This window comes from Streptomyces sp. NPDC091377, from assembly GCF_044757045.1.
In the GTDB taxonomy this organism is placed as follows: Bacteria; Actinomycetota; Actinomycetes; order Streptomycetales; family Streptomycetaceae; genus Streptomyces.
Window position 1 is genome coordinate 54,244 of the sequence record NZ_JBIVUE010000026.1, and the last position, 45,629, is coordinate 99,872.

General features: G+C 69.7%; 41 protein-coding genes and 2 pseudogenes (1 of these 43 running past the window's edge). 27 read left to right on the forward strand and 16 right to left on the reverse strand.

What is annotated here, in order from left to right; genetic code table 11:
- On the forward strand, positions 1–228 hold the 3' portion of the coding sequence (locus ACIQNG_RS35540; protein ID WP_401490927.1) for a ParB/RepB/Spo0J family partition protein. The gene continues 852 nt to the left of window position 1, outside the view; only the last 228 of its 1,080 coding nucleotides appear in the window; its start codon lies off the left edge, out of view; the stop codon is at positions 226–228.
- A 549-nt stretch (positions 229–777) separates the two neighbouring features.
- Here ACIQNG_RS35540 and ACIQNG_RS35545 read toward each other — a convergent pair.
- A complete protein-coding gene (locus tag ACIQNG_RS35545) occupies positions 778–1,308 on the reverse strand; it encodes a hypothetical protein (protein ID WP_401490929.1) in 531 nt (176 codons plus the stop codon).
- Between the two features lie 314 nt (positions 1,309–1,622).
- On the opposite strand from ACIQNG_RS35545, the gene ACIQNG_RS35550 reads away from it, so the two are divergent.
- The gene (locus ACIQNG_RS35550) at positions 1,623–2,123 is read left to right on the forward strand and encodes a hypothetical protein (RefSeq protein ID WP_401490931.1); all 501 of its coding nucleotides are present in this window, start codon (positions 1,623–1,625) and stop codon (positions 2,121–2,123) included.
- A gap of 66 nt (positions 2,124–2,189) precedes the next feature.
- On the opposite strand, the gene ACIQNG_RS35555 is transcribed toward ACIQNG_RS35550, so the two are convergent.
- Entirely contained in the window at positions 2,190–2,492 is a 303-nt protein-coding gene (locus ACIQNG_RS35555; protein WP_401490933.1) for a hypothetical protein, read from the reverse strand.
- Between the two features lie 337 nt (positions 2,493–2,829).
- Here ACIQNG_RS35555 and ACIQNG_RS35560 point away from each other — a divergent pair, with 337 nt between their 5' ends.
- Positions 2,830–4,071, forward strand: a complete 1,242-nt coding sequence (locus ACIQNG_RS35560) for a hypothetical protein (RefSeq protein WP_401490934.1) — start codon at positions 2,830–2,832, stop codon at positions 4,069–4,071.
- Between the two features lie 894 nt (positions 4,072–4,965).
- Here ACIQNG_RS35560 and ACIQNG_RS35565 read toward each other — a convergent pair.
- Positions 4,966–5,634, reverse strand: a complete 669-nt coding sequence (locus ACIQNG_RS35565) for a DUF3223 domain-containing protein (RefSeq protein ID WP_401490936.1) — start codon at positions 5,632–5,634, stop codon at positions 4,966–4,968.
- A 514-nt stretch (positions 5,635–6,148) separates the two neighbouring features.
- Here ACIQNG_RS35565 and ACIQNG_RS35570 point away from each other — a divergent pair.
- From ACIQNG_RS35570 to ACIQNG_RS35610, 9 genes are all read left to right on the forward strand, one after another.
- Positions 6,149–7,390, forward strand: coding sequence for a replication-relaxation family protein (locus ACIQNG_RS35570; RefSeq protein WP_401490938.1), 1,242 nt, complete (start codon positions 6,149–6,151; stop codon positions 7,388–7,390).
- 169 nt (positions 7,391–7,559) lie between these two features.
- Positions 7,560–7,691: a hypothetical protein gene (locus ACIQNG_RS35575; protein ID WP_401490940.1), complete on the forward strand. Its 132-nt coding sequence runs from the start codon at positions 7,560–7,562 to the stop codon at positions 7,689–7,691.
- A gap of 261 nt (positions 7,692–7,952) precedes the next feature.
- Positions 7,953–8,255, forward strand: a complete 303-nt coding sequence (locus ACIQNG_RS35580) for a hypothetical protein (protein WP_401490942.1) — start codon at positions 7,953–7,955, stop codon at positions 8,253–8,255.
- Positions 8,256–8,495: 240 nt separating this feature from the next.
- Positions 8,496–9,164, forward strand: coding sequence for a hypothetical protein (locus tag ACIQNG_RS35585; RefSeq protein WP_401490944.1), 669 nt, complete (start codon positions 8,496–8,498; stop codon positions 9,162–9,164).
- Between the two features lie 41 nt (positions 9,165–9,205).
- Positions 9,206–9,808, forward strand: coding sequence for a hypothetical protein (locus tag ACIQNG_RS35590; RefSeq protein WP_401490946.1), 603 nt, complete (start codon positions 9,206–9,208; stop codon positions 9,806–9,808).
- Between the two features lie 540 nt (positions 9,809–10,348).
- On the forward strand, positions 10,349–11,647 hold the full coding sequence (locus tag ACIQNG_RS35595) for a CHAT domain-containing protein (protein ID WP_401490948.1): 1,299 nt from the start codon (positions 10,349–10,351) through the stop codon (positions 11,645–11,647).
- Between the two features lie 16 nt (positions 11,648–11,663).
- A complete protein-coding gene (locus tag ACIQNG_RS35600; protein WP_401490950.1) occupies positions 11,664–12,014 on the forward strand; it encodes a hypothetical protein in 351 nt (116 codons plus the stop codon).
- Positions 12,011–12,637, forward strand: coding sequence for a hypothetical protein (locus tag ACIQNG_RS35605; protein WP_401490952.1), 627 nt, complete (start codon positions 12,011–12,013; stop codon positions 12,635–12,637). The genes ACIQNG_RS35600 and ACIQNG_RS35605 overlap by 4 nt, the downstream gene beginning before the upstream one ends.
- Before the next feature lies 1 nt (position 12,638).
- Positions 12,639–15,101, forward strand: a complete 2,463-nt coding sequence (locus ACIQNG_RS35610) for a hypothetical protein (RefSeq protein ID WP_401490954.1) — start codon at positions 12,639–12,641, stop codon at positions 15,099–15,101.
- A gap of 124 nt (positions 15,102–15,225) precedes the next feature.
- Here the strand turns inward: ACIQNG_RS35610 and ACIQNG_RS35615 are convergent.
- A pseudogene (locus ACIQNG_RS35615) lies at positions 15,226–15,794 on the reverse strand (DUF6233 domain-containing protein).
- Between the two features lie 164 nt (positions 15,795–15,958).
- Between ACIQNG_RS35615 and ACIQNG_RS35620 the strand changes: the two are divergent.
- The 3 genes from ACIQNG_RS35620 (at position 15,959) to ACIQNG_RS35630 (ending at position 17,690) form a co-directional block, all read left to right on the forward strand.
- Positions 15,959–16,915, forward strand: a complete 957-nt coding sequence (locus tag ACIQNG_RS35620; protein WP_401490956.1) for a hypothetical protein — start codon at positions 15,959–15,961, stop codon at positions 16,913–16,915.
- Positions 16,916–17,256: 341 nt separating this feature from the next.
- Entirely contained in the window at positions 17,257–17,499 is a 243-nt protein-coding gene (locus ACIQNG_RS35625; RefSeq protein ID WP_401490958.1) for a hypothetical protein, read from the forward strand.
- Complete coding sequence (locus tag ACIQNG_RS35630; protein ID WP_401490960.1) at positions 17,496–17,690, forward strand: hypothetical protein; 195 nt, start codon at positions 17,496–17,498, stop codon at positions 17,688–17,690. Before ACIQNG_RS35625 ends, ACIQNG_RS35630 begins: the two co-directional genes overlap by 4 nt.
- Here ACIQNG_RS35630 and ACIQNG_RS35635 read toward each other — a convergent pair.
- Entirely contained in the window at positions 17,667–18,965 is a 1,299-nt protein-coding gene (locus ACIQNG_RS35635) for a hypothetical protein (RefSeq protein ID WP_401490962.1), read from the reverse strand. The two genes, ACIQNG_RS35630 and ACIQNG_RS35635, sit on opposite strands and share 24 nt — an antisense overlap.
- Positions 18,966–19,159: 194 nt before the next feature.
- Between ACIQNG_RS35635 and ACIQNG_RS35640 the strand changes: the two genes are divergently transcribed.
- From ACIQNG_RS35640 to ACIQNG_RS35655, 4 genes are read left to right on the forward strand one after another with little or no spacing between them, the layout of a single operon-like run.
- Entirely contained in the window at positions 19,160–19,303 is a 144-nt protein-coding gene (locus tag ACIQNG_RS35640) for a hypothetical protein (protein WP_167357511.1), read from the forward strand.
- 19 nt (positions 19,304–19,322) lie between these two features.
- Positions 19,323–20,495, forward strand: coding sequence for a JmjC domain-containing protein (locus ACIQNG_RS35645; protein ID WP_401490964.1), 1,173 nt, complete (start codon positions 19,323–19,325; stop codon positions 20,493–20,495).
- Positions 20,492–21,400, forward strand: a complete 909-nt coding sequence (locus ACIQNG_RS35650; RefSeq protein WP_401490965.1) for an aldo/keto reductase — start codon at positions 20,492–20,494, stop codon at positions 21,398–21,400. Before ACIQNG_RS35645 ends, ACIQNG_RS35650 begins: the two co-directional genes overlap by 4 nt.
- A gap of 19 nt (positions 21,401–21,419) precedes the next feature.
- The gene (locus tag ACIQNG_RS35655) at positions 21,420–22,214 is read left to right on the forward strand and encodes a hypothetical protein (RefSeq protein ID WP_401490966.1); all 795 of its coding nucleotides are present in this window, start codon (positions 21,420–21,422) and stop codon (positions 22,212–22,214) included.
- A 21-nt stretch (positions 22,215–22,235) separates the two neighbouring features.
- Here the strand turns inward: ACIQNG_RS35655 and ACIQNG_RS35660 are convergent, their stop codons facing one another.
- From ACIQNG_RS35660 to ACIQNG_RS35670, 3 genes are all read right to left on the reverse strand, one after another.
- The gene (locus tag ACIQNG_RS35660; RefSeq protein ID WP_401490967.1) at positions 22,236–22,481 is read right to left on the reverse strand and encodes a hypothetical protein; all 246 of its coding nucleotides are present in this window, start codon (positions 22,479–22,481) and stop codon (positions 22,236–22,238) included.
- A 92-nt stretch (positions 22,482–22,573) separates the two neighbouring features.
- Entirely contained in the window at positions 22,574–23,206 is a 633-nt protein-coding gene (locus tag ACIQNG_RS35665; RefSeq protein ID WP_401490969.1) for a hypothetical protein, read from the reverse strand.
- Between the two features lie 224 nt (positions 23,207–23,430).
- The gene (locus ACIQNG_RS35670) at positions 23,431–24,765 is read right to left on the reverse strand and encodes a 3'-5' exonuclease (RefSeq protein WP_401490971.1); all 1,335 of its coding nucleotides are present in this window, start codon (positions 24,763–24,765) and stop codon (positions 23,431–23,433) included.
- Positions 24,766–25,694: 929 nt separating this feature from the next.
- On the opposite strand from ACIQNG_RS35670, the gene ACIQNG_RS35675 reads away from it, so the two are divergent.
- The 5 genes from ACIQNG_RS35675 (at position 25,695) to ACIQNG_RS35695 (ending at position 29,918) form a co-directional block, all read left to right on the forward strand.
- Complete coding sequence (locus tag ACIQNG_RS35675) at positions 25,695–25,871, forward strand: hypothetical protein (RefSeq protein ID WP_401490972.1); 177 nt, start codon at positions 25,695–25,697, stop codon at positions 25,869–25,871.
- Entirely contained in the window at positions 25,868–26,293 is a 426-nt protein-coding gene (locus ACIQNG_RS35680; RefSeq protein WP_401490974.1) for a hypothetical protein, read from the forward strand. Before ACIQNG_RS35675 ends, ACIQNG_RS35680 begins: the two co-directional genes overlap by 4 nt.
- A 249-nt stretch (positions 26,294–26,542) precedes the next feature.
- Entirely contained in the window at positions 26,543–27,427 is an 885-nt protein-coding gene (locus ACIQNG_RS35685; protein WP_401490976.1) for a PIN domain-containing protein, read from the forward strand.
- Positions 27,428–27,466: 39 nt separating this feature from the next.
- Positions 27,467–28,402 (forward strand): hypothetical protein, encoded by a 936-nt coding sequence (locus tag ACIQNG_RS35690; RefSeq protein ID WP_401490977.1) that lies wholly within the window; start codon positions 27,467–27,469, stop codon positions 28,400–28,402.
- Between the two features lie 190 nt (positions 28,403–28,592).
- Positions 28,593–29,918: a hypothetical protein gene (locus tag ACIQNG_RS35695; protein ID WP_401490979.1), complete on the forward strand. Its 1,326-nt coding sequence runs from the start codon at positions 28,593–28,595 to the stop codon at positions 29,916–29,918.
- 72 nt (positions 29,919–29,990) lie between these two features.
- Here the strand turns inward: ACIQNG_RS35695 and ACIQNG_RS35700 are convergent, their stop codons facing one another.
- The 6 genes and pseudogenes from ACIQNG_RS35700 to ACIQNG_RS35725 form a co-directional block, all read right to left on the reverse strand.
- Positions 29,991–30,608, reverse strand: coding sequence for a hypothetical protein (locus tag ACIQNG_RS35700; RefSeq protein WP_401490981.1), 618 nt, complete (start codon positions 30,606–30,608; stop codon positions 29,991–29,993).
- Between the two features lie 68 nt (positions 30,609–30,676).
- A pseudogene (locus tag ACIQNG_RS35705) lies at positions 30,677–31,088 on the reverse strand (helicase associated domain-containing protein); the annotation flags it as partial.
- Between the two features lie 224 nt (positions 31,089–31,312).
- On the reverse strand, positions 31,313–32,284 hold the full coding sequence (locus ACIQNG_RS35710) for a TniB family NTP-binding protein (protein WP_401491001.1): 972 nt from the start codon (positions 32,282–32,284) through the stop codon (positions 31,313–31,315).
- A gap of 116 nt (positions 32,285–32,400) precedes the next feature.
- Complete coding sequence (locus ACIQNG_RS35715) at positions 32,401–34,503, reverse strand: Mu transposase C-terminal domain-containing protein (RefSeq protein WP_401490983.1); 2,103 nt, start codon at positions 34,501–34,503, stop codon at positions 32,401–32,403.
- The gene (locus ACIQNG_RS35720) at positions 34,500–35,210 is read right to left on the reverse strand and encodes a TnsA-like heteromeric transposase endonuclease subunit (RefSeq protein ID WP_401490985.1); all 711 of its coding nucleotides are present in this window, start codon (positions 35,208–35,210) and stop codon (positions 34,500–34,502) included. The genes ACIQNG_RS35715 and ACIQNG_RS35720 overlap by 4 nt, the downstream gene beginning before the upstream one ends.
- Before the next feature lie 210 nt (positions 35,211–35,420).
- Complete coding sequence (locus tag ACIQNG_RS35725; protein WP_401490987.1) at positions 35,421–36,815, reverse strand: DNA-binding protein; 1,395 nt, start codon at positions 36,813–36,815, stop codon at positions 35,421–35,423.
- A gap of 204 nt (positions 36,816–37,019) precedes the next feature.
- Between ACIQNG_RS35725 and ACIQNG_RS35730 the strand changes: the two genes are divergently transcribed.
- The 3 genes from ACIQNG_RS35730 to ACIQNG_RS35740 are packed head-to-tail and all read left to right on the forward strand — an operon-like array spanning position 37,020 to position 40,791.
- Positions 37,020–38,420, forward strand: coding sequence for a 3'-5' exonuclease (locus ACIQNG_RS35730; protein ID WP_401490989.1), 1,401 nt, complete (start codon positions 37,020–37,022; stop codon positions 38,418–38,420).
- Positions 38,417–39,100 (forward strand): DarT ssDNA thymidine ADP-ribosyltransferase family protein, encoded by a 684-nt coding sequence (locus ACIQNG_RS35735; RefSeq protein ID WP_401490991.1) that lies wholly within the window; start codon positions 38,417–38,419, stop codon positions 39,098–39,100. The genes ACIQNG_RS35730 and ACIQNG_RS35735 overlap by 4 nt, the downstream gene beginning before the upstream one ends.
- A gap of 17 nt (positions 39,101–39,117) precedes the next feature.
- Positions 39,118–40,791, forward strand: a complete 1,674-nt coding sequence (locus ACIQNG_RS35740; protein ID WP_401490993.1) for an ADP-ribosylglycohydrolase family protein — start codon at positions 39,118–39,120, stop codon at positions 40,789–40,791.
- A 395-nt stretch (positions 40,792–41,186) separates the two neighbouring features.
- Here the strand turns inward: ACIQNG_RS35740 and ACIQNG_RS35745 are convergent, their stop codons facing one another.
- Together ACIQNG_RS35745 and ACIQNG_RS35750 are read right to left on the reverse strand one after the other, a co-directional pair.
- The gene (locus tag ACIQNG_RS35745) at positions 41,187–43,847 is read right to left on the reverse strand and encodes a Helicase associated domain protein (protein WP_401490995.1); all 2,661 of its coding nucleotides are present in this window, start codon (positions 43,845–43,847) and stop codon (positions 41,187–41,189) included.
- Complete coding sequence (locus ACIQNG_RS35750) at positions 43,844–45,172, reverse strand: hypothetical protein (protein ID WP_401490997.1); 1,329 nt, start codon at positions 45,170–45,172, stop codon at positions 43,844–43,846. The genes ACIQNG_RS35745 and ACIQNG_RS35750 overlap by 4 nt, the downstream gene beginning before the upstream one ends.
- Between the last annotated feature and the right edge of the window lie 457 nt (positions 45,173–45,629).

A 45,629-nucleotide genomic window follows, 5' to 3' on the forward strand; every position in this document is an offset into this window, starting at 1 on the left:
GAAGACGTCCCGGTGGCCGACACCCGGAGCGAGGTCACGCCAGCGGTCCCGTCACAAGGGACCGCTGCCGAAGCAACAACCGACGAGAGCAAGCCACCGAGGCGGTTCCCGTACAGCGATGGCCCATCAGCTGCCTACTGCCTGATCCACAAGATGCCCCCAGAGGAATTCGACAGGATGCTGACTCTGCTGATCAAGCACAGAGAAAATCAGCTCACAACAGGCTGAACTCGCGGCACCTCATGAGGGCGCAACCCGACAGGATTGCGCCCTCACGAGGTTGCATCGCTGGCTCCGTATCTGGGGCACGCACACATGAAGCGCAGGAGAGCGGCGCCAAAAGCAGGTCGTGCGGGGGAGCGGGCCGAGGGTCTGAGGACGGCAACCGTGCCCGCGTCAGGCTCGCGACAATGATCGCGGGATGCCTCCGATGCGTACAGCCATTAGGCCGGTGCAGGCAGTATCACGATGGTAGTCGATGTGGTCGTCCTCCTGCGCGGGCCTCGTGTCACCGATCAGCAAGGAGACCCGTTCATGGACGTCGAGATCCCTCAGACGTACGTGACACCACTGCGCGGCTCCGCTACCAGCCCACTGACAAGTTCCTCAGGTTCTCGACTGCCTGTGAGGCCGCCGTCCCGCAGCTGCCGAGGCCCGGCAAGGCGCAGCGCGAGGGCATCAAGCAGGCGCAGGCCGCGCGGAAGGCGTTACTGCTGCCGCGCGGCCCGGTCCGGGCCGCTCACCCGGGCACCTGCCTGGCCCGCTTCAACGACTACGTCAAGGCGGAGGAGGTGTGGGGTTCTCTTCCAGTGGTTGTGCTGTGCGCAGGGACCCCTTGATGCGTTCGCTTCCCTGGATGATGGTGATGCTCCGGGGGGTGGGGTCGGGCCAGGTCTGCAGGAGGTAGTCCTCCACAGGAACTTTGGTCACCTTGTCGTATGCGTTTTCACGTCCGCGGGTGTGCACGCGCATCCGGTAGGAACCAGGGCCCTGCACCCTCAGCAGGGGCAGTTCGTCGACCACTCCGGTGTGCAGCGAGTCCACACGCAGTAGCCCGTGCGGGACATGGACCGTGACCTCGACGATCTCCTCCCATGTGCCACCGCCCGGTGCCGGCGGTGGCCCCGGGCATGCTTCAGCCGATACCCGCACCGTTCCGGTGTGGATGCCGACGCCGACCAGGGCACCCGTCCGCATGGGTGCCACAAGTCCGTTGGACCAGTCGGCGGTCTCGGCGGGGATCTCCCCCTGGTCGAGGACCCCGAAGGAGCCTTCGGGAACATACACGGTGCTCGTGACGGGGGACATCTCGCGATCCTCCTCCAACCGGTCTGCCGGACCCGGTGACAGCGGGCCCGGCAGACCATGGTGTCAGCGTTGCCGCGCTTTCATGCCCCGGACTGGGTCAGGGAACGATGACCACATCGAACGGGTCACCGTCCAGGACACGGTTGGCACGGAAGAACTGGGTGTTGGTACCGCCCTGGGACTGGTTGTCCCTCGCGGCGATCGCGCAGGCACTCGCTCCGGTGGGGCCCGTCCGTGCGGGGATGCCGCTGTAGGAGCAGCCGGAGAAGCTGCGACGTGCACCACCCGCGTTCAGTCCATTCCTCGTCCGCGCGATGACCGAGCTGCGCCGCCAGACGAACGACAAGGTCGCGATCACGGTCTACGACACCATCGCCCGATGCAGCCCCCGCATCACAGGGGAGCTCGTAGAGAAGGTGGTGGGCGACCTCGGCTTCCTCCCGAAGGACGCCAAGCCCGCCGACGTCGGCCGTCGCGTCCGCGAGCTCCTGGAGGCGCCCGAGAAGAAGTCCCACGCAGACGAGAAGAACGATGGTGCCCCGAACATCAGCTCGCTCGGCAGCGACTCCCCAAATGGGGAGTCGAGCCGGAAGCCCAGCAATAGCAAGGCAGAACCCCTTGCGACGAAGGACATCGAGCGACTGCAGAACACGCTCGCCTCCCTCCAGAAGGCAGCGAAGAAGGTGAACCTGTCCGCAGCACGCCGGGCCGTCGAAGCACAGCCCGACGGCGCCGTCCCGCTCATCCAGGAGATCGGTTCGCTGCTCCAGCAGATCGACAGGGCCGTGGCGATCAGGTTCCCTAAGGCGGAGTGACCTCCGAGGTCGATGACGAAGGCCGGCCCCAGACCACCGGGGCCGGCCTCCGCGTTCCCGAAGCCGTCAGGGCCCGGTGAGGATGTCGTGGGTGCCGATGCGACGCCAGATCACGTGCGGGGTGTCTGGGCGACGTGCTGGTCCGTACTGCCACGTGGCGCGTCCTGCGGGGCCGGTGCCCATGGACCAGGTCAGCTCGTAGATGCCCGGTGCTCGCTGGACACGCTTGATGCGGAGGCCGGCGCGGAAGCGGCCGGTGCGCAGGTCCTCGACGAAGGCCGCCACGGTCTGGCGGAATCGGCGGCGCTGTTCCGGGGTGAGGCGGTCCAGGTCGGCGGTGAAGCGGGGCAGGGTCTCGTAGGTCGGCACGTCGGTCCTCCGGGCAGCAAGAAGCCCCCGGCGCTGCCGGGGGCGGAGAGTCGGTGACGTGGTGCAGGGCGCGGCGTCTTTGGCCGCCGGGTAGGGGAGCGGTACGTAGATGTGCGCTGGTTGGCGGTGGAGTCGTCTGCTGGTGGTTTTCGGTGTTGGTGAGGCGTGTGTGACTGGTGGCCGCGCAGCATCTACATGGCCCTGGTGGTGTCCGCCGCGCGGGACCGGTGGCGCCGCGAGCGCCCGCCGGGCGGGATCGGCCGTGAAGTTTCGGTGACCCCTCCCGCCTCAGGGGATCGTGCTTTTCCGCAGGTCAGATCCGGTGTGTGCTGTGGCGATGCTGAGTGTTGCGAAGATCCAGAGGCGTAACGCGTGGCGGTACTACATACGCGGAGTGGCGTTCGGGGACGGCCGTCGCCCCGTCGGGCAGTCGTTGAAGGGCGCCCAGGAGCTGGCCGGGCTCCCACCGGGCCGGTGGCTGGGGCGTAGTCTGCGCGCGCTGGGGCTCACCGAGGGCGCGGAGGTGTCCGAGCGTCAGCTGGAGCTGCTGTTCGGCGAGGGCCGGCACCCGGACGCCGACCGCGTGGACGTGGCGCTCGCCGCCGTCGACGTCGCCGCGGTCGTCTTCACCGTGCGCGAGAAGTTCTCCCGGCGCCACATCCTGGCCGAAGCGCGCCGGCACCTGCTGGAGACGCTGCGCGGCCGCGAGTTCACCCGCGGCCTGGACGACTACATCGCCCACCGGGCCCTGCTCCAGTACTCCCGCCGCCGCACCGTCGCGAAGCCCGGCCGGAAGGCTCCGACGCCGGACCGGGTCAGTTACACCGCCGACTTCCCGCTGCCGCACCAGTGGTGGATCGCTCCCGCCGAAGGCACGCCGCCGCGCGAGTCCAGCCGCTACGAGCGGGCCCGGGTCGCGAGCCTTGCCGTGCAGAACGCGATCCGCGACGCCCGCATCCGAGCCGGCACCGCCACCGTCACCCAGGCGACGACCTCGGCCGTCTCCGCACCCGCCGATCACCGCGACCTCGAGGGCGAGGCTGCGTCCGCTCCCCACGCCGTCGACCACCCGGGCCGGGACGCCGCCCTGAACCCGGCGCAGCGGGCCGCCGCCGTCCAGGCCCACCAGCAGGCCGCGATGCCCGAGGAGTACCTGGAGGGCCGCACGACCGACCCGGAGACGTGGCTGCGCACACCCAAGAACCTGGACCGGCTCGCCGCCTTCACCCGCGCCGCCGACACCCGCCGCCGCGCCATGGAGGACCGAAAGGCCCCGGCCGTCGATCCGGCCAGTCCGGTCGACCAGCACCGCCAGGAGCACCAGGAGCAGCGCCAGCAGCCCGACCCCGGCCAAGGCCAGGCCCCCCGGCCGAGAACGCCGTGCGGCCCGCACGGCGGGACGGACGACGAAGTCACCGCGCCAGGCGCAGGCACGCGACCGACCGCCCACCCCCGACGCCGGCCAGGAACGGGGGAGGGTGCCAGGGACCGCTCCCTAAAGCACGGAGGCCCCCATGGTTGCCCCGACCCCGCCGAGCCTTTCGCCGGAGCAGCGCGAGCGCCTGGAGCAGCTCGCTGACGCGGCCCGGCTGCGCATGGCGCTGTCCCCGTCTCCGAAGCCGCCACCCGCCCGGCGCCGCTCTCGCTCCCGGCAGTACCTCGTCGGCCGGCCGAACCCCTGGCGCGCGCGGGGCCGCCGCCGGGGATGAGACACGCGGTGGACTTCACCGCGCGCCCATGCACGGAGGGGAGCGGAGACCACGGTGGTGCGGTGGGTGCGGTCCACTCGGTGCGCTCCACCCGGTGGGGGAGTGCGAAACATCCCGGCATCCGGTGCGGTGGGTGCGGTGCATCGGGCGCACCGGTGCGCCCGACGACGATGCTGTGCACTCCCACCCACCGCACCGGTGCACCGCACCCACCGCACCGGCGCGACGCACCGCCCGCTCCACCGGCGCGCGTCGGAGTGGCCGCCACTCCCGCACCTGCCACTCGATGCGGCCACAGAGGGTGACGGCGTATCGGGTGCGGTGCACTCGATGCAACCCCCTTGACCAGGTGTGCCGCCGGATTCCATCCGGCCTATCGGATGGAACGCAACCCTTGTCCACCCGTGAGTTTCGGCATGATCTTCGAAGTTTTCCCTCGACACACTCCGCTACCGCCACGGAGACGCCCCACACAGTGCCCTTGATGCCCGGTGCGCGAGGGGAGATCTCTCCCTCCCGGCGCACCGCGCACCGTCACCGTCCGGGGGAAGTGCGTGGCGCGGAGGATGCCGTGCATCGCCGCATCGTGGTGCGGTCCACCGAGTGGAAGTGCACGACATCGTCCGCACCGAGTGGAGAGTGGAGTCCACTTGGTGCGCTCCACTGGGTGGGGAAGTGCGTTCCATCGCGCGCAACTCGACGCACCATGCGCGCGTCGATCCGCACCCGCGCGCGCCGCCCGGGGATCCGGTGCGTGTGGCGCGCTACACGCGCGGGCGGCGCAGGTTCTCCTTGGCCGACAGCAGACCGAGGACGGCGTGCTCCTGGTGGTGGGCGTGCCAGCGTTCCGCCAGGGCCCGATCGGTGAACAGGGCCAGCCCCCGCGCCGTCTCTGCGGTCAGGTCGACAGCATCGAAGCCGCCGGCGGCCTGGACGAACTCCAGCGCGATGTCGTGGAACCGCGGGCCCTGGAAGTAGGAGACGTGGATGTCGGCGGGGGCCAGAGGCTGGCCGCTCTCGTCGGACACGAGCGTGTTCGACGCCTTGCGGGACTCGTAGTAGGTGTTGACCTGCGGCTGGATCTCGGTGCGCATCGCGGCCAGCACGCGCTGCCGGTGGGTGGGTGCGTCCAGGCACTTCTGGTACGAGAAGGCGACCTTGCTGCCATCGACCAGGACCGCTTCCGGGCCTTTGTGGTGACCGCGCGGGGTGGGGGTGATCCGGAAGCGGTCCACCCCCGGGCCGACCTTCTCCGCCGCGTCGGGGTGCATGTCCAGCAGGTCCCGCAACAGCAGGTCGTCGTCCTCCTGGTCGACGTCCTGTCCGAGGCCGTAGCGGCCCAGGACCGCCTGCACCGCTTCCTGCCGGGCCTTCTTCGTCGCGTAGCGGCGCGGGCCGATCCAGACCTCGGGCACGTTGAGCTCCTCTGCCAAGCGGTTGACGGGAGCGCTCACGCTAGAGCACGCCCCCAGGTCCGGACGGAGCTTCGCTCTTGCTGTCCGCCTGCCGGGGGACAGGGAGCCGATCGTGATGCCGCTCACGGACAAAACAGGAGGAAATGGGGCTAGTCGAGGAGGAATCGGACACCGGATGTCGCGGACGGCTAGACGGAAGACAAGGGGGTCCTTCCGACGGTGGCCCCGGCCTGCACGTACAGCCGCGTACGGGCCGGACGCTCACCGACCCGGCCCGCTGGCCGGAGAAACCGAGGACCCCGTGCCCGCCGATCTCACGCCCGACTCCGCCCGCGACCACCATGCTCCCGGCGACCGCCGGACTTCCGAGGATGTCGACCAGGTCCCACAGGCCCCCTCCACGGGCCCCTCCATCGCCCCCTCCACGACCGCTTCGTCCGCCGGGCGCATCTCCGCAGGTCAGACCCGTAAGTCAAGGTCCGCCGATGCGTTCGACAACCCTCCTAGGTCACAGGTCTGGAAGCCGACCGGAGTGCGACGCAAGGAAGTGCTGAGGGCTCTGGGGATCTTCCAGCGGGCTACCGCCGATCAGCTCTGGCGGATGCTGCGCCCCGCCGACCGGCACGACCGGTGCACCAGGGACACCCTGAAGGTGTTGGAGAAGACGGGCCTGGTCCGGGAGGAGACGCGACTGGAGTCGGGACACAAGCTGTGGGCGCTCACGGAGAAGGGCCACAAGGAAGCCAAGACGCTGCTGCCGAAGTCGGTGCGGATCTCCGCGCTGCGCAAGCTCCGCCTCGATGCCAGGGGCTGGCCGGTGAAGGACGACGGCTACGACGAACACGCCGCCGCCGTCACCTCGACCGCCGCCGTGCTGACCGGGGCCGGGTTCGGCACCCCGCTGTCGTGGCAGACGGAGATCGCCCACCGCCTGCCGTACGGGTACACCCAGTACGCCGACCTGACGATGCGCGCCCCGGACGCCGGGGTGCCCGCGATGCTCCTGGAGGTCGACCGCGTCAACGAGCCCGTCGACGACCTGACAGCGAAGCTGCGCCGCTACAGCGACTGGTTCGAGCTCCTGGCGCCGAAGGCCGACAAGGACCGCGAGCGTGCAGCCCGCCGGCAGGGTGCGACCGTGCACGCCTTCCGGCTGTGGTCGCGGATCTACCCGGCGACCGGCCGCGAGGGCTACGTGCCGGTGGCGTTCGTGTTCACGGGGAAGACCGCCGCGCAGAGGGCGAGCCGGATGCGGCGCCTGGAGCAGGCCGCCCGCCGCTACTTCGCCGGCACCCCGTACCCGTGGGCCGGGTTCACGGCCGTCGACTACCACCAGGCGGTGCCCGTGGTCGTCACCGAGTTGGAGCGGATCACCGCCGACCCGGCCGGGGCCGCGGGCAGGGTGTGGCGGCGGCTCGGGCGTCAGGAGTGGCAGACGCTGAGCGAGGCCCTGGACAACCCGGACGGCGAGCAGCTGTACCGGGTGCAGAAGGAGCAGTCCCGCAGGCGGCAGGCGGAACGCAAAGCCGCCGAGCGTGAGGCGCAGCGGCCGGTGTGCGCCCGCTGCGGGACGAAGTTCACCGACGAACGCTGGCAGTCGGTCGTCCAGTGGCGGAGCCCCGGGGACAACCTGTGCGGGCCGTGCCGGCAGCAGGACATCGACCGTGCGGAGGCGGAGCGCGTCGCGCGGCGCGAGGCGGAGGACTCTGCGGCGCGGGAGGCGGCCGAAGCGGAGGTGAAGAAGAGCCGCGGCCTGTTCGGGCGACGCCGGTAGCGCGGCGAGGGCGTGGGCGAGTCACCCTCGGACGGAGGCTCGCCCACCCCGGCCGGTTGCCGCGACGCGACGCTAACGAGGACGGTGCTCTACCTTTCCGCCTGCTCGGTCCCGCGACCGCGTCTCCACCTGGGAGACCGGCGCGGCCGGGCGGAAAGGGATCGTCACCATGACCTTCATCGAGCCCAGCCTGTACGTCCGCGACGGCTTCGCCGAAGGACGGCTCGCCGACGCCGCGCGGCCCGCGCGGCCCGCGCGGGACAGCGCCTGGACGAACTGCAGGAGCAGGCGCCCACGCTGACCGACGGCCAACTGCGCGACGGCGTGTACCGGGCGCTGCGCCGCTTCACCCAGGATCAGCCGCCCACGTGCCAGGTCGACAGCATCACCGCTCTGATCCGCCGGGGGGAGCGCACCGACTGGCCCGTCTCCGACCGTCTGCCCTGCGCCTGATGCCCGCCTCGCGGGAGGGCGGCCCCGCGCCCTCCCGCCGGACGGGAGAGGCCGAACTATCGGTCGCCGCCGGCCTTCCGCTGTCGGTGGTGGCCGGGACGCTGGCCGGATGAACGATGGTGACGAGCAGCTGCTGCGCGGCCGGGTGTACGGCTGCGACCACGACGCCCCCAACCCGGGCCCGCTGCCGCACCAGACGTACGCCGCCCTGGTCGGCGGCCCGTTGGACGGCCTGCTGCTCGACATCACGGGCTGGCGGCCGGAGGAGATAGACGACGGTGTCGCCCTGATGACCGAGCTGGGGCAGTGGCCCGGCGGCCGCGCCTTGTACGACCCGCTCCCCGACGCGCCGCGCCCGGCCGCCGGCCCGGGGGTGGTGTGCCGCTTCCACTACTCGGGCGACACCCCCTGACCGCTGCTCACGACGCCGGGCCCGGCCCTCCAGGGGAGGACCGGGCCCGACGTGTGTGCTCGGTCGTCAGCGGGCGCTGCGGTCGATCAGGGGTCCGTGCTTCCACTGAGGGAGTGTGAAGTTGTCGGCGAGGTGGCGGGCGGGTAGCGACTTCACCGAAAGGCGGACAGCCGGTAGTCGGTGGGTGGGAGGCTGGATGCGCCGGACGGCCCGTCACCGGCCGTGACCTGAGAGGGACCGATGCCTGTCACCCGCACCCTGCTGCTGCCCGTCATCCCGGACGCCCTCGATGCCCTGCTGGAGCTGGAGGACCCGCTGCTCCTGACGCTCCGGAACCCCCTGAACCCGGACGCCAGCGGCGTGCCGGTCCCCGGAGCGCCCATTGAGGATGTCTCCGCGGCGTACTGGCGGGTACTCGAAGCACTGCCCGACGGCACACCGGAGCTGGTGGGCGAGACGGAGGACGAACTGCCCGGCGTCCCGATGCTCGTCGGCCCCGACGGCGGGCCCCTGGTGCACCTGGCCGCTATCAAGGTGGCCGACGCGGACATCGCACTGCTCGCCGCGTTCGCCGACGCCCTCGACCACGCAGTCCGGCCGAAGCCCGGCCCGGCGTTCGAGACGCTGGCCAGGGCGCTGGACGAACTCGCGCAGGAGCCCGACTACCCGTGGCCCGAAGGAGACGCGGCCACCGTCGCCGGGTGGGCACGACAGGCGCTGTCGCCCGTGCTGCACTCGCCTTTCGAGGGCCCGCGAGGCACCGCCGACCACGAACTGCTGTCCGCGGTGCTGCGCCGCGCCGCAGGCAGGGACCGCGTCGCCCTGGACCAGGACGAGGCGGAGGCGGTCGGACGCGTGATGGCGAACATGGTGCGCGCGGCGACCGGCGACCCGCGAGCGGTGGTGTAGATCCGGCCCAGGCGGGATTGGGTACATGTACATGTACCCCTATGACGCGGGAACGGGTCCGGTGGCCGGCTGTCGTGGACCGGGCCCGGGAGATCGTGGACAGCTACGACGACGGGGTGCCGCTGCGCCAGGTGATGTACCGGCTTGTGTCCGAGGGGGTGCTGCCGCACACTCCGTCGATGTACCGGCATCTGTCCTCCCACCTCGCGAGAGTACGCCGTGAGGACCGCTTCCCCGATCTGATCGACACTCTCCGCGAGGTCCACGTTGCACCGGCCTGGCCGGACGCGGGCGCCTTCCTCCGGGAGACGATCGACTGGTTCCGCCGTGACCGCACCCCCGGCCAGTCGCACGCCGTGTGCATCGCCGCCGAAATGGACGCCCTCCGCCAGCAGCTGACCGGCTGGCTCTCTCCTGCGGGCATTCCGGTCCTCGTGGTCCGCGGCTTTGGCTCCCAGTCGTACGCCGATGTCATCCGCGACCGCGTCACCGCCGACCCTCGCGCAGGCGTTCTCCTCATGGTCGGCGACTGGGACCCTACCGGCAGATGCTTCCCCCAGATCGCCCGCGAGGAAGAACAGCGCCGCGCCCTGGCCGCCTTCCTGGACGGCTGGGGCGCGGCGGGTGGGGGAACGCCGTCGTAGCGCGGTAAGGCGCTCGCGGGCTCAGACGGATACCGGAGTTGCGCGAAGGGCTGCGAGCGGGGAGCGCCGGCCCGTCTCCACGGCGCGGGTGTTAGGAACAGTTGGACTGCCTCAGCGGCTGTGCTGTCCCACCTGAGACGACGGTGTCGAGGCATGAACACTGACTGGACCACTGAGTGAGCTGTCTCAGAATGAGTTGAGCAACTTCACCCTTCGTCTCGGAGCTGGGGGGTACTGGGTTGACGAAGCACAGCAACCTGCTCACCCCACGAAGCGTTCATTCTTCGTCGGCCGCACGCTGCCACTCTCCCGTATAGCTCGGCTGCCGCCTGCTTGCGCCGGAGTTCCACCGTCGCCACAGCACCGCCAACCCGCGCTCGCAGAGAGCGGTGCGGATCAGGCGGCGGCGCGCAAGTCGTTTTGGAGAAGCCAAGGTCGGGAGTGGTTCGGGCGGACTTCCGCGATGGGGGTCCCTTCCTCGTGGGAGCGGCATATCCTGACGACCTCGCGGCCCAGCGGAGTTCGGATTGGTGATGTGACGTGTCGCCCGATGCCCAGATCGACCTCTCCGGTGCAGTGGATCGACGGATGGCGTCAGCGCGGGAGTGGGACGGCCTCATCGAGCAGGTCCGCGCGTTGGACGGGTTTGCCGACTTTCTCCGGCCGCCACGCCTAGAAGCGCTGCTTCCGGCGGCGGCCTACGGCCCGATCGCCATCATCAACCTCAGCCGCTGGCGCTGCGACGCGTTGGTCGTCGGCACCGGTGGCATGCAGGTGGTCGAACTTCCCCGTCTGACCCTCGAGACCGTCGTCGACCGGACCGACAGTTACCTTGTGGCTCTGAGTAATGTGGACCACGCCGCCCACGAGGTGCACACGACGTGGCAGCGCTACGACGGTGGCGATGGCACCCTGGCCGCAATCCGGAGGTACACCGAGGCGAAGCTGGCCTATCAGCGCGCCGTCAACGACCGGGACCGCACGCTCGACGCGGCGTTGGCGTGGCTGTGGGACGAGATCGCCAATCCGGTGCTTACCGCAATCGGCCTGGTCGACCCGCCCGCGCCCGGGCAGCCCTGGCCTCGTCTGTGGTGGTGCCCGACCGGACCGTTGACTCTGCTGCCGCTGCACGCCGCCGGATATCACGACGGGACCGGGCGGGCTGTCGTGGATCGAGTGGTGCCGTCCTACACGCCGACCTTGCGTGCCCTGCTGGAGGCACGGCGGCCGCTCGACCCGGCGCCCGACGACGAACGCATGCTGATCGTCGCGGTGCCAGACACCCCCGACGCGGTGCCGCTCACCGATGTCATGCGCGAACGCGACTTGCTGACATCGGTCTTCGCCGGCCGCAATACGTTACTGGAGGGCGATGCCGCGAACGTCGACGCGGTGCTCACGGAGATGCCTCTGCACCGCTGGGCCCATTTCTGCTGCCACGGCGGTCAGGACCTCGCCGACCCGTCCCGGGGCGGCTTGCTGCTGCACGACCGCACCCTGAGCGTCGCCGAGATCAGCGCGCAGCGGCACAACGGAGAGTTCGCGTTCCTGTCGGCATGCATGACGGCAACCGGCGGGGTCGCCCTGCCCGATGAAGCGATCACGCTGGCCGCCGCGCTGCACTACACCGGCTACCGGCGAGTGATCGGCACGCTCTGGTCGGTGCATGACGACACGGCCGCCGACGTCGCGGCCACGGTGTATGCCGACCTCACCGCGACCGGGCGGTTTGAGCCCGAGCGGTCCGCCGACGCCCTGCACCGCGCGATCCGCGAGTTGCGGGACGTCCACCAGCTTCCGCCGAGCGCGTGGACCCCGTTCACACACACCGGTCCCTGACCCGACAGGAGTGTCCATGGCCGCCAGCACGCCGATCGGTGAGCCGCTGCCCTACCTCGAGATCACCGATGAGGACTACGGTCAGCGCGCCGCGAGCGAGTTCACCGTCGAGGAAGTTCGCTCCGGCACGCTGATCCTTCGCGGCCCATGCCCACGCTGCCGGGCCTCGCTGGAGATTCCCGTCGTCAGTACGATCGTCCACCGCCGTTCCTTCGGCCGTCACTGGCGACGGGTCGACCGGCCGCAGGCGGCGGATCAGGTCGAGCCGATGATGTGCACATGCGAGGACGATCACTCCAACCGACCGGACGGCCGCTACGGGTGCGGCGCCTACTGGACGGTGATCATTCCGGCGCGGCCATCGTGAGCGGCTATCTGCGGCCCGGGCCCGGCCCGGCCACCCCGGCCGACCTGCTCAGTGCCCGGGATCGCGACCATTTGCTGCGCACCGAACTGACCCGTGTCCGCGAGGCGGCCGTGGCCTGGCGCAACGGTCTCGGCGGTCTGCTCGCCGCGCTCATCGGGTTCAGCCTGATCAAGGGCCGCGCCGACATCGGTCAGCTGGCCCCGGGTTGGGCCGTAGTGGTGGGCGTGCTGCTGCTGACGGCGTTGCTCGCCGGCGCCGTCGGGGCCCTGTTGCTCATCCGCGCGGCCCACGGCCGACGGCCCCGGATCGCGTCGGCCAATACGGTTCCGCCGGGCCGGGCGGCCGACCACCTCGAGGCGCTCGCCGCAGCGACAGTGTTGCGGCGGGGCGTCACGTTGACCCTGGTCTGCACGGCTTTTCTGGTCGCCGCGGTCGCCACGACCTGGTACGGCCCGGAGCGCGGCAAACCCGCGCTGCGGATCACCACGCCCGGTGGCACCGTATGCGGATCGGTCATCCGCGTTGACCGCGGCACCCTCGTGCTCAAGACGGCCGATGGTGAGATTGCGACGGATCTGACCACGGCGTCCGCCTTGCAAGCGGTAGAGAAATGCGGAGGCTGACATGTTGGACGAACAACTGGCGGTCTTCGCGCGACGGCTTGACGCGTTTCACCTCCACGGCAATCGCTCTGCCGTGCTGGATCCCCAGGCGGTCACCGAGGCCAAGCAGCTCTGGGCGAACAACCAGGGTCCCGACGGCGGCGTTCGGCTGGAGGTCGTGTTCGTCGTCGCCAAGCTGTACTGGCTGCGGCACCAGGCGCGGCCCGGCCATGACGACGACGATCTGGGCATCGCGGTGGACCTGTTCATCGCTCTTTACGAGAACGCCCCCCAGATGGTTCCGTATGAGGTCACCCCGTTTTTGGCCGACCGTCTGCCGCACCTGAGGCAGACCCAGGAGGCGACGGACCTCCTGGGCGGCCTGAGTTCCACCGACGATCCGGACGCGCTCGTGCACGCGATCTCCCTGCTGCAGCAGGCGATTCCCAGCTATGCACCGCACGATCCCCTCCGGGCCGTCGCCCTGTTCAACCTCGGCACCGCCCTGCGCATGCGGTTCGACCGCGCAGGCGACCCGGAGCTGTTGCGCTCGGCGGCCGAGTCGCTTCGCGAGGCTGCCGTCGTGCCACTGCCCGAACATTTCCCGCGGCCCGACGAACTGTCGACAAGATACGCCGACACGTGGGCCGTGCTGGCCGACGTGAGCGGCAACCTGTCCGATCTCGATGCGGCGATCGAGGCCACCGAGGCGCTGGCGGCCGCCGGGGGCGTCGGCCGGGTCAAGAGGATGACCGGGCTGTGCGACCTGCTGCGCATCCGCTTCGAATTGGCCGGCGACCGAGCTGCGTTGGCCAGGGCCGTGCGATTCGGCCGGGCCGCCGTCGACGTGGTCGCACCCGACGATCCCGAGCGGGCTACCTGCCTGTCTCATCTGAGCGTCGCCCTGCGGGCTGTGGCCGAAAAGGACCGTGACGCAGCCGTGATGGCGGAGGCCGTTTGGTTGTCCCGGGCGGCGGTCGACCTGGCGCCGCAGGACGCGACCTTTCTGTCGAACCTGAGCGCCGCGTTGCTAGGCTTCTTCACGTCATCGCAGGATTCCGCCGACGTCGACGACGCCATCGACGCGGCGCAGCGCGCGGTCGACCACGCCGACGGCGACCGGGTCCGAGTTGCGGCGTTGTCCAACCTCGCCGGCGCGCTGCGCCTTCGGTACCGCCAACTCGGCCAGCTCGACGATCTGAGCCGGGCGATCGACGCGCTGCTTGCCGCGGAGGCCGCCGCAGGGATCGTCGTCCGCGTTCCAGTGCTGGGCAACCTGGGCAACGCGTACGAGAACAGGTTCAGCCGCACGGGCAATGCTGCCGACCTCGATGGTGCGATCCGGGCGCTGAGGTCGGCGGTCGCGCTGCTCACCGAAGGGCACTTTGCCTGGTCGGTCGCCGTCGGAGGCCTCAGCGCTGCGCTCTGCACCCGGTTCGAGCTGCACCGCCGGGACGCCGACATCGATCTCGCGATCGAGCTCGCGCGCGACGCCGTGACGTCGGTCGGCCAGGACGGCGCGACCTCCAATCTCATAAGCCTCGGCAACGCGTTGATGACGCGGGCGAAGTACACCGACTCACTCGACAACCACGCTGCGGATCTCGACGAGGCTGTTGGCTGCTTCCAAGCCGCCCTGGACCGGGTACCCGAAGCGGAGGCCGGGATGGTGGCCAACCTCGGGGGGGCGTTGTCGGTCCGCTTTCACGCCACCCGGCGGCAGGCTGACCTAGCCGCCGCCATCGACCACATGAACACTGCGCTCACGCTGTTCGACCCGGGTGATCCGTTCCGGAGCTATCTGCTGAGCAACCTCGGCAACTGCCATCGCATCAGGTTCGCGTGGTCCCGCGATCTCGGCGACCTCGAACGGGCGGCCGCGCTCATCGGGGAGGCTGCCGACCGCGCGCCGGACGACGATCCGCGGAGATTCAGCGTCCTGTTGAACCTGGGTCATGTGCTCGAGACGCTCATGCGGGAGCGCGACGGCGCCGAGGACGACGCGACGCGGGCGGTGTCGGCCTGGCGCGAGGCAGCCAGCATGCGGACCGCGAGCGCGGGCCAGCGCTTTGAGGCGGCACGGAATTGGTCGGAACTGGCTGCGTCGCTGCCCGGCCAGGAGGCGCTCGCCGCCGACGGGTACGCGGCGGCCGTGGACCTACTACCGATGGTCGCCTGGCACGGGCTGGAACGCGGCGACCGGGAAAGCCTGCTGACCCGTTCGACCGGCCTGGCCAGCGCCGCCGCCGCGACCGCCCTGCTGGCAGGCAGGCCGAACCAGAGCATTGACCTTCTCGAGCACGGCCGAGCTGTCCAATGGACACAGGCCCTCCAGCTACGCACGGACCTCGCCGCCCTGCGCGCGGCGGCACCCGAACTGGCCAACCGCCTCGACGCCCTGCGGCAGGAACTAGACAAACCGGTCGTGGAAATTGCGGCACCGAGCTGGCTCGTTGACCAGCCAGGTAGCCAGGTAGCCAGGTAGCCAGGTAGCCAGGTAGCAGCAGACGCAGGTTCTGAACGTGCTCACCGGGAGAAGGGGAGGGGGGCGAGTCTTCGGTCGCTGTCGTGCTTCGTCAAGGCCTGGTTCTCGTGGTAGAGGTTCGCGGTCACCGTCGCGAGGGCGAGCGGAGCCGCTGCCCCCGGACAGCGCAGGACCCCGGGCCGCCTGTGATGTGGTCGAAGCCACGGAGCAGAGGCGTCAGCTCCTGCGCGGCTCCGCACAGCGTGCACAGCCGGGTGCCCGGATGCTCTGCCGCGTCCAGGGCGCGGTCCACATCGAGCAGCGGCGCACCCGCCGGTGCTTCCTCGCAGTCCGGTGCGTGCAGGACAGAGCGGGCCGGGCCGCGGCCGTCGCGCACCTTCGCGAGCACCCACCCGAAGGCCGGCGCTCCCCGAGGACCTCCCGGACCACCACCTGCGGCGACCGCTTCAGCTTCTCGGTGACGACCTGGTCGTAGTCGACGCCTTCAACCGGCCGTACGTGGTCGGGGGCGCGCACCCACACCCGGTACTCCGCCGCCTCCACTCCGCCGTCCTCTCGATCCCGGTACGACGGCAGCCCTACGAGGTATGCCCAGCCGGTCTCCGTCTGGCGCCGCTTCCACAGCCGCGCGACGACTTCCTGCTGCTCGGGCCCGAGTAGAGGATCGGCGGGCAGCACGACCCGGACCGGCACAGGCACATGTTCGGTCGCATCGCCGGAGAGTGTCGTCACGGCCCCACACTAAGCAGCCTGAAACCAGAGGCGCGGAAGCGGGCACGAGGGCCAGAATCCCTCCTGGGACGTGTCCCGCACACCGAAGGAGCGCCGCCATCAGCAAGCCGATCTCGCCTCAGAACATGAAGAACCTGGCCTTCATCAGGCTGCTGCACCGCCAGGGCATGGAGCAGTCGCTCCTGCCCGACCCGCTCTCCTTCACCTCGGTGCTGACGTTCCACGACGCCGTGGAAATGTTCCTCATCGTCACAGCCGAGCACCTGGGCGCCGTCGTGAAGGACCGGGACCCGTTCATCAAACGGTTCTTCGAGGGACTACACCCGGACAGTTTTCCCGGTGGTGTCGAACTCCAGGGGCAGTACGGGATCAAGCGACTGAACGATCTGCGCAACGGGTTCAAGCACTCAGCCGGCTTCCCCGGCCCGGTGGCGATCGCGGACGCGAAAGCCGACACCGCCCACTTCTTCGAGGAGAACACCCCCCGAGTCTTCGGCCTCGCCTTCGACGACATCGACCTGGCCGAAGTCGTCCAGCACGACCGGACCCGCGAACACCTGAAGACGGCGGCCCAGCTCGACTCGCAGAGCAGCCGTCTGGAGGCCATGGGCACGTTGGCGGTCGCGTTTGAGGACCTCATTTACGCGCAGATCCACGGCGAAGACGTGCCGCGCCGGCTGTCGGTCTACGGCTTCGGCGAGCGGCTGCCACGCCACATCCTGCGCACCGATGAGGTCCGCGCGATCCTGCGCGAGCCGGACCACGCCTCGCGCCGCGGTGTGCCCACGCGCGGTGCGGACAGGCTCGCCGATGAGTACACACAGATCCGCGACGTCACCCGAACCCTGCAAGAGGGCATGCGGCTGATGGTGCTGGGCGTGGACTTCCACCAGTACCAGCGGTTCACCCAGCTCACCCCGTCTGTGGGCTACTACGGCAATTCGCCGGAACCCCGCTTCTCGGTGGAGACCGGATACGCCCCCAACCAGGAAGAGTTCGACTTCTGCCGCCAGTTCGTTATCACGGTGGCCCTCCGCCTCACCGAGATCAACGCGCGCGCCGTACCCCCGTCGTGGAAGTGACACCGGCCTGTGGCTGCTGTTCGCGGCCTGTCCATCAGATGGTGAGGACGTTCCGCAACTCCCCTACGGCACTTCCGGTGGCGCTGGACGGGGATCGCTTCGAGCTTCTGCGCGACGGCAGGCCCGGCCGGTGGCGCCAGCCGGGACGGCTCCCGAAGTCGCCGCGCCACCCGGCGGGATGACGAGTGTCAGGACGCGCACTGCGCCCTGACCACGACGTACTCAGGTATTCCGACGTCATCAACCGGAAGGCAGCCATGAGGCTTCACAGGCACAACAGCACGCAGCAGAACGCGGACACGCCGTTCAGGTACGGCGACCCAGGAGACCTGTGGCACGCGATGGCCCGTCTCCATGCGACCCATCCCGAGCCGGTCGGCCTCAGCGAACCGTTCGAGCGGCCTTCGGCACGGCTGTCGATCACGGATCCGAACGACATCCTCCTCTCGGCGCGGGTGGAACTGTTCGAGGATGAGCCGATAAGCCGTCTTCACGACGTGATCGAATCGGTGTTGCGCAGCCTCGCCGGGGCGGCGGGCTCGGCGAGTACGCGCTCGTGCCCGACGTCGCGCTGGAGCTCATGATCGGCGTGCGACAGGAACTGCCGCTGCACAACGCCCACGTCGCAGGCCTCACCCGGCTCCTGCGGGACGCCATCGGCACCATCGGCGCGGGCAGCGGCCCCGGAGAGGGAGACTGCTCTCACCGCGGCGGGAGGGGCCTGGCCCGCCCGCTGTGGAAGCCGTCGTTCTCAGCCGACCAGAACGTCGCGTAGTTCCCGTACAGCACGCTCCCGCTGTTGCTGAGCGGGGATCGCCTCGTACAGGTCCAGAGCGCGACGGCGGACCAGGCCGGTGCGGTAGTCGCTGGGCAGCGAGGCCAGCGCGGCGACCGTGCGGCGGCACGCTTCCTCGCTGTTGCCGTCGTGGTGGGAGCAGGCAGCGCCGTCGATGGTCAGCAGGGTGCGGGTCATGGTGCTGGTCGGCGCGGACAGCTCGAGGGCACGCTGCTGGCTCTCCCGTGCGCGGCGGGTGTCTCCGAGGGTGGTGAAGGCGTGGCTGAGGTGCACGTGGTGTTTCTGCTCGCCGTACGTCAGCCACGTGTCCGACCGCTCGGACTCGGGGAGCCGGCCCATGAGGGCGTCGGCAGTGGTGAGCGCGGCGCGGGCCTGCTCGCTCTGGTGGTTGAGGGCGTAGGCGCGGGCGGCGACGGCGGCCGCCAGTACCGCGGCGGCGGTCGGCCGGGTGCCGGCCGCCTGCCGGGCCCGGTCGGCGAGATCGGCCGCTGCCCTGGGGGCGCCGTAGTTGAGCGGCACCATCGCCTCCCGGGCGAGGACCCAGGCGCGCAGCTGGGGGTCGCCGGATTCGGCGGCGGCCCGGACGGCGGTGGCGAACCAGGCGCGTGACTCGCGGCGGCTGCCCAGGTCGTGCAGGACGATCGCGGTCATCCCGGCCATCTGCCCGGCCGTCCGGCACAACCGGGCCCGGACGGGTGCGGGCTGCGGGACGGTGAGCAGCGGGCGCAGGGTCGTGAAGTCGGTGACCAGGTCGGCCAGGACGCGGGTGGGTGCCTGTCCGTGGTAGCCGTATCCGTAGCTCTCGGCTGCGGCCTCGAGGTCGGCCAGGTCCTGGGGAGTATCGGGGGAGAGGGTCTGGTCGACGTCGGTCCGGGCGGCGGTGAGCGCGGCGATCGCTGGTGCGGTGAGGCCGGCGGCCAGCGCGCCACGCAGCAGGTTGCGGCGCTTCATCGGATCTTCTCCATGGTCGGACTCCGTGCTGTGAACGGCGGTGTCCTCCCAGGGTTGCGCAGCAAGCCCCAGTAGGGCACCGGGAATGCGCAGTCCGCCGGCGATTCGCTCGACAGTCGTGAGGGCGGTGACAGCTGTGGTGCCCCGGGCGATCTGGCTGACCCGCTCGGCTTTGAGCGCGCACGCTTCGGCGATCCGGTTGAAGGAGATCCCCGCATCGTGGGCCATGGCGAACACCGTGGTGAAGTCCCGCTCGCGCAGAGCCCGGACGAACGCCGGGTCGGCCAGCAGACGGTGCGGCACGTGGGCGGGTGACGGCGGTAAGTCGTCCACAAGGCCCCCAGAAATCTCGTGGAATGACAGTGCGTCAGCCCAACGACCATACCCACCCTGGGGGCCCCGTCACGGGGTTATCGCCCGTGTTGTTCGCGGCTGTACTGGCGGTGTTCGCGGCCGTGCCGACAGGGCCCGGCCGACCGATCAGGAGGAGGGTCCTCATGCAGAGTCCCGCCACGCCCCCGCCCGCCGTGCCGTCGACGGGGGGCCTGGTCCGCTCCCGTCGGCTGATCGTCGCCGCCCGGGGCCGCAACGCCATCCCCTCGGACGGCGGCGGCACCGGTAAGAGCGACGGCAACGACTGACGATCGGGAGCCCCACGCGATGACGCACACGTCCATCGCGGCGTGCCTGGGCGAGGACTTCCTCGCCCAGGCACTGCACCGCGAACACCGCCACGCACCCGGCGCCCTTGACGTCGCCGGGATCATGACCTGGGACGACCTCAACCAGATCCTCGCCGACCACCGCCTGGAGCCGCCCCGGATGCGGCTGTCCCGCGAAGGCGAGACGCTGCTGGTCGGCGGCTACACCACACCGGTGGCCACCCGCCGCCACACGGTGTGGCACCGCCTGCACCCGGCCGAGCTGCACACCCGCCTCACCGAGGGCGCCTCGCTCGCCCTGGACAGCGTCGACGAACTCCACCCGCCGATCGCCCGCCTCTGCGAGGTGATCGAGCGCGAGCTACGTACCCGCGTGCAGGCGAACCTCTACGCCTCGTGGACCAGCACCGAGGGCTTCGGTGTCCACTGGGACGACCACGACACGATCGTGGTCCAGTTGGACGGCGCGAAGCGGTGGCGGATCTACGGCACCACCCGTCCGTTCCCGCTGTACCGCGACATCGAGGACCCGGGCGAGGCGCCCACCGAGCCGGTCGCCGACCTGGTCCTGTGGCCGGGCGACGTCCTGTACGTGCCGCGCGGCGTGTGGCACGCGGTCTCCGCCGACCAGGGCACCCGCTCGCTGCACGTCACCTGCGGACTTCAGACCCACACCGCGACCGACCTAATGGCGTGGGTGTCCGAGCAGCTGCTCACGCACGAGGACTGGCGGCGCGACCTGCCGCTGCTCGCCGCGCCGGACGTCCAGGCCGACACCGTGGACGGGCTGCGCAAGCGGTTCGCCGAACTGCTGGACGACCCCACGCTGCTCGCCCGCTACCGGAGGTCGATGGACGGGCAGGCCGTCGGCCGGATGATGCCGAGCCTGCCGTACATCGACGCCGTCCCCGCCGACGGCGGTCTGCGGGTGCGGCTGACGACCGCCCGCGCCGTGCTGGACGTCGGCGAGGACACGGTCACGCTGTCCGCCGCCGGGAGCACGTTCGAGTTCGTGCCCGAAGCGGAGGCGGTGCTGCGCCCGCTGGTCGACGGGCGGACCGTGGACCTGGCCGCGCTCGCCGACACGGCCGGCCTCGCCCTGGAGGACGTCGCCGCCCTGGTCCAGGAGCTCGTTGCCGGGCAGGCCGCGACGGTGGGGAGCCTGCTGTGACAGCGGATCTCGCCCTCGGTACCTACCGGTGCCGGGCGATCCCGGAGGCGGCCGTCCGTGCGGCCGCCTCCGGCGCGCAGTGGATCGACACCGCCCCCAACTACGCCACCGGCCGCGCCCAGGACTTGCTGGCCCCGGCCCTGGCCGCCCATCCGTCTCTGCGGATCGCGACGAAGGCCGGCTACTTCACCGCGGCCACCGGCGTGGACGCCGTGGACGCCGGCGTTCTCACCGAGGACCAGGCCGCCGCCGGGCACAGCCTCGCCCCGCACTATGTGCGCTGGCAGACCGCCCGCAACCGCGCCCAGCTCGGACGCGACCAGCTCGACCTGGTCCTGCTGCACAACCCCGAGCGCGCCCACCCCGGCGACCGCGCCGCCCTGCACGTCGCGATGCGGGACGCGTTCGTCGTCCTGGAGGCGGAGGCGGCGGCCGGCAACGTGGCGGGTTACGGCATCGCCACCTGGGCGGGCCTGGAAGAAGAGGCGTTCACGGTGGGGCAGTTGCTTGCCCTGGCCGCGGAAGCCGCGGGTGGCCGGCACCACCTGGTCGCCATCCAGTTGCCGGTCAGCCTGGTGATGATGACGCCGATCGTGCAGGCCCTTGACGGCCGGGGCCCGCTCCCGGCCGCCGCGGACGCGGGTCTGCGGGTGATGGCCTCAGCGCCGCTGCACGGAGGCGAGCTCCCCAGCGTGGTCGACCAGGAGCTCGCCGACCTCATCCGGCCGGGGCTGACTCCCGCACAGGCGTGCGTCCTGGCGGTCGCCTCATGCCCAGGAGTGACGAACGTCCTTCTGGCTGCCTCCGGTACGTCACACTGGAGAGAGGCGGCCGACGCCGTCGCTCAACCCTCCCTGACCGCCGCCAAGTTGCGGGAGATCACTGGTGTACTCGCCTCCACCTGACCCGGACACCGAACAGCGCATGCGCGCCCACCACGCGCACACCGCGAAGGCCCTGGACGTCACGGTGGAGCCGGGCACGGAGTTCTGGGGATGGGCCGGGCGCACCCTGGGTGCCCCGGCCCGCACCGCCACGGGCGCGCCCGCATGGCTGCGCCTGGTGTCCGCGCCGGAGGGCAAGGCCGCAGGGAAACTCTGGGACGGCGCCCTCGATGCCCAGCACGCCTTCGGCGACCTCGACGGCCACCGGCCCGCCCTCCTGGCCGTCCACGACGCCGTCGACGACACCACTGCCTACCGGGCGGAACTGTCGGTCCGCGTCGACGACCCGGTCCTGTCCGACGACCCGATCCTCCAGCACGACCTCCAACTGCCGGACTCCTGGTGGAACGACCTCGCCGGAACGCTGGAGAAGGTGTCGGCCGTCGACACCGCCCGCGTCGCCGTACGACAGCAGTACATGGAACGGGCCATCCCCGAGTTCCTCGGGATTCCGGCCCCGGCCGTCTCCTGCTGGACCACAGCCCACGCGGACGTGCACTGGGCGAACCTCACCGCACCGCTGCGCCTGCTGGACTGGGAAGGATGGGGCAAGGCCCCGGAGGGCTTCGACGCCGCCACGCTCTACGCCTACTCGCTGCTCCGCCCGGACACCGCGGCCCGCGTCCGCGCCGCCTTCACCGTCCTGGGCAGTCCGGCCGGCCTCGCCGCCGAAGCGACCGTGTGCGCGCAACTGCTCCAGACCGTGGCCCGCGGCGACAACCTGGTCCTGGAAGACCAGCTCCGGGACTGGGCTGAGGAACTGCGCCACCGCTGACCGAGCCCGCAGGGGAAGCGATCAGCCCGCCCATCCGATGTCACGGACCTCGATCGCTCCGGCGTGCGGCATGTACTGGATCCAGCACCGCCGGCCGAACGCCTCCCGGATCTCCTCCACCGAGCCCGGGTCACGGACGTCGGGCCAGGCCCGCGGATCGAGTCGCGCGACCTCCACGAGCGCCATCACCTCCTGGCGGGCCCGGTCGTTGGGCAGCTGCGCCATGACCTCCACCGCGAGTTCCTCCACCACTACGCCGTTCCGCATCCCGCACACCCCCGTCTGATCGACTCGGGCAGCAGCGTACGAAGGAACCGCCGATTGCGTTCCGGCCTGTGGATAACCCGCGTCCGTGCTGCTCAGCGGCCCCGAAGTACGGCGCGGATGGCGTCGGCGTGGGGCCGGATGAAGGCCTGCGCCCGCTGTTCGGCCTGGGCGTGTTCTTCGTCGGTCAGGGCCCGCCGTACGCACAGTTCGGTGATCTCGACTTCGTACGTCCGGTAGTCGTCTGCGGGCCGGGGGAGCGGGACGGGGTACAGATGCCAGCCGTGCGCGGTCGACCGCCACAGCTGGCGGTCGGCCTCGGTGAGGGTGCCGTAGTGCTCGATGAACATCGCCACGACGTCCGCGGTGAAGTACGTCGACGGCCGGTCGCCCGCCGCGCACCCCGGGCAGTCGTCCTTGCCGGTGCACACCGCCAGGCGCCGGTCGTAGCGCGGCGGCGAGAAGCGGGGATGGGCGCGCTGTTGGGTGTAGGTGCGGCCGACGGGGCGGCGGTGGACTTCGACGTGGCCGCCGGCCTCGAGGCGGCGCACCGCCCGCCGTACGGCAGCGCGCTGGGCATCGGTCGGCTGCTCGACTCCGTAGACGACGCGTGCGAGGCCGGTGACCGAGGCGGCCAGCGGGGTGCCGTTGATGCTGCTGCGACCGCCGGGCTCGCTGCGCACGTACGCCAGCACGCCCCGCTGCACTCGCCCGAGTCCTCGTGACACGCCTCCAGTGTCCCGCTCCGCCCGGGGTCTGGGAAACGAGCGCTTACGGCTCCGCCCGGGGTGATCGGAGTGAAGGTGACGGGCATCTCAGCAACGAACGCTTACGCCGCGCCCGCGGTTGTCGGCGGGCCCGGGGACGACGAAGCCTCCAGGACCCGAGCGGGGTCCTGGAGGCTCATCCCTTGCTCCGCATGCACTGCTCAACGAGCGTGTCCCCGAGGCCGTCACGCGGCAGCGGGCTCCTCCACAGGGCCGAAGGGGCTGGGGTAGGCGGCCATCTCCTCCAGCCGCCTGATGACGGCACGCGTATCGCCCAGGGCCCGGTGGCCACCGCCCAGCTTCTGCCAGGTGTAGCTGCCGAAGTAGTCGTGCCAGTCGCCGAAGAAGGCAGCGTACTGCTCCATCGCGCACTCCTCCCACGCCTGCGCGTCCAGCCAGGCCCGCGCGGCCGCATGCCGACGGGCTTCGTAGCGGGGGTGCTTGGTGAAGTCGACCGTGCCCAGGGCCTGGTGGTGCAGATGGAGCTCCCACAGCAGCCGTCCGGTGTCGTACTCCCGGTTGTAGATCACGATCCGGCGCCCGGCGAGGGCCTCGGTGAGGCGGGGGAGGATCTCGGAGAAGGTGGGCGCGTCTTCGACCATGGCGTCGGTGATGTTGTGAATCGCCGTGGCCTCCGCCGGGATCGGCTCGCCGCCGGGGTTGAGCAGCGTGTCGAGCAGCACCGTCCCGGACACCGTGGTGACGGCGATCTCCACGATCCGTGACGTAGCGGTCAGGCCGGTCGTCTCGGTGTCCAGGACCGCGTACGCGTCCGGGGCGGCGAGGATCTTCTGCGCCCACGCGATGGTGGGCCCGAGGTCGCCCCACCGGGCACGGTCCGCCCGCCGCTGCGCCTCCACCCGCTCGCGCTCGATCTCCTGCTCGCACGGGGCGCAGTGCCAGTCGGCCATCGCCTGCTCGCGCCCGCTCATCGCCGCCCACACAGCGCGCGGGAACAGCTGCACCAGGCACCGCCGGCAGGACCGTTCCACCAGCGACAGCGCCACCCGCCGTCCGCGCTCAAGACGTTCTTCGCACGCCAGGCACATCCCGTCGCTGTAGCTCCTGGCGGGCGCCGGGGTGCGGAAGACGGTGCCGCAGTCCTGGCACGTCCGACGGCGCAGATCCGCCCGGTGCCGGGCCGCCCGGTCCTCGCACACGCCGCACATCCCCCACACCGGGACCGGGAACACCTCGCCGCAGTCGGTGCAGGTACGCCGCTGCTGCATCTGACGGCGCTGCAGAGCCGACAAAGGCCGCATCTTCACCGTCTGCTCCGGGTCCCACAGCGCGATCCGGGTCCCGTACCAGTGGGCGTAGACGTACGCGGCCGGCTGCTGTCCCGCAGCGGGCTTGCGCCGCACCGCGCCCAGTTGGGCCTTCGTCCGCAGGTACGCCGGTGCCCTGCCGCTTGCGTACGCCGGTACTCCCTTCACGAACTTCAGCGGCTTGCCCCGGGCTGCCCGGTCCGGAGCGACGTCGTCCTCCTGGCCCGCCGACGCGGTCAACACCTCGTTCACGAATTGCCTCCTTCGGCCTAGCGACGACCAACCGCAATGGAACGTGACATAACGCATGAATAGCTATCAAGTGCCAGGAAAAATAGACAAGTTGGGCGTATGCGCTCAGATACCCGCTCGCGTACGCGAGGGAAAAAGTCACCCGTCCGGGCGTCCGGCGAAGCCCTGGAGCCGCCACGTGGTCGGCAGCGTGGTCGCCCCGACCATGACCCCGACCACGACGCCCGCCGTGCCGCGTCCGGCCCCGACCACGGCTGGTCAGCGCACTGCGACGCACGCAGAGACCGCGACGCGACGGGTTGCTTCTCGTATGGCCCTTCTTGGTGTCCCTCGTGGCGCCTCTCGTAGTGCTTCTCGTAGTGCCCCTCGTGTTGCTTCGACTGGTCGGCCGTTGGTGCTCGGATGTGCGGCTGACCTGGTCGACAAGGGGCGGACTCGTGCTGGCCTGGTGGCCGACTACTTCGCTACGGAGGGTCTTCCGGCGAAGCGCAGTACAGACCCGTGCCGTGTCTGCGGCGGCCGTACGTCATGTCTGCCGGTGCCCGGGCTCCGTCCAGCGGACTCGCCGGCCGGGGTCGTGGACGGGACGCCACACAGGTGCGGACGGGCCGTGCTGGAGCAGGTCGGCCAGCGGCGCAACGAGCACGGGGACAGCGCTTCCTGACGACCCGAGGCATTCACTGGCTCGCCGAGTGCAAGATCATCGAGGCGGACCGTGGGTCGATCGGCGCACAGAGCGGCAGCGGGGAGCTCGAGGACGGCGAAACCGTCGCCGACAAGAAGATCCGCCGGAGCACGATCAACGCCCGCAAGGCCATGCTTAGCCAGCCCCGCCGGACGATCGGGCTGATGAACGAGCTCGCCAGGGCAACGGCCACGAACACGACACCCCGGCAGGTGGACCCCGAAGGCCTTCCCATGCTCTGTCCGTGGTGCACTCCGACGTGGGCATGCTGAAGTCGGCCATCATCGACATGCAGTACGGCAACCCGACCATCGAGGAGTCCGCGTCGGAGAAGTTCCTCACGGAGGCCAGCGACTCCGACGAGGACGACGACCTGGCGGAGTTCGAGGAAGAGTTCACGGAGGAGGGTGACGCCCTGTGAGTGGCGCCTTGCCGATCGGCCCGGTCCTGACCGACGGCCGCCTGGGCGCACTGCCCCGAGCAGCCGGCCGGTACCTCGACGAGGTTCTCTTCCGGCCCGTGCGTTGGGCCGAGCGGTGGCGGTACGAGGAACTGGACATCACCACCGCGATCTACCTGATCTCAGACACGGAGCACCGTCTCCGCTGGCTGGGGCAGGCCAACCGTGCGGACGGCCTGCTCGGACGGCTGGACAGGCACGACAACAACCCGGCGAAACGCAGGGCTTTCGCCCGGATCCGCGTCCTGCGGCTCACCGATCACACGCCGCCGGAGGCCGTGGACGCGATCGAGGGCCGGTGCGCCGACGTCCTGCGGATCCGGGATGTGATGCGGCCGCGGAGGTGGCCGCCTGCCAACGACTGGTTCGCACTCACCTCCTGACGCGTGTGCGGTAAGACGCCCCCAGTGATGCTGTGGGGCGTCTTACCTGGTGCTCGGTGCACACCGAACTCCCGGCCGTGGGCGTGATGCAGACGCAGCCGGGAGTTCGGGACGTCCCGACCGTGTGCATTGGCGAGCCCCGTGGTAGCCCGCGACACAGCGGTGGGCTCGTGGGGGGAAGTAGTAACGGAGAAGAGGTCCCGGGCGGAACGGGAATGGGTTGTCAGAGGTGTGCGGCATCATCGGCAGATGGCCGCCACACAAGCCCCGCCGACGTACCTGGAACGCCTTCGGTCAGATCTGGACCTGATCGAAGCGGATTTCCTGGAGGTCCTTGCGGACTCGCAGATCCGGAACGTCGACCCGAACCGCCCATCCAGAGGCATCTTGTATGCCGGTGCCGCGAAGTGGGGCTGGGTACCCAGCGGCCCCGAGCTCGAGACGCGAAGGATGGAACTGCTGGGGCGCGTGCGGGAATGGGAACCGTTGTTCCGGCTGCTGTTCCCGCATCCGACGCCGGAGGTCACCAAGCGCCTCGACGGGACTCTTGCCCTCCTGCAGCGCTGGCTTGTACGCCCCCGGGACACCACCGTGCCGGCCAGCATCGACAAGGCCGTCGACAAGGTCAAGGCGGCCGTGGCCACGCTCCGGAAGCTGGGCGAGCTCCTGCCGGATGACGCCTGGGCAGTGCGTGTAGCGGTCGACACGAACATGCTCCTCGATGACCCCGACGTGGCGATCTACACGCCGCTGCTCGGGAATCGGTACATGGTCCACCTGCTGCCCGTTGTTCTACGGGAGCTGGACGAGCACAAGCTCGCCGGTCGCAACCCCGACATCCGCGATGCGGCGAAGAAGGCCGACCGCCGCTTGAAAGGGCTGCGAACCGACGGCGACGTCCTGCGCGGCGTACGAGTGGCTGGCGATGTGCACGCCATCTTCGAGCACATCGAACCCAAGGGCGACGGGTTGCCGAACTGGCTCGACCTCGATGTGCCCGACGACCGCTTTGTGGCCTCCACCCTGCTGCTGCAGTCCCGACACCCTGGCTCTGCCGTCTATGTGGCCACCAGGGACATCAATCTGCAGACAAAACTCGCCGCCGTCGGACTGCCCTTCATCGAAAAGCCATGAGCATCAACAAGCCCGTCGTACCGAGCAAGGGAGCACCCTGTGTCCGCCGACTTCTCTGCCCTGCACGAACCGCTCGTGGAATGGGTCTACGACCGCACGAGAGCTGATCCACTGGGCGGGGTGCCGATTACCGAGTTCGGGCAGTCGCACAGCCTCACCGAGAACCAGACGTACCAACTCCTGCAGTTCTGCAAGGGCCAACGGCTCCTGGACGACCGTCACACGACCCACGACGGCCCCGAAGCCAACCTGACCCCGCGCGGCCTTGAGTGGATGGAGGAGCGCAGGCGCCGGCGCGCCGACCCGGCCGCGCGGGCCGCCGCTGCACGCAAGGGCCTGCTGGTCTGGCTGTGGCACCGCAAACACGACGACATCCTGCTGCCTGCTGTCGCGGACGTGCTGCACGATCCGCTGTCCCTCTTCGAGGGCGAACGCCTCACCGACAGGGACATCGACCGGGCCTCCGCCTATCTCAGCGCCAAGGGTCTGATCAAAGGAGACCGGAACGCGAGCTCAGACGGGCCCGTGCAAGCCGAGATCACCGCCGAAGGAGAAGACTGCGTGGACAACTACCAGGGCGACATCGGCGCGTACGAACGCCGCAACACCGGCGGGAACACCACGTTCCACATCGGGCAGAACACCGGCAACATCGCCGCGAACAGCCGCGACTTCACACTGAACGCGACCACGCACAGCGGCGTCGACCTCGCCCAGGTCGTCATGGCCGCCCGCGCACTCCGCCAAGCCGTACCCATCCTGGGCCTGCCCGAAGACGATGCTGCTGAGGTGACTCAGCTGGCGACGCGCATCGAAGAGGAAGCCACCAGCACCAACCCTGATCCGAGCCTCCTCCAGCGGTGGCGTACCCAGGCGGTGGCCATCCTGTCCTCGCCGGTCGTCAGCGGAGCACTGAGCAGCGTTCTCGCCACTTACCTCGGGGTCGTACTCCCGGAACTGCCGGCGGGAGGCTGAGCAGAACGCGCGGCCACGCCACCGGACCTCGACTGCGTGGCCCTTGGGGACGCCGTGGTGGTCCCGGCCGAACTTGCCGCTGGCCACCGACGAGCCGGATGCCGACGCCTGTTGACGATCGATGTCGGCGGCCCGGGCAATTCGGTGGAAGAGGGAACCAGCGAACGAAGAGAATGTCCACGTGCCTCCGATGCTGACCGACATGCCGTCCGACCGTCTGGACGTGCTGATCAAGCACCCCTTCCACCGCGAGACGGGTGAGCGGCTGATCGCGTTCATTCGCGATCTGCGCGAATGCCGGACTCCGGAGGACTATGTAGCGTTCCAGCAGGACTTGCTGCACGCCACCCTTGCCGCGAACGACGCGCGGGCGGAGCGATCACGGGTGTTCAAGAGGCTTAGGAGAGGGCAGAAGCTTCCGCCTGATGCCCCGGATCTCGTGATCGGCGATCCACACGACCTGGACGACTGGCGGCTGGAACTGGACGTCTTGGAGCGCGTAGGCCGACAACTGCGCTCGATCGGTGATGCCATGGCCTGGCGGGCCTTCCACTACGACCGCCGCCACATACTCGCCCTGCGTCGCAACGAGTCACCGGGGCCGATGACTCTCAGCAAGGACGGCACTGTCCACGAGATCCAGTTCGCGGACCAGCAGTGGAATGAGCATCGGCAGTTCGCGATGCTGCACGACCTCACCGACTGCCTGCGCATCGGCGACGTCACCGTTTTTGGCAAGCCCGACCAGAACGAAGAGCAGGACATCCTGCTGTACGAGTTGAAGACCAACCCGAACCGGCGGGAGGGAGCGCAATTCCATCGCACCCGGATGGCAGCCGAAGCGCTCCACGAGGGTGGTCCGCTCCCTGGGCATGAGAATGCCCGACTCATCGACACGGGCGTGCCTTACGCCACCCACCTCTCTGCTCTCGCTGACGCTTTCGCCCACGCCCACCGCGACGGGCTGAAAACGATGCGGGTGCCTGGACAGCGCGGCCTGCTCGCCCTCGACATTTCCGCCGCTGGCAACAAATGGGGGTCCCTGGAAGCCACACGACAGTTTGAAGCGCAGTACGCAGCGCTGCTGCGCCGCACCCGGCTGACCGGACAGCGCGTCTGCTACGGCAGCGGGGACAGCGCTGCCCGCAACTACCTCACCGCGCCGTGGGGCATCTATCCGCTGCAGCCCGCGCAGTGCGCCGGACTCATCGCCGATGTGCTCGTCTTCACCGTGACGCTGTCCTCCGACAACTTCGTCGAAGAACTCCGAAGGGCTGGGCTGGACGTCCGGTGGGTCCTGCCCGAAGGCGCCGAGATCGAATCGTCGCAGTCCCTCTTGGAGATCAACGGGCACGGCCGTCGGCTGCAAGTGGCGTGTGCCGAGATCGAGCGCTTGCTGCTGGAGCTCACCGAGCTGCAGACCTGGGCAGAGGGCATCGACCGGCTGCTGGAGAAGACTGAAAGCCGCTGCCAGCCCTGGCCGTACTTCACTGAGGAACACAAGGTGTGGGCCTGACGGTCTTCCGTACGTCGACGGATGCCTCGACCGTCCCCGAGACGGTCGTCCCGGCGACGCTGCGACAGGAAGTCAGCGTTCGGTTCGCATGTGCCGTACCGCGGTTTCATCGAGCTCGGCGGCCAGCGTCAGGGCCGACGCGAGTTCCGCTGGCGCCTTGAAGGGGTGACAGATCATCTCTGCGGCGCCGTTGACGGCCTCGGGGATGGTAGGTCCGAAGCTTGCCTCTGCAAGGGCGGCGACGGACGCGGCGTAATAGCCGTCCGACCAGCTCACCCGGAGCCGGAACGTGTAGCGCTTCAGCAAGTCCCAGGAGTTCGAGCTCGCCATCTCCAGGAGGGTGTCACTCGGCTGTTGGGCGGTCTCCTCCCGGCCTTGGAGCCAGGATTCCACCTCGGTCGAGTCCGCCGCGATGGTGTCCGAGTCCTTGTCGTGGTCGTAGCAGTGGAAGCGCAGGTCTTCCCTCACGTGGATGGCCAGGCGGCATTCACCCAGGACACCGAAACACCACAGGGCTTCGCCGCGGTTAACGACGTCGAAATGCCATCCCGGCCGGTGAGCGAGCAGGTCTCCCAGCGCCCGCCAGGCAGGGAGACGCTCGAAGCCACCGCCGAAGGTGTCACACACATTGTCGTAGTCGCTGTTGTCGAAATTGACCTTCACCGACAGGTAAGCAGGACCGTCATTCATGCTGTGGATCGTAAGTGAGCGGGCAGAACACGGTGCCCGTAACGAGGGAGCACCGCCCGTCCAGGGCACTACGCCCACTCGATACCTAGATCCCGCAGAGCGTCCAACTGCTCTGCGCTGAGCTTGTCCCGCCTGGCACGGGTGTTCGAGACCCATACGCCCAGCTTCACGGTCACCGGCTCCGCCTCGCCGTCGACCGCGATCTCTTCGCTGGCCCCGCGCGGCACCGGACGGTCTCCGCCTTCCCGCTCCACCCATTGCGCGAGGGCCTGTACGCCCCGCTGGAACGCCTGTTGGGCCTTGCTCGGGCCCTTCCGACCGCGCGGCCGCCGGGGCGGGAGACGGCGCCTCAAGCGGTGTGACGCCCAGCCTGGAGAGGCGCTCCTGCTGCTCGGTGGACAACTGTGCCCAGGTGCTCGCCTCGCGTTGCCGCGCGAGCCACTTGCCCAGGTCGTCGCCCTCGAACAGGACACCTGACGCTCGGGGGAGGGCTTGTTGGTGTACGGGGTGGCGGCTGGCCTGGTGTGTTGCTGGTTTGTTGAGAGGTCGTGTGACTGGTTCAGGCGGGGAGGTCGGGGTGTGTGAGCTGGGGTTGTGTGTTGTGTGCTGAGCCTGGCTTGGTTCGTCGTAGGTAGCTCTGGCGTGAAAAGGCTCGGCTGGTGTTTGTGCTGGTCAGGGCTGTTCTGCCTGCTGGGTGGGTGGGGTTAGCGGCCTGGTGTGCGGGGGCGGTGGTGGGTTTCGGCGAGGTGGTCGAGGCGGATGGTGTCGAGTGAGGCTTTGGTGATGCGTTCGGTGCCGTCGCAGATGGCGGTGATGGCGGCTTGGCGGATGAGTCGGGTGAGGGATCCGATGCGGCCGGCGGTGCGCTGGTGGAGGTAGGTGTGGTGGCGGGGGAGGGTGCCGTTTTTGTGGTGGGTGAGGTCGAGGTTGGTTTCGATGTCGGTGATGACGTCGCGGAAGGGTTCACGTGTTCCGTGGCGGGCGGGGAGGGGGCCGCAGGTGATGAGGGTGGCGCGTCCGGCGATCTGGGCGCCGCGGGTGCCGGAGAAGAGAGGTGTGTCGGTGACGTCGATGCCGGCGTAGACGAAGGTGGCCCGGAGGCGTTCGGTGAGGTCTTTCAAGAGGTCGGCGGCCTGGGCGCCGGTGGTGGTGCGGGGGTTGAGGCGGTGGATTTCGTCGATGAGGACGAGTTGGACACCGGCTTGGGTGTAGGTGTGGCAGACGGCGTCGGTGATCTGGGTCTGGGTCATGCGGGTGGTGGTGGGGATGCCGAGGTAGCGGGCGAATTCGGTGATGAGTGTTTTCGCGGTGGCGCCGGGTGGGACGAGGACGTACGCGACGGGTACCGCGGCGTGTGCTGATCCGGGCGGTGTGGGGTTTTTGCGGGTGTGGGCGAGGTGGCAGGTGCGGCCGACGTTCAGGAGGGCGGTGGTTTTGCCGGCTGCGGCGGGTCCGGTGACGATCAGCGAGGGCCGTGCGGTGGCCTGTTGATGGCGGCCGAGGATCATCAGGGCGCGGACCTGGGTGGCGAGTTGGCTGATGGCGGGGGTGCGGATGGTGACGAACGCGGAGTGGTAGGCGAGGCGTTCCTCCGGGCTGCGGGGTGGCTGGCCGGGCTGGGGCGGGGTGACAGGTTCGGTGGTGACGAATTGGTGCCAGCCCTGCCAGGTGGTCAGGGGCCAGGACAGCTCGGCCGCACCGCCGCCTGCGCCGGTGGCGCCGTTGTGGGCCCGGGGGTCGTTCGGGCTGGTGTCGCCGGCACGGGTGGCGTGGTCGGTGCGCGGGCGGGGGGCTACCACTTGTCGGCTTCCTCGTGTGCGTTGTAGAGCCCGAATCCGGTGGCCGCGGCGAGGGTGTCGTCGTCGGGGAGGTCGTCGAGGTCGTCGATGCTGTCGTCCTCGTGCCGCTGCGCTGGGTCGTCGGCGTTCTGGCCGGTGTCGTGTTCTGGGCGGCGGGCTGTGGGGAGGGGGATGGCGGTGGTGCGGGCGATGAGGGCCTGTTCGGTTCTGGTGGCGTGGCCGCTGTGGACGCGGCGCATGAGCTGGTCGAGGGCGTCGGCGAGGTCGGCTTCGTACTGCTCTGTATCGCCGTGGTTGTCGTGCAGGGCGAGTGTTCTGATGTGCTGCCAGGTGTGGTCGTTGAACGGCTGGTGGACGTGGTCGCGGTGGATCCACGGGATCTCGGTGAGTTCGCCGTCGGGCAGGCGGATCCAGATCTGGCGGACGTCGTGGGGGTTGTGGTGGATTTCCCATTTCCCGCCGCGCGCCGTGATGGGGGAGGGCTGGCCGCGGTAGGGGGCGAGGAGGTCCGCGTCGTAGGTGCGGTGGTGGATGCGGATGCCGGAGGCGGTGATGGCCTGCCAGCGCACGGGCAGCAGTTCGAGGTAGTCGTGGCCGGTCAGCGGGACGGGGACGTGTCCGGCGACGGCGATGAGCGCGGCCCACATCTGGTTGGAGGTGAGGGCCTTCTTCGGCATCATCGGGTGGCGCAGGCCTTCGTGGGGGCGGTGGTGGTAGTGGACCAGCCATTCGTCGAGGAGGTCCTGCAGGTGGGGGACGCTGTAGCAGGCGTCTTGTTCGGTGTCGGGGCCGCGGCGGGTGACGTCGGATCCGGTGTAGCCGGGCAGGTGCTGGCAGAACAGCGCGTTGATGGTGCCGAAGGCGCGTTCCACGATGCCTTTGGCGGTGGGGGCGAACGGCGGTGCGGGCTGGACGCTGATGCCGAGGGTTTCGCAGGCGGCGGTGAACGCGCGGGAGACGAAGACGCGGCCGCGGTCGACGACGATCGTCTCCGGCAGGACGACGGGCCGGGCCGCGGCGCCGGCCAGACGTTCGTCCAGCGTGGCCAGCCGTTGGTGGGGGAGTGCGCGGGCGTGGTCCATGCGCAGGATGTTGGGCCAGGTGGGGCGGGCGGGGTGCGGGACGGCCATCTCCGCCAGCAGCAGGGCCGCGTCGACGGCCTTGGTCGCACTCGGGCACAGGACGGCGGCGAGGATGGCGCGGGTGGCGACGTCGATGGCGATGGTGAGTTCGGGGCGGGCGAGGCGTCCGTCGTCGAAGAGGGCGAGGACGTCCAGGCGGGTGGTGTCGACCTGGACCTGCTCGCCGGGCCGCAGCGCGCTGGTGGGGGTGAAGGCCCGTCCGTCGAAGCTGGCGGGAATGGCCCGGACAGGCCCGGTGGGCAGTTCACCGGGGCGAGCGAGGGTGGTGACGAGCCGGTACAGCGTGGCCTGGGACGGTGTGGGCACCGTGCCGGGCCCGTGCCGGTCATCCAGGATGTGGTTGATCAGGGGGAACAGACCGTTGATGGTGCCCTTGGAGCGGCCGCGCCGGCGGCGCAGCGCCTCGCGGACGGCGGCGACGACCCGTTCGTCGGCCCGCCCGGTGGGACTGGGGGCGCGCGTGCTGCGGTGGTCGAGGAGCCCCCACAGGCCTTGTTTGCGGTAGGCGAGCCGCATGCGCTGGACCGTGGTGCGTGAGACGCGCCCGAAGCCGAGCGCGGTCAGCTCTTGGGCCTTGGCCTGCTCGCGCTGGGCCAGTGTGTGCTGCTCGGGGTCGTACTGCGGCCGCACCGCCCCGTCACTGCCGGGCCCGCCGGCAAGGCCGCATTCAACCTCTCTCACGTGCCGCTGCCAGGCCAGTGCCTTCTCACGCGCCGCGGCGGGGGCGGTCTCGAACAGCCCCCACTGCGGGGCCGGCTGGGGCACCTCGGCCCCGATGACGGTGAAGCCGGGGTCGGCGAACAGGTGCCCGGCGAGTACGGCCTCACCGCCGCCGTCCGGGCCGATGAGGTGGATGTCCTGCCCGGCCAGGGCTACCACCTGCCACTTCACGCCGCGGAAGCGGACGTGAGCCCCGACCCTGAGCGCCGGTCGGGTGTTGCGCCGGGCGCTCACCTGCGGCCTCCCGTCCTGTCCAGGCCGTTTCGGCTCTGGGCCGGGCCGACCAGGACCTGCTCGTGGAGGGGGGTGTCCAGGTCGGTTGTCAGTTGTCTGTGCCACAGGGCATGGAAGAGGGCAGGGAGAACCTCGATGGGGTCGCCGGCCGCTTCCGCGCCTTGGAGCAGGGGCCGGGGTTGGGCGAATGCGTCGAGGACGGCGGGCATGAGGCCGGGGCGCCCGGCGTTGCGAGGGTGGCGGTACCCGGCCAGCCATTTCAGATTGGCGGCGAGGATGTCGTCGAGCGGGGCGAGACGCCGGTAGGTCCAGCCGAGGTGCGCGCAGGCTTCCGCTACGGCCTCCGCGGCGTTCAGGGCGCGTTCGCCGCCGGCGTCGGGGTGGCTGGGGCAGTCGGCGAGCAGGGCGGTGCCATCGGTATAGCGGGCGAACAGCTGCGGAACCCAGGAGCGGACCTGTCCGCGGTGGTTGCGCCACAGCAGCCGCACAGGCCGGCCCGCCAGCCCGGTCACCTCCGGGGCGCGGTCCAGGACCATCAGCTGGAGGCGCATCGCGTTCGACCCGGCCGCCACGTGCCGTCCGGTCGTGGCCGACCACCACAGGCCCGGTCCCCACCGCCGCCCCGGGATCGCCGGGAACGCGGAGACGGGCGGTAGGCCCTCGAAGGCCACTGCCAAGGCCGCGTCCACCCATCGCTGCTGGACCATCTGCCCGAGAGGGTCGAGGAAGACCGCCTCGAAGCCGCTCCCACACGGTGCGGCCCGCCCTGGCCGGCCCCCGGGCCGGGTTTCTGCTGCGTTGATCACTCGCGCCAGCAAACTCCTGCCCAGCCGCGCGCGCTCGCATTTTCAGTATTTCTGCCACCGACGAGTGCTCTTATCGGCCAACAGCCAACGCGCCCGCTACGAACACGATTCTCAGCCGCCGTCTTCCTGGCCGGCCGCGAGCATGGTCATCAAGGCGTCGGGAGACATTTCCGCCCACTGGGCGACCTCTTCCAGGGGCATCCCAGCGTTCACCGCGGCCAGGGCGGTCCGCTTCCAGGCATTGTCGATCAGGGCGGCGCTGTGGCGGAGGTTGCGCAGAAGCTGTTGGGCGACGTCGGCGGTCGGTCCAGTCTGCACCCCGCGCAGCTGGAGCAGCTGTTCCTCGGCGCTCTCGATGGTGCTGGTGATCAGCGCACGCTGTTCGGCGGGCACCGTCGCGCGCCACATCCTTCCCGAGCCGGGCGCCTTCTTCTCCTTGCCCAGCACCCGCAGCTGTCCGGCCATGGTGGCGGGCTGGTGTTCCTGGCGCAGCCACCAGGGGTCGTTGTCGTATCCGGGCGGTCCGCCGACCCCGCGGCGGATGCGGATGACGCTGCCCATCCAGGAGGTCAGCGGGCCGCCGTAGTCGGTCGCGGCCAGCGGCCCCAGCCACGGCCGGCCGACCCGCTCACCGAGCCGGCGGCAGAACATCCCGTCGGCGGGCAGAGCCCGCGGCCGCCCCGCGCCGCTGTCGGTCCACGCCAGCTGAGCCATGGCCGGGTCCAGCAGCGCGTCGGCCACGGCCACCACCTCGGGGAAGACGACCGTGTCCCGCCCCACGGTCCGCCAACGGTCCAGAGCCGTCCCTGCGTTGCCGCCTGCGACCTGGTGCAGGCGCTGCGGCCAGATCGTCTCCCGCTCCCAGTGCAGGGCCTGTTCCCACCACCGGGCCACCACCGCGTGCGCCAGCGCGAACACCCGCTCCGGCTCTACTCCGGCCCGTGCTGCCCGTCGCGCCACACCGGTCCACCGCCGCTGCGCCGCGGCTACTTCCGGCACACCCCGCAGGTCCAGATGCTCAAGAGGCTGGTCGGCGTCCGCGTCCAGAAGCCACCGCCCGTGCCGGACACACACCCGCTCCCAGCGCGGCGCGTACCGCACCACCCGCACGGCTGTCCCCGTGCGGCGGGCCGCGCACAGGCGGCAGCCGAAGGCGACCGGGCCGGCGACCGCGCCACCGGTCCGCCACGCCGCCGCCGGCACCCCGTTCTTTCCGGCCGACAGCTTGGTGTCCTCCTGTCCCCAGGATGGCAACGCCCGCGCCAGCACGTCTTCTTCGGCGCCGGACAGGCCCGCCAGGAGCTGCCGTCCGGCTGTGTTCAGCAGTACCTCGGCGTCGGCCCGCGCGCCCCCGCCGTCGTGCCCCGGCGGGTAGTTGCGCCACTGCCAGTACGACCGCAACACCTTCGCTTCCATCCCGTAGCGGCCTGCGATGCGGCAGATCAGCGACGAGGTCGTCTCCCCAGGCAGGGGAGCTGTCCGCAGAAGGCCGGGATGATGGGGCACTCCACCACCGTCTCGTTTTCGGCGATCCGGGTGGGCGTTTCTGGGGAGCCTTGGCCAGTTTCCGTCACCCGAACGGGTGAGCGGTGTATCGCTAACCGTAATCATGCGACAGAATGCCTGTCCGATCTTCAGCCTGCCTGGTGGCGCCGACTTCTAACATGGCCTCAGGTACGGGGGAGCGAGTCTTGGGGAGGGGACGCGCGGGTGAAGGTTCTCAGGCCGACAGAGCCGACGAGCGAGCAGCTCACGGTGATCAATAATCACAAGCCGGGGGTGTTCGTCGTACGGGGCGCCGCCGGCAGCGGCAAGACCACTACCGCCCTGTACCGGCTGAAGTTCACCGTCCGGTACTGGCAGCGGCGCCGCCGTGACGGCTTCATCGACGGTCCCGTGCGGGTCCTGGTCCTCACCTATAACAAGACTTTGCGCGGCTACATCGAGGAACTGACCAAGGAACAGATCAAGGGCAACGACGCCGAGCTGACGATCTCCACCTTCGCCAAGTGGGCCACCGACCGCGTGCCCTACGAGCGGATCCTTCAAGAGCACCAGCACAACGGAAAGCTGGACGCCCTGGCCGCGGCCCTGCCCCTGTCCGAGGACTTTGTACGCTCTGAAGTGGATTATGTCCTGGGCCGCTTCACGCCGGACCGCCTGACCGAGTACATCGAGTGCGAGCGGCAGGGCCGTGGCCGTTCCCCGCGCATGCCGGCCTCGCTGCGCCGTCGGCTGCTGGACGAGGTGATCGTTCCTTTCCAGGAGTGGAAGAAGGAACAGCAGGCATGGGACTGGGCTGACCTGGCCAACGCCATGGCGGCCAAGGGCGCCGACGACCCGTACCACGTCGTCGTTGTGGACGAGGCCCAGGATTTCTCCGCCAACCAGGTCCGGGCGGTCCTCAACCACGTCACCGACGAGCACACCCTCACCTTCGTCCTCGACGCGGCCCAGCGCATCTACCCCCAGCGCTTCACCTGGGCTGAAGTCGGCTTGAGCGTGGGGCCGCACAACAGCAAGCTGCTGTCGAAGAACTTCCGCAACACCCGGCAGATCGCTGCCTTCGCCGCCCCCCTGCTGCGCGACGTAGAGACCACGGACGATGCCGCGATCCCGGACCTCTCTTCCTGCGGGGAGGATGGCGACAAGCCCTTGCTGGTCCAGGGGACCTTCACCCAGCAGATGGACCACGTGGTGCAGTTCCTCAACGATCTCGGCCCGGAGAACGACGAGTCCGTCGCCATCCTCCATGCCAGGGGCGGCGGCTGGTTCAGCGAGGTCAAGGCACGCCTTAATACAGCCGGGCTGGCCTGGGTCCCGCTCACGCGTACCGGGGAATGGCCCACCGGCCCGGTGAACGTGGCGCTGTCGACCATGCACTCCGCAAAGGGCCTGGAGTTCGACCACGTGATCATCGTCGGCCTCAGCAGCGAGGTCATGCCGCACGCCACTGAACCCGGTGACAGCGAGCGAGACGCGCACCTGCGCCTGCTGGCCATGTCCGCTGGACGGGCCCGCAAGACCTTGACCATCACTTACAAGCCTTCCGAGGCCAGCGACCTCATCGCCTGCATGGACCCGGACACCTATGACGTGAAGGCCGTATGACCACCACAGAGCCGAGTCCGCCCACGTCGGACGGCGACATACACGCCGAGGGAATCAGCACGCTCCTCCAGGAACGAAAGATCACCGAAGTGGTGCACTTCACCACCAACCGTGGTCTGCTCGGCATCCTCGTGCAGCGGCTGTGCAAAGCTCGGGCGCTCCTTGCCAAAGACGAGTACCTCGAGAGCATCTACCACGAGAACACCAAGTGGCGTCGCGAGGATCCCAAGTACTGGTCGTACGTGAACCTCAGCATCAGCGAGCCCAACCACCGTTTCCTTCGTATCAGCAGCGAAGACTGGTGGGCGAACGAAGACCTGTTCTGGGCTGTCCTCAGCTTCGATCCAGTGATCATGACGCACCCCGGCGTCCTCTTCGCCCCAGGCAACATGGGATACGAAGGCATCACCCCCGTCGAGGGACTGCCCGGAGCCGAAGCCCTCTTCGCTGACCGCGTCCCCAAAGGCTTCAAGAAGACGATGCCGCGTTGGGACCGAGCGTCCCACCTCCCGACCAATCCCCAGGCCGAAGTGCTCTACCCGCAGGCTGTCTCAACCCGACACCTGCAGCGCATCTTCGTCCTCACCGACGAAGACGCAGCGAAGGCCGAGGCCATTGTCAGTGTCAGCGGACATGATGAGGTCGACATCATCGTCGACCCGGTCACGTTCGGCAGGTAAGGACTACGGTGAGCGCCATGCAATGGGAGGCAGTACGCGCCTCAGCCCAGTGGGCGGCGTACGGAGATGCACTCGGCTTCATCACCGAACTGACCGACACCGCCGGCGTGCGACGACGCGTCGGACAGGATGAAGTCACCACGACCGTGCCCTGGAAGAGGCGCGTGGGAGGCCGCTACGGACGCGACATGCCTCTGCCCGCAGGCGCCTACTCCGATGACACCCAACTGCGCCTTGCAACTTCACGCGCCATTCGCGGAGACGGGGAATTCGACGCCGAGGCCTTCGCGAAGATCGAAGTCGTTGCCTGGCAGGCCTACGCCCTCGGCGCCGGCCGCGGGACCAAAGCGGCAGCCACCGGTTTGATGCGGGTCGAAGCCAAGTGGTCCCAGAACGTTTTCGCCACCAAAGCCGCCCGTTACGTCGACATCGGCGGCAACGGCGCCGCCATGCGTATCCAGCCCCACGTCTGGTCCGCACGGGACCTCACCAACTGGGACCACATCACCCGCGACGTCGTACGCAACGCCGTCAGCACTCACGGCCACCCCCGGGGCATCCTCGGCGCCGTCCTGCACGCCATCCTGCTGGCCCACGCCCTGGACACCAACGAACTCCCCGGCCCCAAGCAGTGGCGCCCCGCAGTCGACTGGCTGGAGCAGGTACCGGACGTCATCGCAAAAGACGACGAACTGGCATACCTGTGGCTACCCACATGGAGTGATGCCGCTGGCATCGACTTCCGCTCGGCCGCCGTCACCGTCGCCAACGAATGCCGCGCAGCACTCGAGGCATTCGACCCCACAACGCCCCTCACAACAGAGACCTACGCTGCCCTGGTGCAGCGGTGGGGCGGCTTCGACGACGCAACGCGTGGATCAGGCACAATCACCACTCTGCTTGCCGCGGTTCTGGCACATGCCTATGCCGACTCCCCAGAAGCTGGCCTGCTCCTTGCCGCCAACACCCTCGGCTCGGACACCGACACGATCGCCACCATGGCTGGCGCTCTTCTAGGCGTCGTCACGGCAGGCCCCCCGCCTGGCACCGTGCAAGATGTCCAGCTAATCGACTCCGAGGCACGGCGCATGTGGGACATTTCTCAAGGGCGTGAGGCCTCCACATTCGCCTACCCGGATCTTCTGCGCTGGAGCCCTCCCAAGGCCACGCTCGACCTCGTAGGCCACACGCCAATGGGGCCAGCACTGGCCGGTCTGGGGCCCCTTACGCCTACGGACACACCAGCAGCGAGTAACCAGACCACATACGTGTGGGGCACTTTGCCGTTCGGCCAGAGCGTCCTTGTCCGCGCCAGGCCGGATCTCAGGCCACTGGATGAGAACCTGCTCCCGGGGGACGTGCGACCACCGCGGAGTCGGCGGGCTGCAGACGTCCCGAAAGAGCAGCAACCTCTCTTCGAAGCCCCGGTGCAGGCTGCCGTATCCGCCGATCAAAGGCCCGTCCTTGCCGGGACTGCACCTGGTGCGGTGAGCGAGCGTGCCCACCGGCAGGCACCACCGTCCATTGAGGAGATCGTTCAAGAGCTGGCGAGAAACGGGTTCACTCCCGATCAGGTAGGCCGGGCCTTGCTTCACCAGATCCGAGGTGGTCGGTACGGCGTCGAGCGGGCCGCTGCCTTCGCTGGGCTACTGGCCCGCGCCTATCACAGCGAGCAGGAGCGCCCTCGCTGAAACGAGAGCTGCCTGTGCGATTTCTCGGGTTGGTGTCGGTGGTGGTGAGAGTCGGTCGTGCTGGTCCGGGGATGGGTGTTGCGGGGCTGTTCAGTGGGTGTTTGTGGGTGGGTGGGCCGCTGTCATGGGGTGAGAGATCTAGGGATGGGATTGCTGGAGTGGGGCTTTATCGCATGGTGGCTGATGTTGTCTCAGGTTCGTGAGTTCTTATGCGGTGAGGTGGGCCCGGTCGGTGTGATCGGGGTGTGGAATCAAGAGGTAAGGGCCGGTCGTGGTCCTGTGCTGCCCCGGGGGTTGGTGGTGCGTCGTCTGCTGGAGCGGCAGCAGGGCGACGCCCCGGGGCCTCCACTTCGCTGACGTCCCCGCTCAACGACGAGCCGGGCAGCCTGTCACGCTCATTCCACGCCCAGCTCCGTGAGTGCGGCGCGCTGTTCGGGGGTGAGCTTGTCGCGGCGGGTCTTGGTGTTGGAGATCCACACGCCCAGTTTCACGACCACCGGGGCAGCCTCGCCTTCCACCGCGATCTCTTCTGCATGCGCCCTGGGGACGCGGTGGTGGCCTTCGCGGGCGATGTACTGTGCGAGGGCCTGAACGCCTTTGTGGAAGGCCGCTGACGCCTTCCCCGGCGCCTTCTCACCCTTGGCCGCCCGGGTCGCAGCGGGCCGTTCGACGGGCTTCAAGCCCAGCTGGGACAGTCGCTCCTGCTGCTCGCTCGACAGCTGCGCCCAGGCGGTCGGCTGGGTCTGCCGCTGGAGCCATCGTCCGATGTCGTCGCCGTCGAAGGTCACGCCAGGTGCGATGTCGGGAAGGTGGCCGTCGGCGTCGACGAGGTCGGCGAGGACGCGGTAATGCCGTTGCCAGTCGAGCGGCCACGGGCAGTCCCAGTCCTCATCGATGGCGGTCAGCTGCGCTGCCCGCACCGCGGCGCGCTCGGGGTCCTTCCCGAGGCCGCCCTTCCGGCGGAGGTTGGCCATGTGCTGGCCGACCGGGACGAGGCCCTCGGCTTCGCTCTCACCCCAGACGGCGTCTTGGCGGGGGGCGAGGTGTCCGGTGGCGCGGTGGTAGGAGCGGAGCGCGGCGAGCTTGGCTTCCCATGCCTCTTCGCCCGGCTCCCAGACCATCCCGGCCTCCGGCGCGTCCAGCAGGGTTTTGCGCCGCTTCTCCAGTTCCCCGGCCCGTAGTGCCTTGCGCTGCTGGTGGACCCATCGCCCAAGAGGAAACGACTTCGTCGCTCCGACTTCGACCTCAACGTCGTAGGGCACGGCGTAGAGCCCGGTGATCTCGTTCTCGGTGCGCCAGCGGAGCAGGGCCTGGTAGCCCTCCAGCCAGACGAGGCTGTCCGGCCGGTAGACGCGGGTGCGCAGGAAGGCTGCGATCGTGGCGGCGTCCCGGGGAGTGGAGAAGTGGAGCAGGGCGGATTCGGCGGTGGCCTGGGTGTCGTCGTGCTCCTGGTCCTCGCCGTCGCCCGAGCCGTCGGCGCCGATGATCTGGCCGTTCTCGTCGCGCTGGACGTGGACCTTGCGCTTGCCGCTGGTGAGGGCGCGGGAGGCGAGCTGCTCGACGAGTCGTTCATCATGACTGCGGAGCCCTTGCAGAACGGCTACAAGGGGGCGGAACGAGGCGGAGGCGACCATGTCGTTCGGGTCCTCGTTCGGCTCCAGGAAGATGGGCACGATGATGCGTGCGATCTTCGTGGTGCCGTCGCGGTTGAGCCGGAGCGCGCGGCCGATGTTCTGGACGATCTCGACCTGGGAGCCGCGGGTGTCGGCGAAGCAGATCGCCTCTACCCCGCGCTCGCCGGTGATGTCGACGCCTTCCCCGAGGACCCGTACGGAGGCGAGGAACGCCCGGTGTACGCGCCGGTTGTTGGCGTCGATGCCGTTGGCGAACTGCCGGATGACCTCGCGGCGTTCGGCCACCAGGTGGTCGCCGCACAGCCACGCCGCCCACACCCGGTCCGGGGGTACGTGGCGGCCGGCCTCCAGGCCGTAGAACTCCGCGTCGATCGAGGACGCGGGCAGTGTCTTCTCCGCCTTGACCATGGTCTCGTCATCGGTGTCTGTGACGTACAGCTTGGCGGCGGTCTTCGGCAGAGCGTCCGCGAACGCCGCGGCCTCTTCTACCTTCTGGTGGAACGTCATGACCGTACGCAGGTTGTACGCCGCGGCGTGCTCCAGGAGGGCGGTCTGCAGCAGGGCCAGGCGCCGGCCCCGCAGCGCCTCCTCCGACAGCCCGAGCACGGGCGAGGGGTCGCGGATCTCCAGCACGTCGATCTCGAACGGAGCGAGGATCTCCCGCTCGATCGCCTCCGAGAGCCCGAGTTCGGCCAGCCACGGCCCGTAGGTCTGCGAGTCCTGGCCCATGGACGCGATCTCCAGCTCCTGGCCGTCCTTCCCGCGCTGCGGGCGGGGCGAGGCCAGGATGCGCGGGGTAGCGGTCAGGTACAGCCGGAAATCCGCCGGGATCCGCACGTTGTCGTGGATCGCCGCCCACGGACGACCTAGATCACCTGCCGTACCGTGGGCTTCGTCCACGATGGCGAGCGAAAAACCGTCCATGCGCTGCCCGTACAGCCGGTCTCCGCCCGCCAGAGCGGCCTCCAGCGGCCCGCGAACGCTGCCCTGGCCCGATGGGCCCTCGAAGTCCTCGCGGTCCACGAGAGAGGCGTACGTGGCGAACACGATGACCGGCCCGCGGGCGGCCCACAGGGCGAGCTGGATCGGGTTGGTGGTGGTGCGCACCCCCAGCTCGTTCAGCACCGGGTCGTTCTCCAGCGAGCACACCGCGACCATGGGGGAGAGGTGACCGACGGCCCGCCACGCCTGGGCGGTCTGCACGAGCAGGTCCAGGGTCGGCACGGTCACGAGGATCCGGCCGTCCGGGAAGCACTCCAGGGCGCTCGCGGCAGCCATGATCGTTTTACCGGAGCCGGTCGCTGACACGATCGTGCCACGGGCACCCTCGGGGGGCACGGATGACCTTGCAGGGAATCCGACCCACTTACGGAAGCTCGACTTCTGGTCGATCTGGTGTTTCTTGAGCGGAATCCTGCTCATCGTCCATCACTCTCGCTCGTGCCGTGCAGCCAGGCTTCCCGAAGCCTTTCGAGTGGGGTTTCCGATTCGCATTCCCTGCCCCAGACCCCCCTGAGCCACATGGGAGCATGGCCGATGCGCTCGCACAGTACGAACGACTCGGGCATCTCAACCAGGTGGTAGACGTCCTGCGGGAAGACACCAGCGGGCCCGTAGATACGCCACAGCCTTTCCAGCCGCGCCCGGTTTTCGACCAGATAGTCATCCAGCGCCTGAGGGTACGCCTCCCGTTCCGCCAGGCGTACGGTCCGCAGCGCCATGCCCACGGTCTCCCGGAACTGCTCCGTGTCCCACTGGTCGGAGCTGGTGCCGGTCACGGCCGTGTAGTGCTGTCCGCAGATGTCCAGGATGCGGTCGACAAGTTCGGCCGGCGCCTCGCCGCCTTCTGCTTCGAGGGCCGAAGGCACGCCCCCGCTCACTGACTGCGCATCGGGATCACCGATGTGGGTGGCTGCTTCCAGGTTCAGGCCGTGGTGGTCCAGGTAGGCCAGGAGGAAGAGGGCCAGGGCGCGGCCGGGGTCGCTGGCGTGCTCGATGTAGGGCTGTTCGCTGGTCCAGCCGAACGTGGCCTGGTGGGGCCGGGGGTGTACGCCGTTGGTGTGCGGGTCGGGAAAGGTGACAGCGCGGGTGAAGAAGTCGTCCAGGCGGCGGACCAGGTCCGCGTCCGGGGACTCCGGCTCACGGCCGCGCACGGTGGCGGTGGCGTTCTCCAGGATGGTGGTCAGGTACCGCCGGCGGCCTTCTTCATGCTGCCGGAGCTCGCTCCCCCAGCTCTCCTCGACCACGTCCACCACGCGGTACATGCCCTGGTCCCCGTACACGCCGCCCGGCTTCTCGTGCGCTTGGCGCACCTTCGCCACGGCCTGTTCCACCGACTCCGCATACGCGTAGTGCGTCAGCGTGACGGCCCCCGGGTGCGCCGGATCGGTCCGCTGCGCCACGATCCGGTAGCGGATCAGCTCCGGGTCCGACTCTGCGGCCGCAGCGCTCTCGCGCTCCTGACGCTCACGCTGCGCCTGCTGCCACCGGTGCACGTCCGGGTCACTCTCGGGAGAGTAGGCCTTCCAACCGTCCTCGGTCATCAGGGTCCAGATGCGCTTCAGCTCGTTCCGCCGGACCGCTGCCAGCCGGTCCTCCGTGCTGAGCGGTCCCGGCTGGTCCTCGCGGTTATCCAGGCCGCCAGCGGCTACCCAGAGCTCGTGAATCTGTTCCGCCGTCAGTCCGGTAACCTCACGATAGATTTCCTTCCGCGCTTCAAAGCGCCTTTCGAATCCCAGCGAATTCAAAGCGTCCTCGCTTTCCCGCGCCCCCACCATAGTTGCTTAGGGGATGCCCCATGTTTCCGCCAACGGTACATGCTGCGTCAACCTGATGCACCTGCTATCCTGAAACCCGACACGAACGAGGGATCCCCCACCCTCACAACCAGCCCGGCCCGCGACAGCGGGCCCCAAGGTTCGGGAGGCAAAGCCGGACGGACCGTCAGGCGGGGGAGCGCAGCGGACCCGCCCCCGGGAGTGCGAAGCACTCCCCAACTCCCCTACAAAAAGCCTCACTAGCCGCACGTGACACCCCGTCAACCCAGCGGCCGCGCATCGCGCGGCGCGCCGGACGCGCAGCGGCCGGCTTCACCAGGATCCTGGAGCGCAGCGGAGGGATCCGCCCGTGCACCGCACGGGCACGGGCCGCAACGCGGCCCGTCCGCTTTCTTCGGGCGCAGCCCGAAGGGACCCGCTCCGCGGG

What these genes read in the sequence shown, in the direction of transcription:
- ACIQNG_RS35660 (WP_401490967.1), bottom strand. Translation starts at nt 22,481, where the DNA reads ATGCGGAACGGCGTAGTGGTGGAGGAACTCGCGGTGGAGGTCATGGCG.
- ACIQNG_RS35560 (WP_401490934.1), top strand. Translation starts at nt 2,830, where the DNA reads ATGCTGAGTGTTGCGAAGATCCAGAGGCGTAACGCGTGGCGGTACTAC.
- ACIQNG_RS35550 (WP_401490931.1), top strand. Translation starts at nt 1,623, where the DNA reads ATGACCGAGCTGCGCCGCCAGACGAACGACAAGGTCGCGATCACGGTC.
- ACIQNG_RS35610 (WP_401490954.1), top strand. Translation starts at nt 12,639, where the DNA reads ATGTTGGACGAACAACTGGCGGTCTTCGCGCGACGGCTTGACGCGTTT.
- ACIQNG_RS35720 (WP_401490985.1), bottom strand. Translation starts at nt 35,210, where the DNA reads ATGGTCCAGCAGCGATGGGTGGACGCGGCCTTGGCAGTGGCCTTCGAG.
- ACIQNG_RS35580 (WP_401490942.1), top strand. Translation starts at nt 7,953, where the DNA reads ATGAACGATGGTGACGAGCAGCTGCTGCGCGGCCGGGTGTACGGCTGC.
- ACIQNG_RS35745 (WP_401490995.1), bottom strand. Translation starts at nt 43,847, where the DNA reads ATGAGCAGGATTCCGCTCAAGAAACACCAGATCGACCAGAAGTCGAGC.
- ACIQNG_RS35645 (WP_401490964.1), top strand. Translation starts at nt 19,323, where the DNA reads ATGACGCACACGTCCATCGCGGCGTGCCTGGGCGAGGACTTCCTCGCC.
- ACIQNG_RS35655 (WP_401490966.1), top strand. Translation starts at nt 21,420, where the DNA reads ATGCGCGCCCACCACGCGCACACCGCGAAGGCCCTGGACGTCACGGTG.
- ACIQNG_RS35575 (WP_401490940.1), top strand. Translation starts at nt 7,560, where the DNA reads ATGACCTTCATCGAGCCCAGCCTGTACGTCCGCGACGGCTTCGCCGAA.
- ACIQNG_RS35590 (WP_401490946.1), top strand. Translation starts at nt 9,206, where the DNA reads ATGACGCGGGAACGGGTCCGGTGGCCGGCTGTCGTGGACCGGGCCCGG.
- ACIQNG_RS35625 (WP_401490958.1), top strand. Translation starts at nt 17,257, where the DNA reads ATGGCCCGTCTCCATGCGACCCATCCCGAGCCGGTCGGCCTCAGCGAA.
- ACIQNG_RS35600 (WP_401490950.1), top strand. Translation starts at nt 11,664, where the DNA reads ATGGCCGCCAGCACGCCGATCGGTGAGCCGCTGCCCTACCTCGAGATC.
- ACIQNG_RS35545 (WP_401490929.1), bottom strand. Translation starts at nt 1,308, where the DNA reads ATGTCCCCCGTCACGAGCACCGTGTATGTTCCCGAAGGCTCCTTCGGG.
- ACIQNG_RS35695 (WP_401490979.1), top strand. Translation starts at nt 28,593, where the DNA reads ATGCTGACCGACATGCCGTCCGACCGTCTGGACGTGCTGATCAAGCAC.
- ACIQNG_RS35620 (WP_401490956.1), top strand. Translation starts at nt 15,959, where the DNA reads ATGAAGAACCTGGCCTTCATCAGGCTGCTGCACCGCCAGGGCATGGAG.
- ACIQNG_RS35700 (WP_401490981.1), bottom strand. Translation starts at nt 30,608, where the DNA reads ATGAATGACGGTCCTGCTTACCTGTCGGTGAAGGTCAATTTCGACAAC.
- ACIQNG_RS35685 (WP_401490976.1), top strand. Translation starts at nt 26,543, where the DNA reads ATGGCCGCCACACAAGCCCCGCCGACGTACCTGGAACGCCTTCGGTCA.
- ACIQNG_RS35585 (WP_401490944.1), top strand. Translation starts at nt 8,496, where the DNA reads ATGCCTGTCACCCGCACCCTGCTGCTGCCCGTCATCCCGGACGCCCTC.
- ACIQNG_RS35740 (WP_401490993.1), top strand. Translation starts at nt 39,118, where the DNA reads ATGCAATGGGAGGCAGTACGCGCCTCAGCCCAGTGGGCGGCGTACGGA.
- ACIQNG_RS35640 (WP_167357511.1), top strand. Translation starts at nt 19,160, where the DNA reads ATGCAGAGTCCCGCCACGCCCCCGCCCGCCGTGCCGTCGACGGGGGGC.
- ACIQNG_RS35735 (WP_401490991.1), top strand. Translation starts at nt 38,417, where the DNA reads ATGACCACCACAGAGCCGAGTCCGCCCACGTCGGACGGCGACATACAC.
- ACIQNG_RS35630 (WP_401490960.1), top strand. Translation starts at nt 17,496, where the DNA reads ATGATCGGCGTGCGACAGGAACTGCCGCTGCACAACGCCCACGTCGCA.